This is a genomic window from Methylobacterium sp. CM6257 (assembly GCF_054611515.1).
The window spans coordinates 5,100,105-5,154,197 of record NZ_CM137735.1 but is presented as its reverse complement, the minus strand read 5'-3'; the positions used below and the strand labels follow the sequence as shown (position 1 = coordinate 5,154,197).

General features: G+C 64.6%; 59 protein-coding genes and 1 pseudogene (1 of these 60 cut by a window edge). 30 read left to right on the top strand and 30 right to left on the bottom strand.

Annotated features, from left to right (window positions below; all coding sequences use genetic code 11):
- Nucleotides 1–93, bottom strand: partial view of a hypothetical protein gene (locus ACYCO6_RS25100; RefSeq protein WP_459764374.1) — the 5' portion only. Its footprint begins 219 nt before the window's first position; only the first 93 of its 312 coding nucleotides appear in the window; its start codon is at nt 91–93; the stop codon falls past the left edge of the window.
- A 43-nt stretch (nt 94–136) separates the two neighbouring features.
- Nucleotides 137–328, bottom strand: coding sequence for a hypothetical protein (locus ACYCO6_RS25095; RefSeq protein ID WP_459764372.1), 192 nt, complete (start codon nt 326–328; stop codon nt 137–139).
- A 272-nt stretch (nt 329–600) separates the two neighbouring features.
- Here ACYCO6_RS25095 and ACYCO6_RS25090 point away from each other — a divergent pair, with 272 nt between their 5' ends.
- From ACYCO6_RS25090 to ACYCO6_RS25075, 4 genes are all read left to right on the top strand, one after another.
- Nucleotides 601–840: a hypothetical protein gene (locus tag ACYCO6_RS25090; protein WP_459764370.1), complete on the top strand. Its 240-nt coding sequence runs from the start codon at nt 601–603 to the stop codon at nt 838–840.
- Nucleotides 841–1,233: 393 nt separating this feature from the next.
- Nucleotides 1,234–1,686, top strand: coding sequence for a DUF6894 family protein (locus ACYCO6_RS25085; RefSeq protein ID WP_459764368.1), 453 nt, complete (start codon nt 1,234–1,236; stop codon nt 1,684–1,686).
- Nucleotides 1,683–1,868: a hypothetical protein gene (locus ACYCO6_RS25080; protein ID WP_459764366.1), complete on the top strand. Its 186-nt coding sequence runs from the start codon at nt 1,683–1,685 to the stop codon at nt 1,866–1,868. Before ACYCO6_RS25085 ends, ACYCO6_RS25080 begins: the two co-directional genes overlap by 4 nt.
- Nucleotides 1,869–1,956: 88 nt before the next feature.
- Nucleotides 1,957–2,184, top strand: coding sequence for a hypothetical protein (locus ACYCO6_RS25075; RefSeq protein WP_459764364.1), 228 nt, complete (start codon nt 1,957–1,959; stop codon nt 2,182–2,184).
- Between the two features lie 987 nt (nt 2,185–3,171).
- Here ACYCO6_RS25075 and ACYCO6_RS25070 read toward each other — a convergent pair.
- The 5 genes from ACYCO6_RS25070 to ACYCO6_RS25050 all read right to left on the bottom strand — a co-directional run bounded on the left by ACYCO6_RS25070 (nt 3,172) and on the right by ACYCO6_RS25050 (nt 5,872).
- Nucleotides 3,172–3,480: a hypothetical protein gene (locus ACYCO6_RS25070; RefSeq protein ID WP_459764362.1), complete on the bottom strand. Its 309-nt coding sequence runs from the start codon at nt 3,478–3,480 to the stop codon at nt 3,172–3,174.
- 8 nt (nt 3,481–3,488) lie between these two features.
- Entirely contained in the window at nt 3,489–3,668 is a 180-nt protein-coding gene (locus tag ACYCO6_RS25065) for a hypothetical protein (RefSeq protein WP_459764360.1), read from the bottom strand.
- Nucleotides 3,669–4,137: 469 nt separating this feature from the next.
- Complete coding sequence (locus ACYCO6_RS25060) at nt 4,138–4,449, bottom strand: DUF6894 family protein (RefSeq protein WP_459764358.1); 312 nt, start codon at nt 4,447–4,449, stop codon at nt 4,138–4,140.
- 855 nt (nt 4,450–5,304) lie between these two features.
- Nucleotides 5,305–5,484: a hypothetical protein gene (locus ACYCO6_RS25055; RefSeq protein WP_459764356.1), complete on the bottom strand. Its 180-nt coding sequence runs from the start codon at nt 5,482–5,484 to the stop codon at nt 5,305–5,307.
- Between the two features lie 259 nt (nt 5,485–5,743).
- Nucleotides 5,744–5,872: a hypothetical protein gene (locus ACYCO6_RS25050; RefSeq protein WP_459764354.1), complete on the bottom strand. Its 129-nt coding sequence runs from the start codon at nt 5,870–5,872 to the stop codon at nt 5,744–5,746.
- Nucleotides 5,873–6,316: 444 nt separating this feature from the next.
- Here ACYCO6_RS25050 and ACYCO6_RS25045 point away from each other — a divergent pair, with 444 nt between their 5' ends.
- The 4 genes from ACYCO6_RS25045 (at nt 6,317) to ACYCO6_RS25030 (ending at nt 9,038) form a co-directional block, all read left to right on the top strand.
- A complete protein-coding gene (locus ACYCO6_RS25045; RefSeq protein ID WP_459764352.1) occupies nt 6,317–6,451 on the top strand; it encodes a hypothetical protein in 135 nt (44 codons plus the stop codon).
- 144 nt (nt 6,452–6,595) lie between these two features.
- Nucleotides 6,596–7,557, top strand: a protein-coding gene (locus tag ACYCO6_RS25040) for an IS630 family transposase (protein ID WP_459764350.1) whose coding sequence is annotated in 2 segments (ribosomal slippage) — nt 6,596–6,935 and nt 6,935–7,557 — 963 coding nt in all. Because the reading frame shifts where the segments join, the coding sequence is not laid out codon by codon here.
- Nucleotides 7,558–7,755: 198 nt separating this feature from the next.
- Entirely contained in the window at nt 7,756–8,757 is a 1,002-nt protein-coding gene (locus tag ACYCO6_RS25035) for an SDR family oxidoreductase (RefSeq protein ID WP_459764348.1), read from the top strand.
- Nucleotides 8,758–8,771: 14 nt separating this feature from the next.
- A complete protein-coding gene (locus ACYCO6_RS25030) occupies nt 8,772–9,038 on the top strand; it encodes a hypothetical protein (RefSeq protein WP_459764346.1) in 267 nt (88 codons plus the stop codon).
- Nucleotides 9,039–9,047: 9 nt separating this feature from the next.
- On the opposite strand, the gene ACYCO6_RS25025 is transcribed toward ACYCO6_RS25030, so the two are convergent.
- Entirely contained in the window at nt 9,048–9,323 is a 276-nt protein-coding gene (locus ACYCO6_RS25025) for a hypothetical protein (RefSeq protein WP_459764344.1), read from the bottom strand.
- A gap of 120 nt (nt 9,324–9,443) precedes the next feature.
- Between ACYCO6_RS25025 and ACYCO6_RS25020 the strand changes: the two genes are divergently transcribed.
- The 6 genes and pseudogenes from ACYCO6_RS25020 to ACYCO6_RS24995 form a co-directional block, all read left to right on the top strand.
- Nucleotides 9,444–10,640, top strand: coding sequence for a glycosyltransferase family 2 protein (locus ACYCO6_RS25020; protein ID WP_459764342.1), 1,197 nt, complete (start codon nt 9,444–9,446; stop codon nt 10,638–10,640).
- Nucleotides 10,633–11,142: a DNA polymerase ligase N-terminal domain-containing protein gene (locus ACYCO6_RS25015; RefSeq protein ID WP_459764340.1), complete on the top strand. Its 510-nt coding sequence runs from the start codon at nt 10,633–10,635 to the stop codon at nt 11,140–11,142. Before ACYCO6_RS25020 ends, ACYCO6_RS25015 begins: the two co-directional genes overlap by 8 nt.
- Before the next feature lie 14 nt (nt 11,143–11,156).
- Nucleotides 11,157–12,299 (top strand): acyl-CoA dehydrogenase family protein, encoded by a 1,143-nt coding sequence (locus ACYCO6_RS25010; RefSeq protein ID WP_459764338.1) that lies wholly within the window; start codon nt 11,157–11,159, stop codon nt 12,297–12,299.
- Complete coding sequence (locus tag ACYCO6_RS25005; RefSeq protein ID WP_459764335.1) at nt 12,296–12,892, top strand: class I SAM-dependent DNA methyltransferase; 597 nt, start codon at nt 12,296–12,298, stop codon at nt 12,890–12,892. Before ACYCO6_RS25010 ends, ACYCO6_RS25005 begins: the two co-directional genes overlap by 4 nt.
- A 166-nt stretch (nt 12,893–13,058) precedes the next feature.
- Nucleotides 13,059–13,268 carry a hypothetical protein gene (locus tag ACYCO6_RS25000; protein ID WP_459764333.1) on the top strand — a complete coding sequence of 70 codons (210 nt, stop codon included), beginning with the start codon at nt 13,059–13,061 and terminating at the stop codon, nt 13,266–13,268.
- Between the two features lie 380 nt (nt 13,269–13,648).
- Nucleotides 13,649–13,878: pseudogene (locus tag ACYCO6_RS24995) on the top strand (response regulator); the annotation flags it as partial.
- Nucleotides 13,879–13,938: 60 nt separating this feature from the next.
- Here ACYCO6_RS24995 and ACYCO6_RS24990 read toward each other — a convergent pair.
- Together ACYCO6_RS24990 and ACYCO6_RS24985 are read right to left on the bottom strand one after the other, a co-directional pair.
- Nucleotides 13,939–15,927, bottom strand: coding sequence for a hybrid sensor histidine kinase/response regulator (locus ACYCO6_RS24990; RefSeq protein WP_459764331.1), 1,989 nt, complete (start codon nt 15,925–15,927; stop codon nt 13,939–13,941).
- A 55-nt stretch (nt 15,928–15,982) separates the two neighbouring features.
- Entirely contained in the window at nt 15,983–16,726 is a 744-nt protein-coding gene (locus ACYCO6_RS24985; RefSeq protein ID WP_459773718.1) for an alpha/beta fold hydrolase, read from the bottom strand.
- A gap of 309 nt (nt 16,727–17,035) precedes the next feature.
- On the opposite strand from ACYCO6_RS24985, the gene ACYCO6_RS24980 reads away from it, so the two are divergent.
- Both ACYCO6_RS24980 and ACYCO6_RS24975 read left to right on the top strand, forming a co-directional pair.
- Nucleotides 17,036–18,553 (top strand): ATPase domain-containing protein, encoded by a 1,518-nt coding sequence (locus ACYCO6_RS24980; RefSeq protein WP_459764329.1) that lies wholly within the window; start codon nt 17,036–17,038, stop codon nt 18,551–18,553.
- Nucleotides 18,554–18,558: 5 nt separating this feature from the next.
- On the top strand, nt 18,559–20,604 hold the full coding sequence (locus tag ACYCO6_RS24975) for an ATP-binding protein (protein ID WP_459764327.1): 2,046 nt from the start codon (nt 18,559–18,561) through the stop codon (nt 20,602–20,604).
- A 1,444-nt stretch (nt 20,605–22,048) separates the two neighbouring features.
- Here ACYCO6_RS24975 and ACYCO6_RS24970 read toward each other — a convergent pair.
- The 4 genes from ACYCO6_RS24970 to ACYCO6_RS24955 form a co-directional block, all read right to left on the bottom strand.
- The gene (locus tag ACYCO6_RS24970; protein WP_459764325.1) at nt 22,049–22,939 is read right to left on the bottom strand and encodes a 3'-5' exonuclease; all 891 of its coding nucleotides are present in this window, start codon (nt 22,937–22,939) and stop codon (nt 22,049–22,051) included.
- Between the two features lie 77 nt (nt 22,940–23,016).
- On the bottom strand, nt 23,017–23,229 hold the full coding sequence (locus tag ACYCO6_RS24965) for a hypothetical protein (RefSeq protein WP_459764323.1): 213 nt from the start codon (nt 23,227–23,229) through the stop codon (nt 23,017–23,019).
- A 180-nt stretch (nt 23,230–23,409) separates the two neighbouring features.
- Complete coding sequence (locus ACYCO6_RS24960) at nt 23,410–23,679, bottom strand: hypothetical protein (protein WP_459764321.1); 270 nt, start codon at nt 23,677–23,679, stop codon at nt 23,410–23,412.
- A gap of 963 nt (nt 23,680–24,642) precedes the next feature.
- Nucleotides 24,643–25,002 carry a hypothetical protein gene (locus tag ACYCO6_RS24955; RefSeq protein ID WP_459764319.1) on the bottom strand — a complete coding sequence of 120 codons (360 nt, stop codon included), beginning with the start codon at nt 25,000–25,002 and terminating at the stop codon, nt 24,643–24,645.
- A 176-nt stretch (nt 25,003–25,178) separates the two neighbouring features.
- On the opposite strand from ACYCO6_RS24955, the gene istA reads away from it, so the two are divergent.
- Together istA and istB are read left to right on the top strand one after the other, a co-directional pair.
- Nucleotides 25,179–26,444, top strand: coding sequence for an IS21 family transposase (gene istA / locus ACYCO6_RS24950; protein ID WP_459761958.1), 1,266 nt, complete (start codon nt 25,179–25,181; stop codon nt 26,442–26,444).
- Nucleotides 26,441–27,310: an IS21-like element helper ATPase IstB gene (istB, locus tag ACYCO6_RS24945; protein WP_459761956.1), complete on the top strand. Its 870-nt coding sequence runs from the start codon at nt 26,441–26,443 to the stop codon at nt 27,308–27,310. The genes istA and istB overlap by 4 nt, the downstream gene beginning before the upstream one ends.
- Nucleotides 27,311–28,539: 1,229 nt before the next feature.
- Here istB and ACYCO6_RS24940 read toward each other — a convergent pair.
- The 3 genes from ACYCO6_RS24940 to ACYCO6_RS24930 form a co-directional block, all read right to left on the bottom strand.
- A complete protein-coding gene (locus ACYCO6_RS24940; RefSeq protein WP_459764317.1) occupies nt 28,540–30,543 on the bottom strand; it encodes a plasmid replication protein, CyRepA1 family in 2,004 nt (667 codons plus the stop codon).
- Nucleotides 30,533–31,744 (bottom strand): hypothetical protein, encoded by a 1,212-nt coding sequence (locus ACYCO6_RS24935; RefSeq protein WP_459764315.1) that lies wholly within the window; start codon nt 31,742–31,744, stop codon nt 30,533–30,535. Before ACYCO6_RS24935 ends, ACYCO6_RS24940 begins: the two co-directional genes overlap by 11 nt.
- A 527-nt stretch (nt 31,745–32,271) precedes the next feature.
- Entirely contained in the window at nt 32,272–32,970 is a 699-nt protein-coding gene (locus ACYCO6_RS24930) for a hypothetical protein (protein WP_459764313.1), read from the bottom strand.
- 280 nt (nt 32,971–33,250) lie between these two features.
- On the opposite strand from ACYCO6_RS24930, the gene ACYCO6_RS24925 reads away from it, so the two are divergent.
- The 4 genes from ACYCO6_RS24925 (at nt 33,251) to ACYCO6_RS24910 (ending at nt 36,464) form a co-directional block, all read left to right on the top strand.
- Nucleotides 33,251–34,414, top strand: a complete 1,164-nt coding sequence (locus ACYCO6_RS24925) for a hypothetical protein (protein ID WP_459764311.1) — start codon at nt 33,251–33,253, stop codon at nt 34,412–34,414.
- 23 nt (nt 34,415–34,437) lie between these two features.
- On the top strand, nt 34,438–34,689 hold the full coding sequence (locus tag ACYCO6_RS24920; RefSeq protein WP_459764309.1) for a hypothetical protein: 252 nt from the start codon (nt 34,438–34,440) through the stop codon (nt 34,687–34,689).
- Between the two features lie 181 nt (nt 34,690–34,870).
- Nucleotides 34,871–35,080 (top strand): hypothetical protein, encoded by a 210-nt coding sequence (locus ACYCO6_RS24915; protein ID WP_459764307.1) that lies wholly within the window; start codon nt 34,871–34,873, stop codon nt 35,078–35,080.
- 154 nt (nt 35,081–35,234) lie between these two features.
- Nucleotides 35,235–36,464, top strand: coding sequence for an integrase (locus ACYCO6_RS24910; RefSeq protein WP_459764305.1), 1,230 nt, complete (start codon nt 35,235–35,237; stop codon nt 36,462–36,464).
- A gap of 525 nt (nt 36,465–36,989) precedes the next feature.
- On the opposite strand, the gene ACYCO6_RS24905 is transcribed toward ACYCO6_RS24910, so the two are convergent.
- The 3 genes from ACYCO6_RS24905 to ACYCO6_RS24895 all read right to left on the bottom strand — a co-directional run bounded on the left by ACYCO6_RS24905 (nt 36,990) and on the right by ACYCO6_RS24895 (nt 39,748).
- Nucleotides 36,990–38,249 carry an extracellular catalytic domain type 1 short-chain-length polyhydroxyalkanoate depolymerase gene (locus ACYCO6_RS24905; RefSeq protein WP_459764303.1) on the bottom strand — a complete coding sequence of 420 codons (1,260 nt, stop codon included), beginning with the start codon at nt 38,247–38,249 and terminating at the stop codon, nt 36,990–36,992.
- Nucleotides 38,250–38,325: 76 nt separating this feature from the next.
- On the bottom strand, nt 38,326–38,745 hold the full coding sequence (locus ACYCO6_RS24900) for a CopG family transcriptional regulator (RefSeq protein WP_459764301.1): 420 nt from the start codon (nt 38,743–38,745) through the stop codon (nt 38,326–38,328).
- Between the two features lie 139 nt (nt 38,746–38,884).
- Complete coding sequence (locus tag ACYCO6_RS24895; protein ID WP_459764299.1) at nt 38,885–39,748, bottom strand: transglutaminase family protein; 864 nt, start codon at nt 39,746–39,748, stop codon at nt 38,885–38,887.
- A 709-nt stretch (nt 39,749–40,457) separates the two neighbouring features.
- On the opposite strand from ACYCO6_RS24895, the gene ACYCO6_RS24890 reads away from it, so the two are divergent.
- Nucleotides 40,458–40,751: a hypothetical protein gene (locus ACYCO6_RS24890; RefSeq protein ID WP_459764297.1), complete on the top strand. Its 294-nt coding sequence runs from the start codon at nt 40,458–40,460 to the stop codon at nt 40,749–40,751.
- Between the two features lie 492 nt (nt 40,752–41,243).
- Here ACYCO6_RS24890 and ACYCO6_RS24885 read toward each other — a convergent pair whose 3' ends face one another.
- The 9 genes from ACYCO6_RS24885 to ACYCO6_RS24845 all read right to left on the bottom strand — a co-directional run bounded on the left by ACYCO6_RS24885 (nt 41,244) and on the right by ACYCO6_RS24845 (nt 47,891).
- Nucleotides 41,244–41,471 (bottom strand): hypothetical protein, encoded by a 228-nt coding sequence (locus ACYCO6_RS24885; RefSeq protein ID WP_459764295.1) that lies wholly within the window; start codon nt 41,469–41,471, stop codon nt 41,244–41,246.
- Between the two features lie 75 nt (nt 41,472–41,546).
- On the bottom strand, nt 41,547–41,768 hold the full coding sequence (locus ACYCO6_RS24880) for a dodecin family protein (RefSeq protein WP_459762392.1): 222 nt from the start codon (nt 41,766–41,768) through the stop codon (nt 41,547–41,549).
- Between the two features lie 403 nt (nt 41,769–42,171).
- Nucleotides 42,172–43,152, bottom strand: coding sequence for an ABC transporter substrate-binding protein (locus ACYCO6_RS24875; RefSeq protein WP_459764293.1), 981 nt, complete (start codon nt 43,150–43,152; stop codon nt 42,172–42,174).
- A gap of 358 nt (nt 43,153–43,510) precedes the next feature.
- Nucleotides 43,511–43,735, bottom strand: coding sequence for a hypothetical protein (locus tag ACYCO6_RS24870; RefSeq protein WP_459764291.1), 225 nt, complete (start codon nt 43,733–43,735; stop codon nt 43,511–43,513).
- Between the two features lie 24 nt (nt 43,736–43,759).
- Nucleotides 43,760–44,035, bottom strand: coding sequence for a DUF6522 family protein (locus tag ACYCO6_RS24865; RefSeq protein ID WP_459764289.1), 276 nt, complete (start codon nt 44,033–44,035; stop codon nt 43,760–43,762).
- Nucleotides 44,036–44,629: 594 nt separating this feature from the next.
- Nucleotides 44,630–44,941 carry a hypothetical protein gene (locus ACYCO6_RS24860; RefSeq protein ID WP_459764287.1) on the bottom strand — a complete coding sequence of 104 codons (312 nt, stop codon included), beginning with the start codon at nt 44,939–44,941 and terminating at the stop codon, nt 44,630–44,632.
- 335 nt (nt 44,942–45,276) lie between these two features.
- Entirely contained in the window at nt 45,277–45,456 is a 180-nt protein-coding gene (locus ACYCO6_RS24855; protein ID WP_459764285.1) for a hypothetical protein, read from the bottom strand.
- 945 nt (nt 45,457–46,401) lie between these two features.
- Nucleotides 46,402–46,569: a hypothetical protein gene (locus ACYCO6_RS24850; protein WP_459764283.1), complete on the bottom strand. Its 168-nt coding sequence runs from the start codon at nt 46,567–46,569 to the stop codon at nt 46,402–46,404.
- Between the two features lie 1,112 nt (nt 46,570–47,681).
- The gene (locus ACYCO6_RS24845; RefSeq protein WP_459764281.1) at nt 47,682–47,891 is read right to left on the bottom strand and encodes a hypothetical protein; all 210 of its coding nucleotides are present in this window, start codon (nt 47,889–47,891) and stop codon (nt 47,682–47,684) included.
- Between the two features lie 210 nt (nt 47,892–48,101).
- On the opposite strand from ACYCO6_RS24845, the gene ACYCO6_RS24840 reads away from it, so the two are divergent.
- The 6 genes from ACYCO6_RS24840 to tnpC all read left to right on the top strand — a co-directional run bounded on the left by ACYCO6_RS24840 (nt 48,102) and on the right by tnpC (nt 53,496).
- Nucleotides 48,102–48,227, top strand: coding sequence for a hypothetical protein (locus ACYCO6_RS24840; protein WP_459764279.1), 126 nt, complete (start codon nt 48,102–48,104; stop codon nt 48,225–48,227).
- A 1,284-nt stretch (nt 48,228–49,511) separates the two neighbouring features.
- Entirely contained in the window at nt 49,512–49,697 is a 186-nt protein-coding gene (locus ACYCO6_RS24835) for a hypothetical protein (RefSeq protein WP_459764277.1), read from the top strand.
- An 802-nt stretch (nt 49,698–50,499) separates the two neighbouring features.
- Nucleotides 50,500–50,763 (top strand): hypothetical protein, encoded by a 264-nt coding sequence (locus ACYCO6_RS24830; RefSeq protein ID WP_459764275.1) that lies wholly within the window; start codon nt 50,500–50,502, stop codon nt 50,761–50,763.
- 386 nt (nt 50,764–51,149) lie between these two features.
- Nucleotides 51,150–51,554, top strand: coding sequence for an IS66-like element accessory protein TnpA (gene tnpA / locus ACYCO6_RS24825; protein ID WP_459764273.1), 405 nt, complete (start codon nt 51,150–51,152; stop codon nt 51,552–51,554).
- Nucleotides 51,551–51,907, top strand: coding sequence for an IS66 family insertion sequence element accessory protein TnpB (tnpB, locus tag ACYCO6_RS24820; protein WP_042671684.1), 357 nt, complete (start codon nt 51,551–51,553; stop codon nt 51,905–51,907). The genes tnpA and tnpB overlap by 4 nt, the downstream gene beginning before the upstream one ends.
- Before the next feature lie 68 nt (nt 51,908–51,975).
- Nucleotides 51,976–53,496, top strand: a complete 1,521-nt coding sequence (gene tnpC / locus ACYCO6_RS24815; RefSeq protein WP_459764270.1) for an IS66 family transposase — start codon at nt 51,976–51,978, stop codon at nt 53,494–53,496.
- A gap of 21 nt (nt 53,497–53,517) precedes the next feature.
- On the opposite strand, the gene ACYCO6_RS24810 is transcribed toward tnpC, so the two are convergent.
- A complete protein-coding gene (locus ACYCO6_RS24810; protein WP_331327277.1) occupies nt 53,518–53,748 on the bottom strand; it encodes a DUF6429 family protein in 231 nt (76 codons plus the stop codon).
- Nucleotides 53,749–53,852: 104 nt separating this feature from the next.
- Between ACYCO6_RS24810 and ACYCO6_RS24805 the strand changes: the two genes are divergently transcribed.
- Complete coding sequence (locus ACYCO6_RS24805; protein WP_459764268.1) at nt 53,853–53,987, top strand: hypothetical protein; 135 nt, start codon at nt 53,853–53,855, stop codon at nt 53,985–53,987.
- The last annotated feature ends 106 nt before the right edge of the window (nt 53,988–54,093 follow it).

Below are 54,093 nucleotides of genomic sequence, written 5' to 3'. Positions count from 1 at the left end.
CCGGACGGATGCGAGATCGCAGGTAATCCGCTTCCGGCTCTCGTCCGCCAGGGCGACTAGCTGCTCCAGCAAGGGGGCGGGGATCTTGATCATGGGTGCTCCTGTCAGCAAACAAGCGCACCGTTGCACTGGTGTACTAGCGTACAGGCGAGCTAGCGTCCTCGTGCTGCGCGCACCAGGCCGCGAACAGGCCCGCGTCGCTCAGGTGCGCGCGCTGCGTGCTCTTGGCTTTGCCGGCGCGCTGGAACGCCCGGGCCTGATCGGACAGTCCGGCCGCGACCGGCAGGCCGGCGCGGGGCTGCGGGCGGTGGGGTCTTAGCTCCGACATCGCATCGTGTCCGATAATGACGACTACCGTCCAGCTCGCCAAGTCCGCCGATGATGTCGCACCAGCGAGGAAAAGGCGCATGAGCCAGGGTTCTATATCACCCGCAAGCCGGGCGGTACGCCTGAAGTCGTCCGCGTCATCGAGGATCGCACGGGCGGGTGCCGCATTCTCTTTACGGGTAGCGGGCATCAGCCGCCCTTCGACAAAGGTGATGCCGCGGGCCTGATCTTCATCGCCAGGATCGTGTCAGATCTGCTCGAGGGGCCGCACTGATGACCTCCCCCTTCGTCGTCCCGATGTCTGCTGGAGAGACGCCTACAGAGCCCGGATGGTATGTGGCGAAGATTGCTGCATGCGCGGAAGGCGATCTGCCTGAGATTGTTCAGGTTGAGAAAGATGCGCACGGCGAGCTGGCGGTGGTCATCGTCGGCTCCGAAGGCTGCCTTCCATTGTGGGACTACAGCTTCATCGCGCGTGTTTACCCTGAGCTGATCGAAGCAAGGGAAGGATGAGCCTCTATCGGAGATGACTGTGGCGCCGCGCGGTCCCCGACCCCGCAGGGACACTCGGGCCCGCGTGCTGGCTGTTCTCGCGGATAAAGACATGACGGCCGCGCGCATCGCCGAGCCGGCGCGGATCCCCGGTCGGGAGCGGATCCAGGTGGCGCTTGCAACGCTCCAGCGGCTGGAGCGAGACGGCCTCGCCGAGAGGGTCATGGGGTGGCGAGAGCCTAGATGCGTGCGGCTTCCCCACGATCTGGCAGCGACCCAGAAGCCGAAACGAAAATGCCCGCCGCGACGAACCGGGCGGGCTGAGGTTGTCAGCGGGCTCTGTTCGGCTTTGGCGATCCGAAACTACTCTGGCGGGTTTGCCGCGATGGGGGGCAGCGTCAGCGCGAGCGGTTCATGCCCTGGTTCTACTTCCACCTGCGCACCCCGACAGGGTTGGAGCCCGACGACACAGGCCTTCAGTTCCTCGGCATCGAGGCGGCCTATCTTGAGGCCTGCGCTTCGATCCCGGAGATCAGCGCCAACTTGGCCTCTGAGGGGAAGAACCCGGCTCGCTACGCCTTCGAGATTGCGGACCCGGCTGGCAAGCTCCTGATGGAGGTGCCCTTCACTGAGGTTCTGGACCGAGGGCGCGAGCCTGTTGGGCCCTCCTCTGCAGAGGGAGTTCGGAAGGGCCGGGCTGAGATGGCGCGGACGGCACACCTGATCGACTTGATACGCGAGGAGCGGGACGCGCTGCGGGTCACGCTCGCCGAGTCGGAGCGGCTCCTGGCGCTATCCCGGCGTCCGCGCGGACGTAGAACTGCACCGTGGCGCCGCTCGTTCTCCTGCCGGAAGGAGTCTCCATGAGCGCGCGTATCTATCCGGACGTGAACACCACCTCGGCGAGCAGCAGGGCCGCTAACAAGCCGGTCCACCGTCAAGGTGAGAGCGTCAACACGGTCGACCAGCTCAGCAGCCCGATCCTACTCGGCATCGCGGTGTTGGGCGCAGCCGTGGCCTGTCTGCTGATCCAGCTCGTGAACGGCTAGGGAGCGACTGGCACACACGAAAAGGCCCGCCGCGAACCTGATCATCTCGCGCGGGGTTGCTCCTGTAGGATCGCCTACGGGGTCCGATATGCCGCGCGCCGTCCTAGAGCTGATGCGTGCCCTCTACGGCCGGATCGCGTCTCACGAGGTCCTGGCGGCGCAGACCGCGCGCAAGGCGGAGGCTTTCGAGCGAGACGGGCGCTACGGCGAGGCCGAGCTGTTGCGGATCCTCGCACGGGATCACCGCATCCGCGCGCTGAAAGTGCGCGTGCATATCGGATTGCTCGAGATGGGCTTCGGTCCTAACCGAAATTGACCGGCGACCGTCACAAGAAAGCCCGCCGCGGCGAACCGGGCGGGCCAAAGTGGATACATGCCATTGCATCAACTGGGCCTGCAGATCGGCTGTTCCCGAATGGGCGCCGTTCACTGCTAAATCGGCGCCATCGCCGTAAGAACAACCGTGGCCGTAACCATCAATGCGACGGTCATGAGCAGAGAAACTGTTATGCTTTCCATGACGGATACTCCCACCAGTGTTGAATTGCTCGCTTTATGGAAGCTCGCACAAAAACGCTAATACAGGAGTGATTTGGAGCACACGCGCGAATACGGCTGAGCTACCAGCTAAACCGTATTGAGAGGCGGAGATAGGCGGGTTGTTCTTTGGTTCGGTACGCGTGCGGACGGGAACAGGGCAAATTCAGCCGGGTTTGACTGATCACCTGGCCAGAAGGAGGAGCGCACCACATTCTCCACAGCATCGCGGGGCCGCTCTCCGTCGAGGGCGGCCCGTTCGCGTGTCTAGAGCCCCGGAGACATGCAGCAGCCTCGGCGGCGGCTTCCTTGTAGCTGGCAGACACGACCGCCCGCCGCTGCCGGACGCGCTGGTCGTGGCCGCGACCATCCGAAACGACCTTGTAGAAGGTGACGAGGAATGTGCGCATGTCTCCGGAACTCTAGACACGCGAACGGGCTATCCCCATGGGCAACATGAGGGCAGCCCCGCGTTGCAGTAGAAAATTCAGTAAGCGCCTCTGTTTTTTGGCGGTCAGTCAAACCCGGCTGAATTCGTCCTGTTCCCGTCCGCGCAGCTGTAAAGCTCTGCTGCAGTTTTCCAGTGCGTATGCTTAAGCTCGTAAGCCTTTGTGATAAGTTGAGGTCCACATCCGGGCAGAACTACAAGCGCTGCCCGGAGGAGCGACCATGGGGAGCATCAAAATTTCCCTGGTGATGACCGTCGCATCGATGGCTGTGACCGTTGTCGCGCTTTCGCTCATTGCGCCGATATAGCGTCGGCCGGTTAGTCTCGTCCAAGACCGAATACCGCTTCCAGCAGGCCGATATGCGCGCGAACTTCCATCACGCGGATGCGGTGACTTCGTACGAGGTGCCGCAAATGCTCAGCCTCGCAGTAGCGCCCGGCTCGCTCGAAGGTCTCTGCCTTGCGCGTGCCCTGGTCCGCTAGAGCCTCGTGCGTGGCGATCCGGCAGTAGAGGGCGCGTCTTAGCTCCAGGACGTCGCGCGGCATGTAGAAGCCCGTAACCGCTCCTACAGACTCAACCTCGCGCCGCAGGATCAGGTTCGCGGCAGGCTTGTTCGTACCTGCCACCGCCCCCCTTAGCCGTTCACAAGCTGGATCAGCAGGCAGGCCACGATCGCGCCCAAGATTGCGACGCCGAGTAGGACCGGGCTGCTGAGCTGATCGCCAGTGTTGACGCTCGCCCCCTGCCGGTGGACCGGCTGATTGGCGGCTCCGCGGCTCGCCGAGCTGGTGTTCACATCCGGATAGATACGCACGCTTATGAGGACTCCTTCCGGCAGGAGAATGGGCGGAACCACGGGGCAGTTCAACCTTCGCGCGGCCATGGCGCGAGCGGATGTCATACCGCGAGGATAACGTGCTGCACCGCAGCCCTTCTTGGGCGTTTCCTCACTAGATTTCGGGCTGGCCCTTTTTCGTCCGGGTCTAGACCAACGCAGATCAAGAAAGCGGGTTTCAGCTCAGCCGGTGCTCTGGGAGGGGCGGCGGCACGGGGCCCCTGAAGGCCATCCCCGGCATGCGGGGCCGCATCAGCCCGATCCATCACTTGGTGCAGCGTCCGAAAAGCATGCAACCCGCAACCGTTGCGGCAACCGAGGCGTGTCCGGCGCGCACGAAAAAGCTCGCCCGGATCGGCCGGGCAGGCCTTCGCTGATTGTCTTGCTCCCGCGGGACGGACAGGGCTGCCGACGGTGTAGCCTCAGACCGGTCCGCGCGGTAGCTCGGTCAGACGTGTTTGTCAGAACGGGATCGGCTTGAGGACGGCCGCGCCCGCCTCCTCCTCGCGGTTTTCGGCTGCTCATCGTCAGCTAGAAGCTCGCTGAACGGCACCGTGAACAGCGGTTGGTGCCCCGCGTCGGCGACCGCGAACTGATAGCTAGTCAGCTGCGGGTTCCGTACGCAGTCGCTCCGCGAGGTGAACCCGGCTCCGTGCAGGGCCAGCGACCTTGCAGCTTCGTCGTCCGGACAATCCAGCCCCTGGTAGTCCCGGCACACCAGTCCGGACTTGGACTGCACATCGAAGAAGTAGCGCGGCATGGTGCACTCCGCCCCCTCCCAAGAACGCGGGCGGTTTCCGCCTCGCTCGCTCGAATACTGCGCCCCCGAGCCAGCCTTGTCGAGGAACTCCGACATGGGCGGTTGGTATCGTCCAAACCGTTGAGGCTCCCGGATTATCCCTAGTCGCCACGAAAGAGCCCGCCGCGGCGAACCGGGCGGGCTGAAGTTGGGCCATTGGCAGTAGCGCGCCTTGAATAGCGGTTAGCCGAACTGCGGCGCGTCAGCCATTCGAAGGACACAAGGAACAGAAAAGCCAGACGCGGCGGGCCGGGTGGGCTTTGGAGGTTCGTGGTCTCAACAGCGAACTAAAATCTGCTTGGTGCAGAGCGCCTTCTTTGTCTGTGTCTGGTTCGTCACTTTCCGCTCGGAGCAGCTCCGCTGCCGGTCGCGCCGTTGCCGGTGCTGCCGTGTCCGGCGGGCGCACCGGGAGAGGACGTGTTGCCGTTGGGTGTGCTCTGGGCGGCAGCCATCCCGGCGCTGCCGGCGATGAGCGCGACGGCGAGAAGGGTAGACTGAATGCTTCGGCTGATCATGGTTCTCTCACATCGCAACGGGCCGGCTCACGCCGACATGACCCGATCAACTACGTGACGCTTTGGCCGTTCCTCTGTGTGTCTTAAACGATTGAGTCACGCGCCATCCGACCTCGTTATCGTCCGCTCGTCGGCGCAGCACCTCATTCTCAAACAGGCCGCTTGAGGGAAGACACGAAAAAGCCCCGCGCGGCGGCGCCGGCGGGGCTGAAGTCATCTGACTGGCGGAATGCCGAATAATACACGCTGGCGATGGCTGGCTTAATCCGGGCCAACTATGGCGGCCGCTGCCGGTCCGCGTTCAGTAGGGATAGCCGTAGTACGGCCGCGGTGCCGGACGATAGCGCTCTCTCACCGGCCGGCCCTGAGGACCATACGGCCCGTAGGCGCGCAGGTAGGTGTTGTACTCCGGCGGCGAGTAGTTGCCGCTGTTCACCCCACCGGTGCGGCCGTTACCGCTGAGCTCGGAATAAGGGTTCAACCCGCTCCCACTGTCTCCTCCGCCGCTGCCACGTGCCAGAACGGCAGCCGACGCGCCGAGGATCATCACTGCCGCAAGCGCAGATCGCGTTAGACTTGCTTTCATATCGCTCTCCCGATCGGCTCTGCCGTCACTCGAGCAGAGATGGGGAGCGCCGGCTTGGTTCGGCACCGGGGCGCGGCGTCAGCGTACAGGATCTGACGGCGCAAGGGGCAGGGCGGCGTCTCAGGTCTCGTTCGCCAATTGTCTACGGTCCAAATCAACTCATCCAGATCAGCAGGCCGAGCAGAGCTGCGAACTCGGCACTGACGAGCCCAATGAGGAGCAGCGGAGACCATTTGTCCGAGACGATCTCGGCAACCTCAGAAGCGACGGGCTCATCCGGCATGGCCAAGTCTCGCAAGCGAGACTGTTCTTGGCGTGCTAATTTAAGGCCGCGCCCTAACCTGTATGAGTTGTCCTTAAACAAAGCACCGGAGCTGGTGAACGAAAAACCCGCCGCGGCAGGACCGGGCGGGCTGAGGGAGGGAAAGAGCTTCCAAGCGTCCTCGATAGCACTGAACCGGGTCGCCCCAGAGTACCCCATTCGTACATCCTGAAACGAAAGGCGCTCGGGCCAAAGCGCGGGCGAAACGCGCACGAAAACGACGGCCTCGCCGCTAGGCCGTGCGGGCTCTCAGGTTTAATCTCGCTATGATCGAGGGAGAGACGCGCGAATTTGCGAGCAATTTCTAGGGTCTGGGAGGAAGCTATGACGGCGGTTCGACTGATGCACAGCAGCCAGCCTGGACGGGCTCCAGGAGAGCGCCTTTTGCCCCCGCGAGGTCTAGCGGTGAACCTCGCCGATCGCATCATTTTCTACCGGGACAAGGATGGAAAGCTGGCGCAGTGGAGCGCCGCCGACATGCCGGATGCGCTATGGGATCGGTTCGCCAATGGCTTTGAGATGGTGCGGACCCAAAATTGAAAAAGCTCGCCGCAACTGAGCCGGGCGGGCTGAAGGTCGACGCGCAAGATGGCTGAACAGGCTTCTCTGGTGAAGCTAGAGCCGGTCCCGGGCGGATTGCGACGGGTTAGCGGCTGGCGCGTTGACGGGTGAAGGAGCATGCCGATGCCTTCACCTCTGTCGGTCGACTTACGCGAGCGTGTCGTGGCTGCCGTGGCGGCAGGGGCCTCGTGCCACCGAGCCGCAGCTCGCTTTGGGGTCAGCGTGTCGAGCGCCAGCCGCTGGTCGCAGCGCTCGCACCAAGAGGGCCATGTCGCGCCCAAGCCGATGGGCGGCGATCACACCTCGCAGCGCATCGAGGCGCATGCCGCACTGATCCTGGCGACCTCCGAGCAGGAGCCGCGTCTCTTCCTGCGCGAGTTGCGCGACCGACTGGCTGAGCAGGGCGTCCAGACCAGCACAAGCGGCCTGTCGCGCTTCTTCCAGCGACACGCGATCACCTGGAAAAGGGGGCGACGTTCGCAGCTGAGCAGGAGCGTGAAGACGTAAGAGCGGCCCGCGAGGCGTGGTTTGAGGCACAGCCCGAGCTCGATCCGGACCGGCTGGTGTTCCTGGACGAGACAGCGGCGGCCACCAACATGGCGCGGCGCTCCGGCTGGGCCCCACGCGGCGAGCGCTGCCGGCTCGCAGCCCCACTGGGCCATTACAAAACCACGACCATCACCGCCGCCCTGCGCACGAGCGGGCTGTGTGCCACCGCGCTGCTGGACGGCCCCACGAACGGCACGCGCTTTTGCAGCTATGTCACCGACACCTTGGTCCCGGTGCTGCAGCCGGGCGACATCGTCGTCATGGACAATCTGCCAGCCCACAAGGTCGCCGGCGTGCAGGATGCGATCGAGGCCGCAGGAGCGCGGCTGCTCTACCTTCCGTCCTACAGCCCTGATTTCAACCCGATTGAACAGGCCTTCGCAAAGCTGAAGGCGCTGTTGCGCAGCGCGGCAGCCCGCACGATCCCGGATCTGTGGGCGGCGATCCGGCAGGCCTTCACCCGTTTCACGCCGCAAGAGTGCCGCAACTACCTCGCCGCAGCCGGCTACGAGAACGACTTGGCCGTCGCTACCTGACCGGGAACAGCTCTAGATGTCGCCGGCAATGCGCTCTGGAACCGGATGAGCCGCCTGCTGCCGCTGACGCTCGTGGGGCAAGGGTCGGGAAAGCGCAGGCCCGCGCGACAACCGCGCAGGCCGCAACGCATCGCCCACCCGCGCGTAGCCCCCGTGCCGGCCTGCACTCGGGGCTGGCTCGGACGGAGGAGTATGGGCATGGCTCACAAGCCGTTGTGCGAGCAGGTCATCGTGGTCACTGGCGCGTCGAGCGGCATCGGCTTGGCCACCGCCCGCATGGCCGCGGAGCGCGGCGCCCGGGTGGTGCTTGCCGCCCGCAGCGGGGACGTGCTCGCCCGGGTCGCCGACGAGCTCGGACCGAAGGCGGCTTACGTCGTGGCAGACGTCGGCCGACGCGAGGACGTCCAGGCGATCGCCGACAAGGCCGTGGCGACGTTCGGCGGCTTCGACACCTGGGTCAACGTGGCCGGCCTGACCGTCTACGGCCCCTTGCGCGAGATCGCCTACGAGGACCACGAGCGCTTGATCCAGACCAACCTCTGGGGCACAGTGAACGGCTCGCTGATCGCCGTGGAGCATCTGCGCCAGCGAGGTGGGGCGCTGATCAACGTCGGCAGCATCGCCTCCGACCTCGCCTTTCCCTTCCAGGGTCTCTACGCCACCTCCAAGCACGCGGTGAAGGGCTTCACCGACACGTTGCGCATGGAGCTGATCGCGGAGGGTGCGCCGGTCTCGGTCACCCTGGTGAAGCCCGCCTCCATTGACACGCCGCTGCCGCAGCGCGCCCGCAACTACATGGACCGCGAACCGACGCTGCCGCCGCCGATCTACCCGCCGGAGGAGGTGGCCAACGCCATCCTGCACGCCGCCGTGCACCCGCAGCGGGACATCTTCGTGGGCGGTGGCGGCAAGCTGTTCGTGATGAGCAAGGAGTTCGCGCCGGGCGCCTACGACGAACTCGCACCGGCCATCATAGCCCTGCAGAAGCGCTCCGAAGATCCGAGGGACCCGCAAGGCGCCCTGCACGCCCCTCGGCATGCCGGCCAGGAGCGTGGCGACCCGCCGGTCTACGTCATGCGCACCAGCGCCTACACCCGGGCGACCTTGCACCCGCTCGCGACCGCCAGCGTCCTCGCCGCCGGCCTGGCCGCGACGGCCGCGGTCATCATCGGCACGAGACCCAAGCTGGGACGCCGCTGACCGCGCGCCGCACCGTGGTCGATGCAGCCCCTGTCGATACCGAGCAGGACGCCGCAGGAGGCGACCGCCATGACCACGATGGCGACGGAGACGTAGGCAAGACCGAGCGTGTAGCCGAGCACGCCCGACAGGACAGCATTGGCGGCGTTGCCGGCGTGGTTGAACGCCTCGTTGCGCGAGACCTGATAATCGTAGACCTCCCGCCCGACGATGCCGAGCGTCAGGGCCGCAACGAGCGGGGCGATGCTGGTATCAGCGACGCCGATGACGAGCTGCGATAAGCCGATCAGCTAGAGGCTGTCCGTCGAGACCAGCGCGACCGCCCCGGCCGCGATGGCGAGCACGGCGAGAGCTAGCGCCGCCCGCTTGTACTGAGTCCGGTCAATCAGCGTGCCGACTGGCGTCGTGGTCACGAGCCCGGCAGAACCGGCGAGGCCCATCGCGAAGCCGGTCGCGGCCGTGTCGAAGCCGCGTTGCTGCAGGTAGACGCCCAGGAAAGGTCCGAAGCCCTCGCGCGCCCCAGCCAGGGCGCCGTTGAGGGCGAGGAGGCTCGTACCTGGCTGCATTCACTGTCCCTGAGTGCGGTCGTATTAGTCGCAGCTCGCCGCAGGAAAGGATTCGTCTGTCTTAAGTTGGCATTTCAGGTCGTCGGCATGCCTGTTGCGGCCGCCGGAGACTGTCGCGATATGAAGACTGGGAACATTTGCGCGAGCCTGGAACCGGCGCACGCGCTCAGGTGTGTGGTCGCCATCCCGGTCAGGGACGAGGCCGAGCGGGTCGGCGCCTGCTTGGAGGCCCTGACGGCGCAAGAAGGCATCGGTGCAAGCGGACTGGGGATCGTGCTGTTCCTCAACAACTGCGCCGACGGCACAGCACACGTGGTCGCATCCCTGCGACCCTCGCTGCGCATTCCTATCCGGGTGATTGAGCGCACGTTCGCGGGCGCGAATGCCGGTTGGGCCCGGCGCGAGGCGATGGAGGCGGCCGCAGATTGGCTGAACGAGTGCGAGGCCACCGATGGGCTGATCCTGACCACCGACGCGGACAGCCGGGTGCCTCCCGACTGGGTCGCCCGCAACCTCGCCGCAGTCGCAGCCGGAGTCGACGCGGTGGCGGGCCGGATTGCCCTTGATGAGGCCGATGCGGCGCGCCTACCCGCCGCTCTGCACGCGCGGGGACGGCTCGAAAGCGGCTATGAAGCACGCCTGATCGAGCTTGAGGCTATGATCGACGCCGTTTCGCACGACCTTTGGCCGCGCCACTGGACCACATCAGGAGCGACACTGGCAGTTCGGCTCTCAACCTATCGGCAGGTCGGGGGCATGCCGCCGCTGGCGGTCGGCGAGGATAAGGCTTTCGTCTCCTCACTGCTTTCGAGCGACGCGCGGGTGCGCCACGATCCGGACATCCTCGTCGTCACCTCGGGCCGTCTGGAGGGGCGGGCGCCGGGCGGCGCAGCCGACACGATGAAGCTCCGCTGCGAGGTGCCAGAGAGCCCCTGCGACCCGCGCCTGGAGCCGCTGCCCCGGGCCCTGTTCCGGTATATCTGGCGGCGAAGGTTACGGCGGCTTCACACATCCGGGCGGCTGGCCCGTATCCATCTCTGGGCGCCGTGGCTCGGCATCCGCGCCGACGATGCGCGGGCCGTCGCCCGACTGCCGACGCTCGGCGCCGTTCTTGCCGCGGTCGAGGCCGCGAGCCCGTGGCTCGACTACCACCCGCTTCACCCGCGAGAGCTCCCGAGGCATACGCACCTAGCGAGCGCTGTCCTTGTGCTTCTGCGCGGCGCACGACGCTTCGGCCAGTCAGTCCGCACTTCGGAGAGAAGGCCTGCCGCGGGCAGCCTGGGCGCAGTATCCTTCGAGCGAGCCGGCGATGCGTAAGGCAAACGCGTTGATCTACCGCGTGCAGAAGCACGCCGCGCGCCGGCTGCATTACGACTTCCGGCTTGAACTCGGCGGTGTCCTGAAGAGCTGGGCGGTCACGCGCGGTCCGAGCCTCGTCGCGGGCGAACGCCGCCTGGCCGTCGAGGTCGAGGATCACGGCCTGGACTACGCCGACTACGAGGGCGTGATCGCGCCGGGCAACTACGGTGCCGGCGTCGTGCTGCTGTGGGACCGCGGCACCTGGGAGCCAGACGGCGACCCCGCCGCGGCCCTCGCGGTGGGGTCGCTCGCGTTCACGCTGCACGGTGAGAAGCTGACGGGACGGTGGCGGCTCACGCGCATGAAGCCTCGGCCCCGTGAGCGGCATGTATCCTGGCTGCTGGTCAAGTCGCGCGACGCGGCAGCCCGCCCGTCGGGGGCACCGGACATATTGGAAGAGCAGCCGCGATCGGTCGTGACCGGCCGCACGGTCGAGGAGATCGCCGCCGCGGCGGCCTGACGGGAGGAAGGCGCATGGACCTGAGGACCCCGCAAAACCTGGCCTACGATGCGATCTTGGCCGCTCGGCAGGTGGCGGTGACCGCCGCTGGTCGCGCGGAGGCTCAGGACCGCGACGATGGCTTCCCAACAGAGGACGTGGCCGATCTCGGTCGCCTTGGCCTACTCGCCGCACCAATTCCCTCCAATGAGGGCGGCGTCGGTCTCGGCGAGGAACCGGACGCGTGCGAGCTCGCGGCGGTGCTGCGGCTCGTGGGGTACGGCAGCCTCGCGCTAGGCCGCATCTACGAGGGCCACGTCAACGCGCTCCAGCTCGTCGCCCGATATGGTACGCGTGCGCAGCGGTCGCGCCTGTTCGCGGACGCGCGCGAAGGGCATTTGTTCGGGGTCTGGAACACCGACCCACCCAGCGAATGCCTGAAGCTCGGCGATGATGGCCGGCTCCGCGGCGTCAAGACGTTCGCGTCGGGTGCCGGCTTCGTCACGCGGGCCCTAGTGACGGTCAAGCGGGAGCCGGGCGCCCCGCCATTGATGCTGGTCGTCCCGCTGGAGCCCGGCAGCCGTGCCGACCTCACGGGCTGGCGCGCACACGGCATGCGCGCGTCCGCGACCGGCACCGTCGAATTCGAGGACATCGCCGTCACCGAGGACGAGATCCTGGGCGATTGGGGCGACTACCATCGCCAGCCGCTCTTCTCCGGCGGCGCGTGGCGGTTCGCGGCGGTGCAGCTCGGCGGCATCGAGGCTGTGTTCGACGCGTGGCGGGAGCATCTCGCTGCGACAGGCCGCGGCGGCGACCCCCACCAGCTCGCCCGCCTCGGCGAGGGCGCCATCGCACTGGAAGGCGCGCGGCAGTGGGTCGAGCGCGCCGCCCGGGTCGTCGCCGAGGATGAACTCGCGCCTGACCGCATCGTCGCCTTCGTCAATCTCGCGCGCCTTGCGGTAGAGAAGGCCGGCCTCGACGTGCTGCACCTCGCCCAGCGGTCGGTTGGGCTGCAGGGCTTCCTGCGCGAGCATCCCCTGGAGCGGCTCTCGCGCGACCTCGCCACCTACCTGCGTCAGCCCGCGCCGGACCGGGCGCTCACAACGGCGGCCGAGGAGATACTGCGGGCGGGCGGCATCGCCGGCGACCTGTTCGAATGGAGTTCCGCACAATGAGCCGGCACGCCCAATCCTTGCCGGCGAGCTACTTCGACGAACGCTACGCAGCGAACTTGGACCCCTGGCAGTTCGAGACCAGCAGCTACGAACAGGCGAAGTACGCAGCCACGCTCGATGCCCTTCCGCGGCATTGCTACGCCCGCGCCCTGGAAGTCGGCTGCTCCATCGGGGTACTGACCGAGGCCCTAGCCCAGCGCTGCGACGCCCTTGTCAGCGTAGACCTAGCCGAGCGTGCCCTTGCTCGGGCTCGCGAACGGTGCCGGGACCTGTCACACGTCCGTTTCGAGCTTGCCCAGGTGCCCGGTCAGTGGCCGGAGGGCGCGTTTGACCTGATCCTGCTGTCCGAGGTTGTCTACTACCTCGACGGCGACGACGTGACGCGCTTGGTGAACCGCGTCCGGGGCTGCCTGAGGCCATGCGGGAACGTCGTGCTCGTGCACTGGACGGGCGAGACGCACTATCCACTGACCGGCGACCAGGCGGCCGAACGCTTCATCGACGGCGCCGGCGCGTTCCTGCGCGTCCACGGCCAGACCAAGACGGACAAGTACCGGCTCGACGTCTTGGTCGGTCACGAGGAACGTTCATGATGGTCGTCGCTTAGCTCATGCCCAGCAACCCGATGCCATTCATCTCGATGCCGCCGCCGGCAGTTCGAGATGGCGCGTAGCGCGTCCGGTATCCTGGCGGGAACCGAAGCCGTCAGTGGCGTTTGGCTCGGCGAGTCGGCGAAGCCGTCCGGCGACGGAGATGACCATGTCGAGCGATACCGAAAAACACCATACGCTGCTGAGCGCGCTGAAGGCGGCCCAGGGCAAGGGCGACGGCTCCTTCGAACAGGCCGTCACTGACGCGTTCGAGCACGTCTTCGAGCACTTGGACCGCCTGAACAGCCATGTCTCGCTTGGCGGTCCCGACGGCGAGGACCGCCACCTGAAGCCAGGCGAGTCGCCGACCCTGCGATAGGAACGGCAACCAAGCACTGCGCTCGCCGATGCCGGTCGCCCAGGCTGCCGCAGCACCAGTCAATCGTAGACGGGGCCGCACCCCCGAAGCGGCTTCGCATTACTTCAGGTCGATTTCGGGCGGATTCTTGGGTCTGATCAAGGTCCGCTCGTCTGATTTCGTCGCTGAAAGCAGGCCGGTCGCTGTTGGCCTGACCACGTCACGCTGGATCGCCGGCGCGCGCAGGACCGGACGTTCGGTTTTGCGCCCATTGCGGCCTTTAACAGAGCCCAGTAGCTTCTCGGAAGCGGACGCTTCGACCGGGGCGGGTTGGGTGCTAGATCGCGCCACTTCCAATCCTTCGTTCAGTGCCGACGGAATGGTCGCTCGGCGCCTAGGCGGCGCTCGCCGAACTCGCCAGGGACGACGCCTGCTTCGACGTTGTCTTCTCCGACGTGGTGATACCCGGCTTGGGGGCATCGCGCTCGGACGGGAGATCCGTCGCCTGTACCATGGCCTGCCGGTGGTGCTGACCTCCGGCTAAAGCCATGTCCTGGCCCAGAACGGCACCTACGGGTTCGAGCTCCTGCACAAGCCGTACTCGGTCGACCAGCTCTCTCGGGTCCTGCAAGGCCGCGACTTGGCGTCGGCGCGGGCGCATCCTGGCCGGATGAGCAAGCAGGACCGTTGGCTAGCCGCGCGGCATGCCCTCAGGCTGTTCGATGCCCGGGTCTCGTGTGGCCAGTCGAGAGTCCTCGATCATCGAGCGGATGCGTGTAGCCATCGTGTCGATGGCGAACGGCTTGGTGAGCACGGCCATCCCGGGTGCGAGGTGACCATTGCCCACCGCGGCGTTCTCCGCATAGCCGGTGATGAACAGCACCTTCAGGTCTGGCCGTCGCTCCCTGGCGGTATCCGCCATCTGCCGTCCATTCATTCCGCCCGGCAAGCCGACGTCCGTCACCAGCAGATCGATGCGCACATCCGAGTGCAGCACCTTCAGGCTGGCCACGCTGTCGCTCGCCTCAATGGCCGTATAGCCAAGATCTTCTAAGATGTCGGTGAGCAGCATCCGCACGGTTGGTTCGTCGTCCACAACCAGCACTGTCTCGCCCTGCTCAGAGCGAGGGAGTGCCGAAACGGTCGCCGGTCTGTCCTCGTTCTTGACCGTGCCGTAGTGGCGGGGCAGGTAGATACACACCGTCGTGCCTACGTCGAGCTCGGAGTAGATCCGCACCTGCCCACCCGATTGCTTGGCAAAGCCGTAGACCATGCTCAGGCCGAGTCCTGTGCCCTCGCCGATAGGCTTGGTCGTGAAGAACGGCTCGAACACCCGGGCCGCCACCTCTGGGCTCATGCCCGTGCCGGTGTCGGTCACGCAGAGCGAGAGATACTGCCCCTCCGGCATGTCCTGCAGACGGGCAGCGCGCTCGTCGAGCCACCGGTTAGCGGTCTCGACCGTGATGCGGCCACCATCCGGCATGGCGTCGCGGGCGTTGATGCACAGGTTCAGGAGGGCGTTTTCGAGTTGCGGGGCGTCCACCATGGCGGCCCATGCACCGGACGCGCCGACCACCTCGACCGGGATACCCGGACCCACCGTGCGCTGGATCATCTCGTGCATGCCCGCGACGAGGCGATTCAAGTCGGTGGGACGCGGGTCGAGTGTCTGGCGGCGTGAGAAGGCGAGCAGCCGGTGGGTCAGGGCGGCGGCGCGTTTCGAGGCACCCTGCGCCGCCGCCATGTAGCGCTCGACGTCGTTGAAACGGCCCTGGCTGATGCGGTTCTGCATCATCTCGAGCGAGCCACTGATGCCGGCCAGCAGGTTGTTGAAGTCATGGGCCAAGCCCCCGGTGAGCTGGCCGACCGCCTCCATCTTCTGGGACTGGCGCAAAGCATCAGCCTGCTCGCGCTCGACCGTGACGTGGCGCCCGGAGGCGTAGACCCGTCCGGCCTCGAACGTGCCGGTCCAGGCAAACCATCGGTATGACCCATCCCTATGCCGGAAGCGGTACGCGTATGGCGTCGTCAGCGGCTGCTCGAAGATGCCGGCAAAAGCCGCAAGCGTCGCCTCAAGATCCTCGGGGTGGGTGTAGTCAGTAAACTTCGTGCCGACCAACTCGTCCTGCCGCCATCCGAGCAGCTCGGTCCAAGCTGGATTCACGGCCTCCAGCGTGCCGTTTGACGCAGCCACCACGAGGAGCTCCTGCGACAAGCGCCAAGCCCGGTCTCGCTCAACTGTCCGCTCCGCCACGCGCGCTTCAAGCGTCGCGTTGAGCTCTCGCAACGCGACGGTGGCCTGCTCGGCCGTGCGTCGCGCGTCTAGGAGCTCTCGCTCGTAGCGGCGGCGGTCCGTGGCGTTGAACACGGTTATCCGGATGAAGCGCATATCGCCGGCTTCGTCCCGGCGGACGACGGCATTGACGAGGACCGGCAGCACCGTGCCGTCGGCGCGCACGATGTCGAGGGCGACCTCGTTGAAGAAGCCCTGCATGCGCAGCAGCGGCGCAAAGTGTGTCTCGTAGTAGATCTTGCCGGCGATGTTCAGCAGGTCGAGGAACCTGCGCCCGACGAGCTGTTGGGCCGTGTAGCCCGTCCAGGTCGCGAGGGTCTGGTTGACCTTGGACAGGCGCCCGTTCGGCAGGGCCGAGGCGTAACCGCAAGGCGCGTTCTCGAACATGTCTTCGAGATCATCAGCCCCGGATGGATAAACTATTCCTTTTGGCTCGCCCCGGTCATCGCCCACGAAGGAATGCCTCGATGGCCGCGATGGTCGCCGTCGGCGCGCTCAGGTTTGGGCAATGCCCCGAGGCGTCAAGCAGAACCAACTCGCTGTCGGGTAGCTTGCGATGGACGTACGCGCCGACCTCCTGGGGGGCAACGATGTCCTCCGAGCACTGGATGACGAGGCAGCGGGCAGTGACACCATCCAGATCGGCACGATTGTCCGAGAGGAACGTGACCCGGGCGAAGCGCTTGGCGATCTCCGGATCGGTCCGGCAGAAGCTGTTTGCGAGCTCTTGCCCGAGTTCCGGCCGCTCCGGATTGCCCATGATGGCGGGCGCCATCGCCTGCGACCAGCCCATGTGGTTGCTGTCGAGAAAGTCGAGCAGCTCCTCGACTTGGGCTTGGCTGAAGCCGCCGACGTAATCGCCGTCGTCGATGTATCGCGGCGAGGGACAGACCAGGACGAGGCTGTCGAACAGCGCGGGATCCATCTTCCAGACGAGGATGCCGATCATCGCGCTGACTGAATGCCCGACGAAGACGCCGCCCTCCACGCCGATGGCACGGCAGAGCTCGACCACGTCGTCGGCGTAGCCTGAAAGGTTCGCGTACTTGGCGGGATCGTAGGCCGAGAGATCGGAGCCGCCCGCGCCGACGTAGTCGAACACAATTGTGCGGTAGCGATCCTCGAAGGCGGGCGCCACGTACCTCCACATGTTCTGGTCGCAGCCGAACCCGTGGGCGAAGACCATGGCGGTCTCGCCGCTTGCCGCCACCTTGGCGTTGTGTCGCTGAAGGACCGACAATTTAAAACCCCCTGATCGCCAGGTCCGTCTAGCACGCATCAGCCGGCGTTTCGCGCAACGGTAGGCTTCGCCCGAGCCGAGGTGCTATGCCGGGCTGCGGCCAAGCGCTTTCACGTCGAGCGGGTCGTACTCTCTCCCGGCGTCAGAGCCGACAGTCCTGCGATATATCATCGCGAGCGCTGACAAAAACTCAGCGGGTCGCTACCGTGCCCGCCGTCGGGTTCGCGCCCTACGCCCGGGAGCAGGACCGAACCGATGACCGACCCAGCGAAGAGCCGGCCGACCAGCGAGGAGCCCCGGATCTCCACGGGCGTCCCCGGCCTCGACGACGTCCTCTGCGGCGGCCTGACCCCAAGCAGGCTCTACCTGCTGGAAGGTACGCCGGGCACCGGCAAGACAACCCTCGCCCTGCAGCTCCTCTTGGAGGGCGCCGCACGCGGCGAGCGCACGCTCTACGTCACGTTATCCGAGACCGCCGACGAGCTCCGCGCGGCCGCGGCGACGCACGGCTGGGCGCTCGACGAGATCGACATCTACGAACTCGTCGACGAGATGGGGCTCGATCCTGACAGCGAGCAGTCGATCCTGCACCCCTCGGAGATCGAGCTCGGCGAGACAGTCAGGGAGGTCATCGCGCGCGTAGAAGATCTCAAGCCCGACCGGGTGGTGTTCGACAGCCTCTCGGAGCTGCGCCTGCTCGCCCAGAACCCCCTGCGCTATCGACGTCAGATCCTCGCTCTGAAGCGGTTCTTCGCCAAGCGCGCCTGCACCGTGCTGATGCTCGACGACAAGACCTCGGAGGCCGGCGACGTTCAGCTCCACAGCATCGCGCACGGGGTGATCTCGCTGGAACAGGCCCCGCGCGAGTTCGGCTCCGAGCGCCGCCGCCTGCGCATCGTCAAGATGCGCGGCATCAAGTTCCGTGGTGGCTACCACGACTTCGCGTTGGAGACCGGCGGCATCCAGGTGTTCCCGCGCCTGATCGCGGCCGAGCACCACGCGCGCTTCGACAGCAACGGCAAGTCGACGGGTTCGGCGGAGCTCGACCTACTGCTGGGCGGCGGACTTGTTCCAGGCACCAACACGCTGCTGCTCGGGCCTTCCGGGGTCGGAAAGACGACGACCGGAGTCCGCTGCATGCTGGCGGCTTTGGAGCGCGGCGAGACCGCGACGTATTTCCTGTTCGACGAGGGGCTCCCGACCCTCCTTACCCGCTCGGCCACGCTCGGCATGGACTTGGCTCCGCACATTGAGGCCGGGCGCCTGACCATGATGCAGGTCGACCCGGCCGAGCTCTCGCCGGGCGAGTTCGCCTCGGTCGTTCGCGAGGCCGTCGAGGGGCGCGGCTCGACCTTCGTCGCGGTCGACAGCCTCAACGCCTACCTGCATGCGATGCCGGGTGAGGAGTACCTCATCCTGCAGATGCACGAGCTCCTGACGTATCTCAACCAGAAGGGCGTCACCACGCTCCTGGTACTGGGCCAGCACGGCATCGTCGGCGAGGTCCGCAGCGACGTCGACCTCAGCTACCTCAGCGACTGCATCCTGCTATTTCGCTTTTTCGAGGCCAAGGGCGAGGTCCGCACCGCGCTCTCGGTGGTCAAGAGCCGCGTCAACGCGCACGAGCGCTCCATCCGCGAGCTGAGGCTCGGTCCCGGGGGGGTGCAGGTCGGCGAAGCACTCGGTGACTTCGAGGGGGTGCTCACCGGTCTGCCAGCCTACCACGGCAAGGTCGCCATGCTCTCGGGAGCATCCGCCGGCGAGGCAAAGTGACGAGCGTGGGTTCAATCGAGCAGCGAGTTCTCATCTTGGCGCCTCGCGGCCGCGATGGAGCCGTCATCGAGCAGGTTCTCGCTCGGTCGGGCAAAGCGGTCGCAGTCTGCGCGGACGCGGCGGCGTTGGTGGTGTGCCTCAAAGCGGGCGCCGGCGCGGCCCTGGTCACCGAAGAGGCGCTCGGTAATGGCGAGCAGGCCGGCTTGTTCGCATGGCTCGACGCCCAGGCGCCCTGGTCCGATTTCCCCTTCATCGTCCTCGCGACTCGCCAGGCCGGCCGCCGTCCGGTGCGGGCGGCCGAGCTGCTCAACCGCCTCGGCAACGTCGTCCTGCTGGAACGTCCCATCAACGCGGAGACGCTGGAGAGCGCCGTGGCCTCCGCTCTGCGGGGGCGCCGCCGCCAGTACCAAGCGCGCGAGCACTTGCGTGACCGCGAGCATGCCCAGGAGCAGCTTCGGCTCGCCAACGAGGAGCTGGAGCGGCGCGTCGCCGAGCGCACGCGGGACGTCGAGGCTGCGCGGGAGACGCTCGCCTTCGCGCTGGACGCGGCCGGCATGGCGTCCTGGGACGTCGATTACGTCACCGGGACGTCTCGCCGCTCGCCCCGCTTCGACGCGATCTTCGGCTTCGAAGAGGCGAGGCCGGCTTGGGACCGGGACAGCTTCCTCGCCCACGTCGTCGAGGAGGACCGGGCCGCGGTCGACGCGGCGTTCTCCTTGGTTATCGAGACCGGCGTGCTGGACCTGGAATGCCGCATCCGGCGGGTCGACGACACGGTGCGCTGGGTCGCGATGCGCGGACAGGTCAAGCGCGACGATACTGGCACGCCCCTGCGCATCGCCGGCACCCTGATCGACCGCACCGATCAGCACCTCACCGAGGAGGCGCTGCGCCAAGCCCAGAAGATGGAAGCCATCGGCCAGCTCACCGGCGGCGTCGCCCACGATTTCAACAACCTGCTCACGGTCATCGTCGGCGGCCTGGACATGGTGCTTCGCCGACCCGAGCAGGTCGAGCGCGTCAAGCGCCTGGCCGAGGCGGCGATGGGGGCCGCCCGGCGCGGAGAGCAGCTCACGCAGCAGCTTCTGGCCTTCTCACGGCGGCAGATGCTGCGGCCGCAGACGCTGAACCCGAACCGACTGCTGCTCGACTTCGGGCCCCTAGCCGAACGGGCGGCGGGCGGGGCCGTCGAGCTGGCCTTTGACCTCGATCCAGCTCTCGACCCGATCCGGATCGACCCAGCGCAGTTCGAGGCGGCGGTGCTGAACCTGATTGTGAACGCGCGCGACGCCATGGAAGGGCAGGAGGGGCACGCCCGCATCGCGGTGACGAGCCGGAACGTCCATCTCGGCACCAGGGCGGTCGCCGACAAGGGCGTGCCCCCGGGGCCCTACGTGGTGGTGTCGGTCACCGACACCGGCAGCGGCATCCCGCCCGAAAAGCTCCAGCGCGTGTTCGAGCCGTTCTTCACCACCAAGGAGGTCGGCAAGGGGACGGGGTTGGGTTTGAGCCAAGTCTACGGCTTCACGCGCAGCGCGAAGGGCTTTGCGCAGATCGAGACCGAGGTCGGCACCGGCACCACCGTCAGCCTCTACTTCCCGCGTTCCAGCGAGCCGGCGGACGAGGAGACGGGGTCCAGGGCATCCGGAACAATTCCGCTGCGCCGGGCTGGCGAGGGCGAGACGGTCCTGCTGGTTGAGGACGACGAGCAGGTGCTCGCCATGGCCGTCGAAAGCTTGGAGGAGCTGCGCTACCGGGTCATCGTCGCCCACAACGCGGCTGAGGCGCTTGAGCACCTGCACGGCGTCGAGCGCATCGACATCCTGTTCTCGGACGTGGTCATGCCGGGCGGCATGAACGGCTCGCAACTCGCACTGGAGGCGCAGCGGGTGCGTCCCGGCATCAAGGTCCTGCTCACGTCGGGCTACGTCGCCAATCTCGACGAGGGACAGGTGATCGGTCACGGCGAGTTGCCGGTGCTCAACAAGCCCTACCGCCGTGACGAACTAGCTCGATCCCTGCGCCTGGTGCTCGGTGGCGGGACGCATTGACGGTCGGCCACTTGCCTCCAGTTTGCATGATGGCCAGGAGGTGCAGCGGTCCTGACGCTTCCCGATATCGTGGTCGGGAACTCGGACTGACGGTGGCACTTAGCTCGGCGAGTCGGAACGCCGTCTGACGAGGAGGACCGTCACGACTGAACAGCCATGTCTCGCTGGGCAGCCCAGACGGCGAGGATCGCCATCTGAAACCAGGCGAGTCAGCGACTCTGCGATAGAGACAGACCCGAGCGCCCCACTCGCAGGCGGAAGGCGTCCTCAGACGGAAGTCTGGCCGCGACGAGGGTCCGCTTCTTTGGTTTGGATGCTGAAAGCAGGCCGACCGCAATCGGCCAGGTCCGGTCCTTCGAAGCCGCTCAACCTTCCAGAAATCGGACGTTCCGAAAGGGCGAGAGGGCTCGGAAACGTGAGTTCACCGTCGGGTCGACGATTTCCAGAGTTCGGAAATTTGCTCTCATTAAGTGATCAACCGCCGCTGCTGGCGGAGGCGAGGTTCATCAAACAAGGACCTGATTGATCACGATATCATGGCCGACCTGCGATCCAGTGGGCTTGTCCTGTGCCGTCGTACGATCGATCGTCGCGACCGAGCCCGGTGACTTCCCTGTCGCTCCCCCTCGTCCGTCGCGGCTCTGTAGGTCTGCAAAGGTCTGAATCTTCACAACCGGACCTACACGTTCTCTCTTCGACGAAGGCGGATGACTAGGTGGTCCTCGGTGCTTAGACCCGAAGCGATGATCGTCGGTGATCTATTTGTCTGGTGGATATCCACGCTGAGATGATGATGAATCAGCTGAGGTGTGATCTTGAACGTGGATCTGCCGGGTGTTTGGAGGGTACAGTTCACCCTGCCGGACGAACTGTACCTTCAGGATCTGCCTGGCGTCCCGGAAAGATACACCCGATCAGCACACCTTTCGGTCAGGACAGGCCGTACGTGTTGCCCTGTTACGTGCTCGTTCACTCGACCTGTGCGGTCGATACGGCGGCGGCCACCCTCGGCTGATCGGGGAACTCGGGGGTGACGCGCTGGTCTTCTGCCAGCATCTTGGTCCAACGGGACCTTCTTGTGATGATCAGGCCAGACACCCCGACCTTTCGAGCAGGCCGACGAGACGGTGGACTGATTGGAGCCGCCACAAGCCCCGGGGATCGGACCCGGTTTGTATGGGCATGACGAGCGGGATCAGGGACCCGTGCTTCTATTTATCCCCGCGCTCTCTTCATCGGCTCGAACACGCCGATGCAGCGGACATTCAAGTGGAAGCGACAGTGAAGACCAGAATCTCGTCACGCGCACGAAGATCGAATTGTGGATCCCGATTCGGGATCGCGTCTTCCGGCGTGGGATGCGAAAGCTCAAGCTGAATCCAGTACTTGAGCGGGATCCTGTTGCCAAACCCGAGGGCGAGCGGTGCATCAACCGTGACCCGGATCAGAGCTCTGGATTCGCCCTGGCCGAGAACCGGTCACGCGCGGTGAACTGATCCGCCGGGAGATCGGGCACAGGACGACCGAAGACCTGCTCGCTGAGGAATGTGCGTTCGATCTCGATCTGCGCCTCGTCAAGGTCGATGGACCAGCTTCGCCGACGCTGGCTCCAGCGATAGCTGCGCGCCTTCAGGATCTCCTTCGTCTCGAACGGCGAGCCCTCGGCCCACAGTCTCACGGTGGGCCGCCGCGCGGTCGCGAGCAGGGCCGCCATCGCCAGCTGCCCGGAGCTGCGAAGAGGCGTGGCAAGCAGTCGGAGCAGCGCGTGACAGTCATCCACCGCGCGATGGCCGCGGTGGAAGAACCCGAGGTCCGACAGCAGATAACCGAGCTTTAGGCCCTCGTGTCCCTCGGCGCGCCAGGGGATCTGGTTCAGAGAGCAGGCCCAGTTCTTGTCGCGGAACACCGGCCAGCGCGGCTCGCACATCTGCCGATCGAAGCTGGCGTTGTGCGCGATCACCACCGCGGCATCAGCTGCCATGGCCTGAACAGCCGCCTCATCGATCCGGTGCCCGGCGACATCGGCATCGGTGATGCCGGTCAGCCGGCTGATCTCCGGCGGGATCGGGCGAGTGGGCTGATGCAGTTGGTTGAAGGTGTCGAGGATGCGGTAGATCCGTCCGCTGGCGCCGTACTCGAACTTGAGCATGCCGAGCTCGATCACCTCATCCGAGGCGAAGTCGATCCCGGTCGTCTCGACATCCAGGACCAAACCGATGAAGGTCGGCTCGTCTGCTGGTTCTGAGCAGTCGGCCAACGGCTCGAGCCGACGCAGCACGCGGTAGTTGCCCGTGCTCTCGAGCACGGCGGCGATGCTGTCGAGAGGCTGATCCACGTGCGCGCCGGTCCCGGTTGGTTGTTCCCGGAGAGCGGGATGTGCCGGCTGGTCCTTACCGGGAGCTTAACCGTGGATTAGACCAGGACGTGGTTGATCACGACGTCCTGCCCTGTGCGCGACGCTGCCGCTTCGGTGCCCTGTCCCGCCGCATGGGACGCAGTCGCGACCGGAGAGGGATGGTCCGCTGCCGATCCCTTGCGTTTGTCACGGGCGTGCAGGTCCTTGAAGGTCTGCACCTTCACTGGTGGTTCGCGCCGTTTCCTGCGCAGGCGAAGCTGGATCTTCACGTGGTCCTCCATCACTCACAGGCGGATGAGCTGAGTGTCCTTGAGGTACTTATCTGAAGGGGCACCAGCGTCGAGGTCATTGAGAGAGCCTGTTGGACGCGACAAACGTACACGGGCGCGATCACCAGTGATCGCGCCCGTGCCGAAGGTTCAAGGCTGCATCATCTAACAGCGGGAAACTCAGAGATCATCAGTCTCTTTCTTACATCGATCTTTCTGCGCCTGCTCGATCCACTCGGCCAAGATCGGCAGGATCGAGGCTTCCTTCAGGAGGCCAGTCTCGGGATCGTAGGCGTGCTCCTGCGGCTCCGGGACGGGCTCCTCGTTCATGAAGCATTCGTAGGTGCGCTTGATCTCGGCTTCTGCCGCCTCGGGGGAGAGACCACGCGGCATGAATGTGTTGGCGATCTCTCGCGCGGCCTGCAACATGACGCGCTTTTCGTCGATCATGGAATGTCCTTTGGGTGAGAAGCCGCGCCTGTCGCAGTGGATCGGTATCGGTGCAGGACGGGATGGAGCGAAATGCACCTTCACGGATTCGTCAGAAATGCCGAATACCGGAACGGGTGAAGAGAGGCGCAGGTCTAGGTTACGCAGTCACGCTTAAACGAAGTATAAGAAGGCGCCAATGCACTTTGTAGAGACGTCGAAAGTTAACGTGTGTGTATCTGGAGCTGAATGGATGGTCGCAAGAATTCTACCGCAGCCAGGTATTGCGGAGTTGCATACATAAGACTCTGCGGATCTAGTACGAATTTTTGGTCCAGGGGCGAGTTTGAATCAGGCCGAAATGCTCAAGGTGGAGTAGAGTTTGAGGTACGGCCGGTTCGGCTAATACTGCGTCTTCCCAGGGACCCCGCTTCCAGCTAAGAACCCCGCAGTTGCCATTCCAATACAATCTTTTAAAGAAATTCGGATCAAGATATCGGCTTACGCGCAAGGAGAGGACCTTCGTCGCCTTGAATGCCGATTCAAGCGTGTAAACCGAGATCCCGAAGCGGTCGTAGTCAAATGTGCACCCGCTGATTTCCAGGCGCCCGTCAAGGTCGACAGTTGCGCCTATATTTTGCGGCTCCAATTTCCCTCTTTCCCATAACAGACCCAAACAATGAGGCACAAGATGACTGAGCACGTAATCGCGCGAGCGGGCCTTACTGATCTGTACCGGCCGAACGCTTCGGAATGCTGTGTTGTTGCTGCGCGGCGAGCCATTCATAGTTTTACCCCATCGGAATGAAGGTTGCGGCTCCGGGATCGAATGTCCGAACACCGTTCTATTCAAAATCAAGCCCATTGATTTAAACGGTTGCCACCGTAAATCCGATGCGCCGAGTTTGATGACATCTGTTTGGGACTGGAGCGATGATGATGAACCCGGCGCCCGTGGGCGCCGGGGATGCCCCCGAGAAGGCCTTAGTCAGTCAGCTCTGATGAGGCGCGGGGCAGGATGAGGATCCCCTCATCGAAGCCGATGGTCCTACGGCAGACCGCCCTGAGGCAGTTCCGCATCACCTTCGGGATCGTCCCCGGCTCGACCGGTGCGATGTCGATCCGCTCGATGCCCAGCCCACGACGGTAGTTCCTGTCGTTCTCCTCGAAGTGCTCTTGGACCGATTGGTCCCCGAGCCGCGAATTCGAGGGGATGGCGAGCATGCCGTGGAAGTGGAGACCTCCCACGGCATTCGGATCCTTGGAGGCGGCCCTGTCGGGCCGTCTCTTATGGATCGAGAGGTCGGCTGCCCCGATCAGGATCGGGACCGCCTCGTTCCCCATACCGAACTTCGTGCGAGGACGACTGTCAGTGGGCGTTGAATACTCCCTGATTGTGGGGACCGAAAATTCCCTGGTTGGTGCCCTGGCCTGAGTGCGCGGCGGGCACCCCGCGTCCCCGGGCTTATCCATCCTCCGCCATCATGCCCGCCGATGCGTATCGGCCGGGAGCGACGAGGATGGTCCTGCTGGGAGAACTCCTCATGATCCTCGACCTGCACCGCCAGGGTCTGTCGATCACCGCCATCGCCCGCCGGACCGGGCGCGATCCAAAGACCGTCCGCAAGTACATCGCGCGCGGCCTCGAACCGCCCGCCTACGGTCCACGCCAAGCCGGACGCCCGAGCAAGCTCGCCCCCTACCTCGTCTATCTGCGCGAGCGCGTCGCCGCCTTTCCTGATCTCAGCGCCGTGCGCCTGACCCGCGAGCTGCGGGAGCGCGGCTATACGGGGGACTACACCGCCGTAAAGCGGTTCGTGGCCGCGATCCGGCCGCCCGAGGCCCAGCCCTACGAGGTTCGCTTCGAGACGCCCGCCGGCCAGCAGGCGCAGGTCGACTTCGCCCGCTTCGAGGTCTCCTTCACGGACACACCGGGCGCGACCTGCATCGTCTGGCTGTTCTCGCTCGTGCTCGGCCATTCCCGGCATATCGAGGCACGCTTTGTCCTGCATCAGGACCTGCAGACCCTGCTGCGCTGTCACATCCAGGCGTTTGCCGCGATGGGCGGCGTGCCGATCGAGATCCTCTACGACCGCATGAAGACCGCGGTCACCGGCGAGGAAGCGGACGGCCACATCGTCTACAACCGATCCCTGCTGGCGCTGGCCAAACACTACGGCTTCCTGCCGCGTGCCTGCCGCCCCTACAGGGCCAAAACCAAGGGTAAGGTCGAGCGGCCGTTCTCCTACATCCGCCAGGACTTCTTCCTGGCCCGCTCATTCCGCAACCTTGACGACCTGAACCTCCAGCTCAAGGTCTGGCTCGACACCGTCGCCAACGTTCGCCTGCACGGCACCACGCAGCGGATCGTCTCGGAGGCCTTCGCCGCCGAGAAGCCCGAGTTGCAGCCGCTGCCGGCCGTGCCCTTCAATGCCCTGCTCAAGCTGGAACGGCGCGTCAGCCATGACGGCCTCGTCTCGATCGGCGGCAACTACTACAGCGTGCCGGACCGGACGCGGCGGGTCGTCGAGGTGCACCAGCTGCCCGACACGATCCGTATCCTCGACGGCGGCCGGCTCGTGGCGAGCCACCCGATCCTGGAGGGCCGGCGACAGTACCGCGTCGATCCCGACCATCGACAAGGCGCGGCCGCTCGGGCCATGCGGCACGGCCATCCCGACAGCCTGACGATCGGTTGCCGGGGCGATCACGTCGCCCGGCGCTCGCTGTCGGTCTACCAGGCCGTCGGCGAGCGGCTCGCCGCCGGGATCGAGGGCCGGTCATGACCCGCGCCGCCCCCTCCCATGCCACCACGACCCTGGACAGCATCAAGCGCAGCTTGGTCGGCCTGCGCATGCCGCGCGCCCTGGAAGTCCTCGACGCCGCGATCCGGCGCATCGAACAGGGTGAGATCGACGGCATCTCTGCCCTCGACGAGATCCTGACCGAAGAACTGACGTTGCGCGAGAACCGCCGGGTGAAGACCGCCCTGCTCGTGGCACGCCTGACCACGATCAAGACGCTGTCGGGCTTCGACTTCGCTTTCCAGCCCTCCCTCGACCGGGAGCGGATCATGGCGCTGGCGGAACTGACCTTCATCGATCGGGCCGAGGTCGTCCATCTCCTCGGCCCGCCCGGCACCGGCAAGAGCCATCTCGCCACGGCGCTTGCCGTCGAGGCGGTAAAGGCCGGGCGCAGCGTCGTGTTCTCGACGCTGGCTGATCTGATCGCTTCGCTGGCCAAAGCTGAGCGCGACGGCGCGTTGCGCGAGCGGATCCGCTACCTCAGTCGGGCCTCCCTCTTGGTGGTGGACGAGATCGGGTACCTTCCCGTCGTTCCGGGTGGGGGCAACCTGTTCTTCCAGCTCGTCAACGCGCGCTACGAGAAGGGCGCGATGATCCTGACCTCGAACCGCGGCTTTGCCGAATGGGGAGAGGTATTTGGCGATCCCGTGGTGGCCACGGCTCTGCTGGACCGCCTGCTTCATCACGCCGTCGTCGTTCAGATCGAAGGAGCGAGCTACCGGCTGCGCCAGCATGGCGAACTTGTGCCCGAGCACGTCCGCTCGAAGGCACTCATCACCCCACCGCCCCCTCCACGCCGCCGTGGCCGGCCACCAAAGAGCGCGACCCTCGATCACAGCGCCGGCTGATCACCGTCGACCACCAAACCCGCCGATCAGGGAATTTTCGATGCCCATAATTGCGGAGACTTCGGTGCCCGTTGACAGACGACGAACCGTCCGTGTGATCAGACGGGTGTACACCGCCTTCGCCGGATCATGGATGAGGGTCGCGATCGACCGTCTGTCCTGAGAGATCCTGCTCGGCTTGATCGTCACCAGGTGAACTGACCACCCATCGTCGAACCTCTGTTGGATCATCTCGGCGAGTGATCTGACGCAAAGGTCGACGTTGAACTTGGGAGGGCAGTGGATCGGAACCCTGCTGGTGATGATCCTGGCGTTCGCGCTGGTCCGAGAGCTGGTGCTGATGTTTACGTTCAAATTGCCATAAACCTCCACATGCTGACCGCCGGACAATCAACACGGATGATCTCTGTCGGAACGATCCGGTAGTGAAGCTATTCCACGGAACCCGAAAGGTCCGTTCTTCATCATCTCATGTTGTCGGCGGCAAGTGAAATATGCGGGGTGACTGGTCTTTAAATCAAGAGGAAATTTACGGTTCGCGAGAAAAAGTAGGATTTGTCTTGGTGAACACATGAGTTTAAATCAGTTCACATGAGTGGGCCTGCCTAAAGCGCCTTAGGATACGTGGCGCGCTCTTGTCGGTTGCCTATTACGAGTCCGATGTATGCCGGCGTAGAACGGTCACGCGATTCCGCAAGAAATTCTCGGATCTCCTCTCGCGCACGAAGGTGCATTTTTGAGCCCCGATTCGAGGTCACGTCGTCTGATGCGCGACGCGAACGTCCGTCCTGGGTCAAACACAATAGATTGGTAAGGGCGCCGCAACTTGCGCCCGGTACCGTCAGCGGTGTCCTGTTCAGTCGCGGGTCATGTGCGTTAATCGCGGCCGAAATCCTATGTGCCGATCTCGGAATTTCCTTGCGATCCGCAGGATGTGACCGATTGCCGATTGGGTGCTGCCCGCAAGAGTGCGGTTCTCACCTCAGCCCACGGCCGCTCGTCACTCCCGCGCGCGGGGGAAAACCGAGCGATTCTTCTAGAGATCGTTCATCCTCCCCTTCCTGTGATGATCCGGGTTGTCCCCTTAGCCCGGGTGCCGTCTGTGGGGACAACCGAGCACTTGTTCTAGAGATCGATCACTTTCCGCGTCTTGGGATGTCCTCGGGGTGTCCACGAACTCCCCGGGCTCGTCTCAAAGGGGACAACCGAGGATTTCTTTAGAGATCCATCTATTCTCCTCCCTGTAATGGCCCCGTTGTCCTCCTGAGGAACTCCAAGGCGCGCTCGATCTCCGCGTCGACTTCGCTGGAATCGTCCTGGTCCGACGGGTCCATGTGTGACCCATAGCGATCGACGAGGAAGGCCCACCCCTTCTTCCGCTGTCTTCGCGCCGCGATCTCCGTCATCGTCGAAAGGGCGATCTCGTCGAGGCGGTAGCTGCGGATCTTCCGGCCGGAGACCTTCCTCGTGCCGACCAGCGTGAGTGTGAGACCAACGAGCCCGAGCACCTGTCTCAGTTGCTGAACCGGCTTTCTCACGATGTCGGAACGGACCTCAACGCCGAGCAGGTTCTCCAGCGGACCTTTGTTGTCGATCATGAACCGCGTGAAATCCCGCAGATTGCCGGTCTCGATCGCCGCCTCTGAATCGAAAGATCCCGCGACCCGACCGTCTCGCGCCAGTCGCCTCGATTCGGGGTATGGAACAAGGCGGCCGCGGTCGGCTTGGAGCACCTCACCGGGCAACACGGGATGCCGATGATCCCGCCATAGCGGCGTCAGCCGAAGGATCCGCACGAGAGCCGGCGCGAGGTCCTGGCGGGCGTCGCCGACGAAGCTCAAGTCCTTGTGCAGCAGCGCATGCCTGTCCGACGGAACGGCCTCGGGTGGGAGACCGATGACCTCCTCGAACAGGCTGACCTCCCGTCGGTGTCGGCCGCCGCGATCGCGCCGGATCAGTTCCGGCATCGCCTCGGCACGGTAGAACCGCTCCATGCGCGTGCGCTCGTAAGACCAGCGTGTCGCCTCGCTCACGACAGCGCCGGTCTCGAGAGCCTTCCGCACCCTCTCGGTCTCAACCTTCGTCAGGACGGACGCCCCCACGATCCGTGCGGCAAGCTCCTCCTCGGCCAGGTCTGCACCGCGTCTCAGGGCCGCGTGCCCGTCGACACTCCTCGCGGGATCCTTGCCGACATGGACGAAGGTGCAGCCCTGTGCCTCCTTGTAGCGGACGTAGTTGCCGCGCGGGTTGTTCTTGGAGGCACGCTCGGCCGACTTGGCATGGACCGCCAGCTCGATCAGTGGATCGCCCTCGACGAAGCGCGGCTTGCCATCGTCGTCGAAGCCGTCGAGCAGGTCCTTGTACAGCCCGGCCCGCAGGATGTCGTGCCGGACCACCTCATGGTGGGTCTCGTAGTTGGCGCGACGCGGCGTGATCCAGACCTTGACCGTACCGGGATGCCGGACGCGGGCGAGCTGCTGGTCGAAGTCGAGATGGGTGTTGATGCCCGGCTCGCAGAAGCCGAACACCACATCCACGCGCGTGGCGTTGCCGGGGAACGTGATGTCCACGCCGGTGCCGAGCGACGGCGAGCACAGGATCACATCGTAGCTGGTGGCGCGGGCGGCGGCATTCGCCACGAAGTCCTGCACCTCGGGTTTCGAGCCGGTGTCGGAGGTGATCGTGATCAGCCGCTTGGCCGCGCCGAAGCGATTGCGGATAATCGCCTCGAGCTTGACGATCAGGCTCTTCGAGTTGGCGGCCACGAAGCACCGCTTTCCCTCCGCGACGGCCCGCAGCAGGTCGTCGATGAGGTGGTTCTTGCTCTCGTAGAGCTCGATCGTCCTCCGGTCGGCCGAGGGCGTCTCGTTGATCCAGAGATGGACGGGCTTTTGCGGCCGCGGAACGCCGTTCGCATCCGGCCCATTCGCCATGCGCGCGAGCGTATTGGACGTGAGGTAGTCTAGGTCGGCATCGAGGCCGATGACGTGCCTCGCCCGTCGCACGAGCTCACGCAGGATCTTGAAGTTTCGATCTTGGTTGCCGCGCGCGACGATCGTGTCGGAGAAGAAGTGGCTGAGAACCTGCTGCGACTCGTCGATGATGACGAGGTCGAAAAGCTCGTCAAGCCGGAGCAGGTGCAAGCTGTCGACGCAAGTTCCGTAGCGCTTGGGCGTCTTCCGGCGCTTCGGACGGGGCTTCCTTTCGGCGAGCTTCTTCGGCTTAATGCTCATCCTGGTCCTCCTCCAGGAAGTCCTGCAGGGAGGCACTGTCGCGCTCTGGTGGCTTGTCTGATCTGGCGGCCTTGTTCTCGTCGAGGTAGCAGCGCAGGTTCAGCCGCTTGCAGCTGCCCCGGATGAGCGTGCGGCGATGGCCTACGAGCAACACCGTCTTTACACCCGCGCTCAGCCGCTTCAGGGCCTCCGTCTTGCCGGTGCCCTTGTCGCTGCGCACGAGCGTGATCCCGGGCTGCAACACGGCGGGAGCCGCCCGTCCGGAGACGATGCGGACCCTGCACCCTGCGAGCTGCTCCCGGGTGGCCCCGCCTCGGCTGAGCTGAGTATCTCCGGCGGATTGAGCAGCCGCGGCGGCGGCGATGGCCCGAGCGGTCCTGACGAACTCCTCGGGATCATAGTCGTCGTGCCGGTGGGCTTTCGTCCAGTAGCTCTTCGTGCAGCTTGAGCAGAAGATGCCGTTCTCACCGTGGCGGTTCCGGATGACGACGGCGCTCGGGTTTTCGTCAAGGTGGACGGGGCAGTGCACGCGCGCCTTCTCGGGGGCGTCACACAACGGCATCAGCCGTCCATCGGCCAGTCGCAGCTCCTGATCGGGACGCAGCACGACGGTGGAGCGGCGGGTCATGATCCCGCGCGCCGAGAGATCAGTGCCGTCGGGCAGTCTGGCGTCAGCAATCAGCTCACGGAGCAGCTCAGGGCCGATCGCGCCGCCGATGTGGTGCACCTGTGCTTTGCGATTACCGAAGCTGATCCGGGCGGGATCCGTCGCCGCCATATCACCGCCGAGGCGTCGTGCGAGGCCGCGACTTATCTGCCTCATCCGGCGTGGATCGGTGATCGTCTCGGACAGGGGGAACACTAAACGGAAGCGATGATCGTCCGGAGTATGCCGCGCCGTCGTGTAGAGCAGCAGGGCATGCTGCTGGACGAGCGGACTGGCGAGCGCTTCCTCGACCGTGAGGCCATGGTCGACGTCGACGGAGGCGATGTTGCAGGCCAGGAAGTTGCTCTCTTTTCGAACGCCAGTGAGCTGGGCGCAATAGGCCCAACCGTACTCGGCTATCGCAGTCGTGAATTCATCGAGGGTGGCCTCGACGTTCTGCCAGCCGAGCGCGAAAAGAGATTTGTCGCCGGCCTCGTTTTTGTCGATGAGATTTGGGTTAAGAGCGATATTTAGCTTTTGCTGCGCGGCAGGCATGCGATATCCTTGGTAATGAGCAGCCGCTTCGACGTGCTTTGTTGAATGAAAATTTGGCGCGTCGACGTGCGGGCGCGTGGGCGCCCGCCCGCAAAGCCGAAGCGATTTAGAAGGCAGAGAAGGTCAGGTCAGTCGTTGTACATCGTCGACCGGCCGCGACCATTTAGAGGCTGCATCGACTACAGACTGGAAAGTAAAGGCTTCAATGCCCAAAGCGTGATTGGCTTGAAAATTCTGCCGCGTCAAGCTAGATGCTTCGGAAATCTGCAACAGATTGTGCCGCGACGAAAAGCGCGGCGCAATATGCTCAGTTGTTCTTCTTGGCGCAATGCCGAGTGACTGCCGCGATATGAAGGGCGACGCGGGAGCTCATGCCGTGGCGAACCCGCGCATCACGAATTTTGGGAGCTCAATCAGAATTCGAGTTTGGCGCCCCATTATGAGAACGGCAAAAGCGACAACCTCGTCGTTTTTGCCGTTCGAGCAGCCAGTGCCGTAGCCTGGTTGAAGGCAGTGCACTTGGGGAGTCAAACTTCGTCGCATTGCGCCTTTTTCTGCTTTTGTCTTATCAGCTTAGCAATCCCGTCGAGCAGTCTGCGCTCTAGCACGTCATCTATTGGATCCTCGACGACTCTAAAGAATTCTCCCAGGAACTCTTTACGCCGGATGTCCAGTTTTTGTTTCGTGCCTAGAATCACCAGCGACAAGCCATGGCGGTGCAGAATGTTCTGCAAAACCTCCGTTGTTTCTGCATGAAGTCTACGCTTGGTAGTCCTTCTGAATCTTTTGCCCTTGATTTCGCTGCGGTACGACCGGATGCGAGAACGGGCTTCCTCGATGCCCCATCTCAGTTTGGCCCAAAGTTCTCGATCTGGCTCAAATTGCGGACGAAGCCAGTTATTGAACATTAAATTCTCAATATCGCGGACGTCCAGCCCTAGACGCTCGTCAAATTTGGACAGCGCCTCGTCGATCTGTGTTTTGGGCTGGTCGCTGCTCCATTCATCGCGTTGAGTGCGGTGTTGCGTTAAAAGAAAGTCCAGATCGGGCCAGATCTCATCTGGCATACGGGAACGATCGGATCCTTCTTGGACGTTGTAGGCGGCCTCGAGTGTTAGACGATCTTCCGGATTAAACTTAAAAGGGGCAAGTTCAGCATGTGGGAATGGCTGTGTTCCGTCCCGAATGTCCGAACTGGATGGCCCGGAATGAGGTTCCCTCGTCATCCAAACGCTCCTCTGAGTTTGCCGATCGAGATCCCTTCAAGACGGGCTGGACGCATCGATCGGCGTCCAAGCATCCGCTTCTCGTCGACTAGGAAAATATGTTTAGGGGTTCTTGCGGTGCTTATAATAATGGTTGAACGAAGAGCGTGTTCCTGATTTTCATCTGAAGTGCCCGTCGCTTCCGTTGCAGGATAGCGGCACAAATTTGCGCCACATGCTTGAATAGCGCAAGCAAGCAGCTTGTGAATTCCTCGATTGCGCACGCTGGAGGTATACTCCGATGGAAAAATCGTCGTCAAAACTATCGTACGACAGCACTGTCGGTGCTGATGAGGATCATTCGGTGGAGACGGACGCGGCGTTCAGCCGCCCGCCCGAAATGAAGCCACTAGGAGAGGAAGGGACAGCACTGCCGCCGGAAGCACAGGCATTCATCGCTCAGTGCGAGCCGGGGCTAGCCGAGCGCTGCCACGCGAGCGCCCTTCGCATTCTCAAAATTGAGAAGCAGACCACCGCCGGTCGGATCAAGTACGGGCTTGAGCTGATCGAGCGCAAGCGGGAACTCGGGCACGGGCGTTTTGAGACGTTTATCGGAACGCTTGATTGCTCGAAGAAGCACGTCGAGCGCTGCATGAGTGTCGCGCGCCACTTCGGCCCGCATCACGACCTTATGTCGGGTGTAGCATGGAGCGCGCTGTGCGAGCTCTCGGCTAAAGAGGTTTCCCAGGAGGTCCGGGACGAGGTGATCGCGCGCCTCAAGGCTGGTAAGCACGTGACGCGCAAAGACATCCAGAGCCTGATCAGCGAGGCTTCGAGCGCAATGTCTCGGCCGGTGACGAAGACCGACCGCCCGGTTCTGCCGCAGACGGTCCCGAGCCCCTCGGAGAAGCGGCCGGATTCTCCGGCGGCGGTACCCGATCGTTCGAGGGCGGTCGCGTTACTGGCTCACTCCGACAGCTCCGTCACTGGTAAGACGAACGAGTTCACAGTCACGATGTCCGACGTGCAGTCACCGATCGACTGGAGACCGGATGTGGCACGGTCGACGGCGCGGGCGGTCGAGCTCCTGCCGGCGCCGCAAACGAACACGGTGCCGTCTCAGGAGCAGGTGGATATCCCGGCGGTCATGCATGAGGATCTGCCGGCGCTCGCGTCACTTGTGCAGCCCGATGGCGCCGTTGCCGAAAACCTGGCCGAAACGGCGACCTCGACGTCCGAGCCGCAGATGTTGGGTCGCCAGGAGTCGGGTGCAGCCTTGCTGCCCGGTAAAGCGGTCGAGCTACTTTCCGGCATGGTGACGAGGGAAGAAGCTCTCGGGCTTTACGGCTGCTGGAGGCGCACGTACGGCGAGTTCATGCGCCTCTTCGGCCAGCACTACGGCATCGCGGAGACGGACGCAGACGTGATGACCGACGAGTGCGAACACCGCGGCGACATCGGCTGATCGCCCGCGGCTCGGATCAGACCATGGGCGGCCGTGCAGCTCGGGATCACGGACTGTTTCCGTCCGAGGCCGAGATTGCGCGGCGGCTCAGCCAGACGCCTCAGGGATGGGCTGCCAAGGCCCGCCTGCTCGAGCGCGACGGCCTGCCACGCGTCGACCCCTTCATGGGTGGCCGCTACTGGCCGGCCGTCCGCGTCTTCTTCAACGCACGATATGGTCTGTCCGGGGTCGAGGCACTCGCTCTGGATGGCTCGGAGAACCTCGATGCCCTCTAAATCCCGCAGGCCTGGCCTCAAGAAACGCGGCCTCGGCCGAGGTACTTGGATCGGCTGGGTGGCCCCAGGTCGAGCCGTAAGGGCAGGGTTCCGACCGACCGTCGTTCGGCTACCCTACGCGCTCGAAAACGCGGCTCACCGCCCACTGATTGAGGCCGCTTGCCAGCGCTTGCAGAAGGAGATGTTGCTGTTCCTGGCAAGCCGCGTGAGCAGTGAAACGGTTGCCGAGAGGAAGATCGCGTTCGACCCGTTGGAGAGGTCCGACGACCGAATATTGGGTAGCAGTGTGAATCCGGTTCGTGTCACACTCTTGATTGCACAAATTCATCTTCTGCAGCTTCGCTCGGAAATCGAAACCGCGTTGAGGCTTAGCCAGCAGCCGCAGGAATGAGCTGCCAAGTCCCGCGTACTTGAGCGTGACGGACTGCCACGCATCGATCCTTTGATGGGCGGACGCTACTGGCCGGCCGTCCGCGCGTACTTCCATGCGCGATACGGTCTCTCCGGTGCCGAGGCGCTCGCGCCCGATGGCCCGGAGAACCTCGATGCCCTCTAAACTCAACGCGCCCGGTTACAAGAGAAGGCGCAATCCGAGCGGCACCTCCCGGGGCTACTGGTGCGCCACGCACGAAGCCCGAAAAGCCGGCTATCCGACCAGCACCGTTCCGATCCGCGACTCGCCCGATGATCCCGAGGGACGTCGGCGCATCGAGGCCATCTGTCAGCGACAGCAGGCCGAGATGCTGCTGTTCATGGCCAACCGTGGCCGTGCGGTCGTGCGGTTCGACGGCACGATCCGCGACCTCTCGCGCCGCTATCAGGCCGATCCGGCCAGCCCCTTTCAGCGGCTCAAGCACAACAGCCAGCGCGCCGACTTCTACGTCCTGCGGCTGCTCGAGAAATCCGTCGGCAACCGGCAGATCCTGGCGATCAAGATCGGCGACATCCAGCGCTGGTACGACGTTGCCAAGCGGCCCGCGAAACCGGGCGGTCCCGAGCGGGTGCGCAAGGCCTGGGGCCTGATCAAGAAGCTGCGGGAACTCTGCGCCTACGGTGTCATGGCCGAGCTGCCCGGCTGCGAGCGGCTCTACACCATCCTGCGCCACGCCCGTTTCCCGCAGTCGGCTCGGCGCCGAGTCGTGATGGAGCTGCGCCAGGTCGAAGCCTTCATCCCGCAGGCGATCGCGATGGGCCGCCTGTCGCTGGCCCTCGGCACCGCTATTCAGTTCGAGACCGCCATGCGGCAGAAGGACGTGATCGGAGAGTGGGCGCCCGTGCCCGAGGGTTCAACGCCCGCGCCGCAAGCGTTCGTGCTCAATGGCCGGCAGTGGGGGAGGGGGCTGACGTGGGAGGACATCTCGGCCGACCTGATCATTCGCAAGGCCACGACCAAGACCGGTGCATTCGCGGCCCACGACCTGAAGCTCTGCCCGCTGGTGCTCGACCTGCTGGAGCGCGTGCCGGTCGAACAGCAGCATGGGCCGCTGATCATCGACGAGAACGCCGGCCGTCCCTACGCCGAGTCGGCCTATGGACGGGAGTGGCGGATCGTGGCCCGCGCGGCCGGCATCCCCAACGAGGTGTGGAACATGGACGCGCGGGCCGGCGCGATCACCGAGGCGGAGAACGCCGGTGCCGACCTCGATCATATCCGCTCGGCCGCGGCCCACAGCCAGACCTCTACGACGCAGCGCTACTCGCGCGGCGCGCTCGGCAAGTCGCAGAGGGTGGCCGAGCTGCGGCTGGCGCACAGGGCTGCGCGGAGCAAGGCGTAGGCGATTCCGCAGGGGCGGGGGCCGTCGGCAGCTCCGTCCGGTTTCGAGCAGCGCTGATACTGCGTCGGATAGCCGGTCATGGTCGAAAGCCGACTGGCTGGGTTTCAGTAGCGCGATGCACTAAACCGGACATCGAAGCATTCTTGCTACAGGCGTCTGGGACGCACGTTTTGCCGACGTTTGAATAGCCGACACGTTTGTCCGACGCGGTCAGAGATATTTCGGCCGCCCAAAATGCATGGCCAGCGATCGTCGGGAAAACGGTCGGATTTCCTACAAGCAGCTTCTATGCGCCAGACGCGGCTCAAAGGTCGGTCAAGTCGCAAGCGCGCCTTCGGAGTCGCTGCTCAACGGCAGAGATACGCCATCGGTGGACCTACGGACGTTCGCGCTTGAAAGGACCACGGCATGGGCAGGTCTCGAAAAGAGGCTGGCCCATGCTTTTGTGTTTGGAAAGGGGTAGAGTATCCTTCTGGAATCCCTGCATCCTTGACCGGATGCCGCGGACTCGGCCCTTCCGGAAGCCTAGTGTTGGGTCGTGCCGCTCGCGCTTGCGTGAGCCATGAAGAAGCGGACCATCTCCCGGCTGGCATCGGGACCGCGCGGGTCCGTGTAGCTGCCGGTTGGACTCCCACCAGACCAGGCGTGCCCGGCCCCATGCAGAACCCACTGCTCCAACACCTCTCGACCAGAACCATCGGACTGGATGGTGCGGGTGTAGGTCATTCCACCGGAGCTCTCCCCGTGCGTGACGATCCTGCTCGACGTCGCCTCGGGGGTGGCCTGAGCGATGACCCGGTCGCCATTGACCGGGTTGACGGTGCGGTCGGCATCACCGTGGAAGACGATGGTCGGAACCGAGGCGTGCGTTCCTCGTGGCTGGGCCGTCCCGGCTCCGTTCATGGCAGCAAAGGCGGACGGCATGTCCTTGGCCGCGCCGCACGGAAGCCCCGAGTGAACACCAACCGCCGCGAACAGATCGGGGTAGGTGACCGCCATGATCGCCGCGGCCGCGCCGCCGGCCGACAGCCCCGCGGCATAGACCCGGGTCGGATCGGCCGAGAACTCCCGGATGACCTCACGCGCAATACCCGCGATCAGCGAGGGCTCACCTCCCTCACGCTTCTGATCGGAAGCGTTGAACCAGTTCCAGCACTTCTGCATGTTGGCCGACTGTGGCTGGCCGGGATACACCGCCAAGAAGGTCTGCTCCTCGGCAAGCTCGTTCATCCTTGTGCCGGCAGCGAAGTCATCGGGCGACTGGGTACAGCCGTGCAGCATGACGACCATAGGAAGCGGCTGGCCCGTGTAGCCGCTTGGGACGTAGACCTTGTAGGGCCGGCTACCCGCTGCGTTGGAGAAGCTCCGCTCCTCGTATCGCGCCCCAGCCGGTACCGGGACCGGAGTACGTTGCGGCGATCCGAGGCCTTCCCCCAGGCCTGGCATCGAGCCCATCTTGGGGAAGCGCTCGCGTAAGGATCGTAGCGTCTCCGCGAGGCCCTGCCGTTCCGAGGCGGCCGTCTTGCCAAGGGGTGCACCCCCGACAGTCGTTCCGCCGAAGCTCGGTGCCGTCCAGGCTCCGCCAGGGGTGGAAGGCGCCACCATGTCGATGGTCGGCCATGATGGCGCGGCACTGCCCCCGGTGCGGGACCCTCCCTTTTGCGGAGCCGGCTCAGGTTCGGCGGCCGCTGGGCGCCCCTGCAGCAGTGCCATTGCCTCGGCGAGCTGGCCGGCTCGGGTGAGACGGGTCACCTCACCCATGTCGATGGTGGAGAATGCGTTCATGGTCATGATCCTGGATGAGGTGGACGGGCCGTTGAAAAAGGACTGGCCTTCGCCGCGAATGGGGTAGGATGAGAAATCAGGCGGTACGGTCGGCCAACGCCGCCTTGAGCGCCGGGCTGGCGTGGAAGGCGCCGAGGACCCGCACCGAGGCGATGGCTGCACAGGCGAGTTCTGGCGTCACGTCAGGGGCGATGCTGGCGAGGCCGAGGACTTGGATGTGGAGCGGGGTCCCAGCGTCCCTTGCCGCTTCCAGATCCTGCCGGGTGTAGTGAGAGAGGCCGAGGCTGAGCTGTTTGCGGGCCACCGATTGCTTCACCGCGTCGCCCTGGCGTTCGAGCTGGTTGCGCACGGCCGTTCGGATGAAGTCGGCGCGGTTTGCGTAGAAGCCGTCCCGGACCAGCAGGTCGATGTGGCCGAGATCGACGAAGCCGAGGTTGATCGTCAGCTTCTCGCTGTCAGGCGATTTGGGCCGCAGCTCTCGCACATTGTCCGCCATCTCGGAAACCCTCTACACCATCCCGTTGGATGGTTTAGAGATGGTCTCTGGACTTCCGGCCACAAGGGCTGGCCGATATCTTCGCGGAGAGACTGCTCCGAGAAAGCCTTGCACCCGCGGCGCCGCCCGGTCCTTCGCCTTACGAGGTGACGCTGACCTCAACGGTCATGCCTTGGGGCGCGTCGGTTGGGCCGCTGAAGCTGCCCACCACCGGCATCGCTTGGCGGATGTCGCGCGCGACAGCGACCGGGATCAAATTCGCGCCGCCCACGCTGCGGTTGGTCGGGTCAAAGGTGATCCAACCGGCGCCCGGCACGTAGACTTCGGCCCAGGCGTGGGTAGACCCTGCGCCGGCGGAGCCGAGGAGCGCTTGCGCCGGGTCGGAGAGGTAACCGGAGACGATCCGCGCGCCGAAGCCGAGGCTACGAACCGCCTCGACAAAGAGGGTCGCGAGATCCCGGCAGGACCCTTGGCCAAATGCAAGAGTTTGGCTCGGCGACTGCGTTCCCTCATTCTCCCTGGCTTCATAGCCGATCCCGCCCGCGATGCCGGCGTTCAGATCCTTGAGGAGGGACAGGGTGTCGGTGGGATTGCCCGCGACGAACCCCTGTGCCCAGTTCTGAAGACACGCGTCCTCGTCAGGATACTGCCGAACTGTGAGGGCGCCGAGGTCCGTCCACTCATCGTCGGAATAACGAAAGGGAAACGAAGCCGCCGACGCAGCGATATCGAACACCGGGTAGGCCACCGCACTGAGCTCGACGCGCGCGACGCTGTCGATGACGAGCGTAGGGGCTGGGGCATGAAACGTGGCTGTCGCTACCGCATTCCCGGCGACGTCGTAGGCCCAGGTTACATTCGCGGAAGGTGTGACGGTGAGGTCGCTTGATACGAGGCGGGTCTCACGGGACTCACGGGGCCGCAACAGGAGCCGGTGCGGTCCAAAGCTTACGGGTTGCCGGTAGTGGTAGGTCGTTCGATGGTGGATCAGCAGATTGACCAATGAACGCTCCTGCAGGCTTGATTAGGTAGGCCTTGCCTCGTCCAGGCCGTTCCTCTCGGCGTGAATTGGCATACACCTGCGACGCCGATTTGGTGCGGTAAGCCGTTGACCACATTAGCCCAGTGCCCCGGGAAGCGCGGCTGCCGACCCACAGGAGCCTAGCTAATCCTGGCTGAGGCGTATCAACTGGACTCACATGTAGGGAAAAAAGGTCGAATATACGTCAGCAGTGGCTCACGCGGTCTGCGCAGAGCAAGCGGCCGGACACGCCAGTTCAGTCTGCGAACCGCCGGCAGTCTGGATTGGATGGTTCACGTCCTGTCGGTCTGTGTTGAATGGTGAAACGCCACTTCCTGAACCAGACCGGACGCGGTTCACTGAGGGCATGCCCAAAATGAACCGGATTGGCGCCGGGTTCTGAAACGACCACATGCTTGAATGCCAGCAAGCTCTGAAGCGAGCAGGGCCTTCCAATGACCCGTTGGAATGACCTTCCTCCGGCCGCACAGCGCAGACTGCTTGCAGACCGGATGCGGATCTCGCGAAGCCATTATCGGGCGGCTTGTAGCCACTCCGCCGAGGCCCTGGCACGATCCCGCGAGATTTTGCGCGTTCCTGTCTACTGGCGGTCGAAACTCGCTGAGGCATACCCAAACCGCACCAGCTCGGCACATATCGGAACGTGGTCATTCACTGCCAGTTGGTCCGCATGTCCGATCCGTCCCCCCCGTTGAGCCTTGAGGAAGAACAAGCTCATCTCAGCAAGGCGGAACAGGACATCGTGGGCGGAGAACGGCGCATCACCGAGCAGATCGCCCGCATCGCAAAGCTGAGAGCTGATGGACATGATACCGCCGTGCACGAGGCGGTCCTCACCACGCTGCAAGCCACGTTGGTGGAGTGGTATGGGCACCGCGATCTGATCCTTCGCACCATCAAGCGTTTGCAGGATCAGCAACCACGAACCGACAGCGCTGCCGATGGATGCCCTGGAAAGCGATAGGGCAGCACATGCCCAAAATGCACCGAGGCTGGCGCATAGATTGCCGAGCCACGTCGCGAGCTGGTCTTGGCGGCACGCCAGGGGCAACCGATCTCAAGGTCTTGGTTCGAGGTTCACCCGCCGCGTGATCGGGTCGCCAGCCACCGTGTGGGGGTGAACGACTGTCACGATGGAGGACCCGATGGTGCGCCTGACGCAGTCGCTACGCTCGTTCTACGACCATCTGTGTTCACGGATCGAGGCATCTGCCGCGAGACACGAAGCCGAGGTGGCGCGCCTCCGAGCGGAACTCGCTAAGCACTCTGGAGGCAGGCCGAAACCGCCCGTTGAGATCCCGTCCGCCGACACGCCTGTCCACTGATCGAAGCAAACCTCAGCGGACAGGATCTCGGGCCGTTCTGCGCTAGCCCTAGAGGTATGCCTCCAGAGAACTCACCCGTCAGCTGGTTCAGTTGCGAAATTCGCTAGCTCGCGCGAGGCGAAACCCCAGTATCAGAACGCAGCCGCGGCCAGGAAGCAGAGGATGCCCGCGGCCAACATCACCAGCCCCGGCCAGTTTGCCCGTGGGCTGAAGCCGGCCGCGCTATCCGTCCGGCTCCTGGCTTTGAAGCGCCCACCCCAGAGCGCCGTAAAGGCCGTGAGCAGGAGGCCGCTGATGAAAAGCAGTGCACCAGCCCAGACAAGGATCAGCCTTGGCTCAAGGGCAGTGGCCGCGCTCATCGCAGACACTCGTGCTTTGGTTTCGGTTCTCGCATGACTACAGGACCGCTGAACGGTTCAATCAGAACGCCCCATTCAGCCAGCGCCCGCGCCTGAACCCTCGAGCAGGAACGAGATTTTCACGTTGACCCGGAACTGGGTCACCTTGTCGTTCTCCACGACGGCTTCGAACTCCTTGACCCAGACGGACTGGATGCCGCGGAGGGTGCTGGATGCGCGCTCGACCGCTTGCTTGATTGCGTCTTCGTAGCCTTGCGGGGATTGAGCTGAGAGTTCGAGGAACTTCACCACCGACATGGTTGCCTCCCTCGCGGGTGAGGCACGTGATGCTATGCCTGGCCCAATAGGGAGGCAATCCTCTTTGCGGTTGTGTGCAGGGGCTTGGCAGTAGCTCTGAGGCGGTTCCATACGCGCCCCTTCTGCGAGCGGGATTAGGCCAGGGGTGAAATCACGAGCTTTCGCGAGATCCGCTGTCAGGCCTCAAGCAGCCAGCACTGCTGCCGGCCTCATGGAGCGACAAGCGACCGCTTTCGGGGACGGCGTAGACCGGCTGTTACGACGAGGTTCGGTCGGAAGCAGCCGGGAGCATCGGTCTGTTAGAGGTGCACCCATAGCGAACCGGCGATACCGGTCTTCATCCGCATACCCAAACCGAACTATCGGTAGAGGCGGATATAGGTGTGAATGCAAAGGTGAGGCCTCACTCGATCACTTCGTCGGCGCGAGAGAGGAGAGAGACTGGGATGGCGATCCCAAGAGCTTGCGCTGTGCGAAGGTTGAGGATCAGCGAGTAGGTGCTCGGCTGTTCGACCGGCAGGTCGGCTGGGCTCGCACCCCGGAGGATGCGATCGACGTAATAGGCTGCCCGGCGCCAATTCTCGCCGAGATCGGAGCCGTAGCTCAGGAGGGCGCCTGCGTCGGCCATCTCGCGAATGCTCGACATAGTGGGCAGTCGGTGAGCCAAGGCCAACGTGGCGACCCGGCTCCGCTCCGTGATCAGCAGCGCATCGGCGAGAAGCAAGACGATGTCCGCGCGCTCAGCGGCGAGCCTCTGCACTGCATCGTCAAGGTCGTCGGCTGCCTGCAACTCGGCCACGATCAGTTCGAGGCTCATCGACGGCGCCGCAGCGCGAGCCGCATCGCGTTGGAATATGGAAGCCGGGTTGCCGGTGTTGATCAGCATGCCGATCCGCCTAGACCCTGGTACGATCTGGCGGGCGAGGTCGAGTTGCTTCGCGAGCAGGGTCTCGAAGCTCACGAGAGAGATCCCGGTCACTTGGCCGCCGGGATGGGCGAAGCTCTCGATGAGGCCCGCGCCAATCGGGTCAACGAGTGTCGCAGACACGATTGGTGTTCCGGGCATGGCGCGGCGAGCGGCAAGGGCCGCAGCGGTGGTTGCGGTGACGACTATCTGTGGCCGTTCCCGCGCCAATTCTTCGGCGAGAGCCGGAAGTCGATTGAGTTGCCCCATGGCCCAACTCAGATCGATGAATAGGTCCTGGCCTTCGATCCGTCCGAGGCGCGCAAGCGCTTGGCGGAAAGCCGCGACGAACGCCCCGTGTGAGGCAGGGGAACCCGTCACGAGGCAGCCGATGCGAGCCGCGTCTCGCGCGGCGATCGCGGCGGCGGGGCCGAATAACGAGACTACTGTGAGCCCTGCGACTACGTCACGCCGTCTCATCGGATGATCTCAACGAGCCCGGAACGGACGGACTAATTCACCCGAAAGCGGATCTAGGCCGCAAGTGGCCGTGAACGATGATTCGTCAAAGACGCACCCATACCGAACCGATGGTGACGGTTCTCATTGGCATACCCAAACCGTACCGATGCGGGCGCATGAGCCACACGAGATGAGGTCGCTCCGCGCCGTCTCGGCGGCGATAGCCGAGAAGGGCTTCCGCGTGAGCCACAATGCCGTCACGGAGATCCTCGGTCGGGCCAGCGGGAACGCCCGCGCCGTAGCGTGAGCGTCGCGTGGATCTAGCCGAGTTCGCGTTAGGATCCTCGACCGGACCGGAGGCAGATACGGGCTGAGTTCACTCTCGTACCGCAGCCTCGGCCAGCAGGTGCTTCTCGGCCTTACGAATAATGGAGAGCGGATCGCGGCTTCGCTGATGCGCCAGCAGGAGCAGATCGGTGATGAGATCAACGATTGCGCAGGAGGGTACACCATCCTCCAAGCGCCGGCTTGCGCCCTCGGCAGAGAGGTAAGCGTCGAGAGCGGCCTGCGCGAGCTTTGTGCGGCTGACTTCCACCGTCATGAGCACGCTCCTCGGAAATTCGGCCTACCAGATCACGCCATCGGGCGGTTGATCCGCCGAAAGGCGGCACTCGTTGATCAGGCGCCCTTGTGCGTCGAAGACGCCCCGCCATGCGGCCTCACGGCATCGAACCGTAACGCGAGCCCCTCCTTCGTTCCGGCCGTGCCCTGTCTCAACGCGCGTGCGAACGAGGCCAAGGCTCGTCTCATCTTGCAGCAGCCGGAGTGTGATGCCGAGCTTGGCTGCAAGCTCGCTTGGCTCTGCAACCCACTCGCTGCCCGTCTGGCGATTAAACTGCATCGCGGCACCCTCCGTCAGCTCGACAGGAGAACGGGCTAAGATTGATTATAGCACAGGCAGAGAAGCCACGCGACTGAGGCGTCTCGGCATAGCTCAACGGCATCGCCGCGGAGCTGAACCGCCGGGAGATCCCCACGGCATGCGGTGGCCAGTGGTCGGCGGTGCAGGTGCAGTGGGTACAGGCACAACTGTAGACATGGAAACGGGCCGCCCTCGGGGGATGAGGACAGCCCGCTCACCGAACGACGACAGAGACTCTCACGTCTGACTGGTAAACACAGCGGCGGATACTCAGTTCCGTCTGAAATCGAACGCAGGACGCATCCATCTTCGTGCTGCGGCGACGGGTCGCCTGACAGAAGAACGGGCCGCCCCGTTAGAAGCAGCCCGAGTGGGAGGTGTCGCGGCGGTCCGAGATGCCGCACAGCCAAGTTACACCGCTGAAGATGCCGTTCTAGACTGTCGACGCGAATGCGACATCAATTCCGCGCGATTGGCGGCGGCAGCGAAATCAGGTGACGGGGGCAGCGCGCATCCCTAGGACTGCCCCCGTCGCCACAACCGGGGCTCCACGCCGCTCCGGTGGTGAAGCTGCTATTCGTCTTCTAGAACACCCTCAGCCGCGAGCTGCGCCGCGAGCGTAGGCGTCTCAGACTTGCGAGGGCGACCACGCCCACGCTTCACCGGCTCCTCGGGATTGAGGATGGCGGCTACGGGTGCGACAGGCTCGACAACGATCGGCGCCACCGGAACGCCCTCAAGAGCGGCAACAGCGGCGTTGGCCTCATCACAGACGGCCTGAGCGGCAGCACTGTGCTTTGCCTCAAGCTCGGCAAGCGTCGCGGTGGGCGTGATCGGCGCCAGCGGATCGGCATCCCAGTTCTGCGAGGCCATGAACGCGCGCAACGCGGCGGCCTTCTGCGTACCCTCGGGTCGGATAAACGCCGCCTGAACTCTGGATCGGGGGCCGTGTTGTCCGTGAAGTCCGCGGAGGTCACATGCCCAAGCCCGTCCCGACATCCGACCTGACCGCCTTCCTGGCCGTGATGGGACTGCTCGCAGTCATCTCGACGGTCGTTCACGGCTGACCGTCCGGGGCTGTCCCGGCTAATTCGACGAGTCCCTTGTCAGTAGCCCTGAGTCTTCAGGACCGAAAATTCCCACCTCGTTTGGGATCCGCTGGCTAGCTTGGTTCAGATAAGCTTCGTGCTGAACTCGCTCTATATCCTCCCGATTGCGGCTCAGGTCGGCGAGGGCCTCATGCTGCTCACGAGGTGCAGAACCTGCAGCAAGCAAATCGATACCAAGGCGCGGATCTGCCCGAGATGCGGTGCCTTGACGGGCGTGAACACGCGCACGAGCGATGAGCCGCCATCCGGAGTGCTCGGTTTCAGCGCCGCGGCCGCGGTCGTCTTCTTCATCTTCCTGTTCCTGAAGTGGCTCGGCCTCCTGCCCTAACGTGGATCAGAGGGCGCCACCAAGCTCGCCCGGCACATGGCCGCGTATGAACGGTTTAGGCCGATCATCAGTTTATGTGATGACTAGGTGAGGGTTGGCCCATGGATACACACCTGCTTGGGTTGGTTTCGCGCCTGGTTCAGAGCGCCAAGACTCACGGCTTACTTGCTGCCGAGGCGGCGGCGATAGCTTGCGAGCTGGACAGAAGGCGGCACCGAGGTGAGGCGGCGATCATCCGGGCGACGGCCCGGAACCATCGTATCCGCCAGCTTGAGATTTCAGCGAACGTCGCTGCCCTCAAGGCCCTGTTACGTCCCTGCCAGCCGAGCCGATCTTGAGCGATACAGCGTCCGCCAATCCGCTTCAGGAAGCCGTCAACGCCTTGCTGACGAAGGGGCACACGGTCGAGTCAAGCGGCTGATCCCGAGCTCTACGCGCTAAGCGCCTCCACTATGCCCTGACGAGCGTGGTGCGTCCTGCAAGAGAACGTACACTCGGCAAAAAACAGGAGGAAACGATGGCCTACAAAATCACATTCTGGCACCGCAAGCGCCCAGTCTATGCGAAGGCTTGGCCCTGCGACCTAGAAGCGGCTACTAAGTACGCGAAAGCGCAGCTCCCGATCCAACACACGCAGCACCGGGCATCGTCCGTGAGCGTGACCTGCGAGCGGACTGGGGAAGTAGTTTTTAGCCTCGCTGAGCAGCCAGAACTGACAAACGCTTAAGCTGCGGTCCGGGCTGCAGCCTTTCGTTACGTCCCTGGCCACGTACGAGAAATCCCTGCGTGCCGCGTCCCGGACCATTACCAGAATCCATTGGGGAGCTGGTCGCGACGCAAAAAGCCCCGCCGAGCACAGAGCCGGGCGGGGCTGATTCAGTTGCTGTGCCGCAATCGCGGTGAGGCGATTACGCAGCCATCTTCGTCACGGCCTGGAGGTTCTCGTTACTGACGAGAAGCGCACCACCGGCCACGGGGGCGCTGCTCTCCGGACTCAGGCGGTCAGCCACGAAGGGGACCAGGGCGACGTTGGCGGCAACGGCGGCGACGAGAGCGGAAACGAGCAGGGCGGTCATTGCGAGCGGTCCGTGTGGCGTTGCGTTGCACCAAATATAGCAGCGCACAACGCTTGTTGGTATACCAAGTGCCATATGCCAGATCTGCGATCAGTGCATAGTTCGAACGATCTCGGAACTCAGACAGGCGTCGAACGCATTATGATGCCTGACCTACCGTTCGCATGTGTTATCCTGCTGCTATGCCGAAGCGCGTCTCGCATCCCTACACGATCCACATCCAGACCCGCAGGTGGATGAAAGGGCGTTTCTGCTGGGCGATCCGACAAGGCGGTCGCATCGTCCGGGAAGGTTCGGCCACGTATCCGGGCTTCGAGGATGCTCGCATCGCCGGAAAAGAGGTTCTCGATCGGATGGTCACGGCGTGGTCGCACGAAGTAGGGTTGATGCAGCCTGGCAGCTGATCGTGCCGGTTTGGGCGGTGTCAAAGCCATGGCCGTGTTCCCGGATACGGCACTGAGACCGACTATCTCGCGTTATGATCATGGCCCGATGTAGAGGTCATGCGATGCACGTCCTACCCTTCTTCACGGTTCGCGCGCTCATATTCTCGCCTGACGGTAAGATGCGTCTTGAACGGCCGGAAGAAATCTACGAAACACCAGCTGAAGCTCGAGCCGTTTGCAATGCGATTCTAGCCGCGCATCGAGCCAATTCGATCTGCTCGGTTGTACAGGTCCACAATACCTTTGGTGGTCGGGTAGACGTCTGCGACGATTACTGACAGACGGGTGCGCCAGCGGTGACGCATGACCTAGGGGCGTTCGGCTTGTAGCGGCGCAGAAATCGGCTCTACGTCCTCACACGAGGGAACGTAGGCGCACCAGCCGCAATGCCCCTTCTCGGCCGCCTGAGGGGCGTTCCACTGTGAACAGGTCGGGCAGATCTTCACGACGATGGGGGGCCGTGGACGTATGCCAGTCCGCGACCGCGGAACGTGACCTTTCCTTGAGGGAGGTCATCCGGCATCGGTAGTTCCTACGTAGTCATGCAGGCCAATCCAGATTGGCCGCTGATGTTTCCGCCCGGCTTGCACTGAGCCAGTCCGCGCGTGCCAGGGCCGGACCTGCCGCCCGTGAAGTGGTGCGCTCTCCAGTAATCGCCGCTACGCGTCAATTGGCCATGTAAGCTGCCAACCCGGTTAGCCCACGCAGGTGGGATCGATCATCTTCATTGCTTCTTGAGCCCAGCCCTGCGGCCAACATTTCGAGCCGGATCTGGAGTATGCCGATGCTCTTCTGGGACAGGTCGGCCGGAAGCAGAATGGTCACGTCCCCCTCATCGAGCCGTATGGTCTGTCGGATCGCTGGAGCGTAGGCCATCTGACCCTCCGTCAGGAGTATTGGTTACTCTGTATGGAGGCTAAGATTTCACGAACCGTGGGCCTCGGCGGTGCTCCGGCGCACGCACTTGAAAACTAGTTATCGTCCGGCGGGCACGAAAAAACCCGGCGCGGCGAACCGAGCGGGCGGCCTTGCCAACGGTTAACAGATGGTTAAGCTCCTGCGTAGTTCAACTACGGGGGAGCGCTCATGATCCGGATACTGCCGACGCACGATGGCACCTGGACTGTCTATCGGGGCGCCCTCGCAATCATCACCGGCCTGACCCGGTTACAGGCGGAGCGGTATGAGGCGAGCATCGCGCGCCAGCGCTGAGCTACATTCCGGAGCGCCGCGGCGGAGCGGCCTAATCCGGGCCGCCCTATCCTGCTGACATGACCGAGCTCGACATCAGTCTACCTCTCCGCATCCGCCGCTTGAATGACGAGTGCATCGTCGTCGAGGACGCGGCTGGCACGAGGCTTTCGTGCACGCATTTCGGCACGGATGAGACCCGGCGCCGATCGCGCGGCAGCATGGCACCCGACCAGGCTGTAGCTATCGCCCCGGGTGATCGCGCGCTCAATCACGGCGCATGTTGAGGGTAGCAGCCGGCCGGAAGTGAGTTGCGAGGCCGAGGGCTGATCAAAGAGAGCCCGTCGCGACTGCCCGGGCTATTGCATCGGGTTCATCCATGTTAAGGCGATTGTACCGCCGACAACGTGCTCGGGCGTTGGCGGCCGAGAGACATGCGCTCCCGCCCCTACATCGGCGCGGTCATGTCCAAATCGCCACCATTCTTTGATCCCAAAGATCCTGCGGTCTGGCTTCCGGGCTATCGGGCAATTGTCTACGCGGAAGGGCGCGGAGATGCTGTCGTGTTCAGCTTGTGTGCGGTCGACGACGCCAGTGCCCTGAAAGCGGCGCGCGAGATAGCGGGTACTCTCGCTTTCGAGGTTTGGGATGGGCTTTACATGCTCCGTCGCCAGGACATGACCCGTCGGGACGAGCCCGCGGCATAGTGATCTGCGCCCCACATGATCCTATCACTGCTCGGTCCGGAAGGACTGGGCCGTGATTGCGTGCCAGTCCTGCGGCAAGGCGCTTGAGGCGATGGCGAGGATATGCCCGAGCTGCGGTGCTCTGACCGGCGTAGGAACGCCACCGAGTGACGAGCCGAGGGCCACTGGCTGGAACGGCTACACCAGCCTCTATATTTTCGCTGGCATATTTATCCTGCTGATCGACTGGTTTCTGACCTAGCCGCGTTCCCGACCATGGCACTGAGGCCCAATCTACTACGTTCCTGTAGAGCCCAGGAGGCCATCAGATGCGCACGTCTACGCCTACGCCTGACCTTGCTGCTTTCCTGGCCGTCATGGGCTTTCTCGCCGTCGTGGTGACCGTCGCTCACGTCTAGTCATTGGACTGTCCTGAGTTCGGTCGAGTAACGCCTACATCGCTCTGTCGTCTTTCTCTGGTAGCTACCAGCGCGCACCCGATCCGCGAGGCGAGCCATGCCCCTGGCGGTCCGGTGCTTGCTCCTCATCCCCTAGACACCCTCACCCGGTCGCGGTCACCGCCATGCGCTTGCAGATGTTCGCTCGGATACGCCGATGGGTGAGTAGGCCTAAGCCCGTGCGCCTTGCTCACGTCTTGGAGGCCGTGGCAGCCCTACGCGTCTACGGGATCGTCGCGACGCCGTGTGGGGATGATTTTCAGCACTGGCAGATGGGCGACTTCACGATGACCGAAGCCGAAGTGATCGACTTTGCCGTGAGCAGGGGCCTGATCGCCGACCGTTAGGCGAACTACCAAGCCTGACAACCGCTCGCGATTGTCGAGAACCGGCCGCTCTCACATGAGTTAACCCAGACCTAGACAAAAAAGGACCGCCCACGAAGGAGCGGCCCGAAGTCTAGGGAGGAAACGCCCACGAGGGGCTGCGGTGCTGCACGCCATGCTGCACCGCACTGCGAAAACTGCTGGCCGGCAACCTGGTTCCCGGCCGGCTTCTGCATGAGCTGATCCGGCTACGGGCTTCTCCATGCCGCGCGACGTCCTGGAGCTGATGCGCGCCCTCTACTGCCGGATCGCCACGCACGAGGCCCTGGCGGACCGGGGCGCGCAAGGCCGAGACCTTCGAGCGAGACGGGTGCTACGGGGAGGCCGAGCTTTTACGGAGCCTCGCACGGAGTCACCGGATCCGCGCGATGGAAGTTCGCGCTCACATCGGACTGCTCGAGTTGGGGTTCGGTCTCGGGCGAGGCTGACCGGCCGACGCGCTAGATCGGCGCCATAAGCGTCAGCACTGTCGTTGCTACAACCATCAGGGCGCCGGTCGAGAATACAGAAATCGCGAGCTTCTCCATGGCCTTTCCTCCTGGCAACATCGATTGCCCAGCCTGGGAGTAAGCTCTCATGAACCATGGGCGCCGACGATGCTCCGGCACACGAGTCCGAACGCTCTTTATCGTCAGCCGGGGTGGAGGAAGCCCACTATGGAATTTCGCCGCCGGCCCTAATTTCCGGGTGAGACCGGCTTAGTTTTCAGCCGACGTGCCGAATTCCGCGTGTTATCGTGAGCCCTGGCGGTGGAGGCACTCCGATGATCCGATCTGCAATCGCACTCGTGCTCATCGCTACCCCGGTGATCGCAGCTCCCGCGCATAGGCAGCCCACGCCAGCCACGGTGCAGCAGCCGGGCGCCGATCCGGCCCATCCCGCCAGCGCGGATGAGAAGGCCCAAGCCGCCCAAGCCGCTCAGAACGAGCGGGTTCGGAGCAAGCTGCAAAACGACATGGACGCGCGGATGAAGGCGATGGACGCGCGGACGAACCGGAGCATCGGGAGCATCTGCCACGGCTGCTGAGCGGCAAGCTCCACACCATGCTCGCGCTTGAGGTCCCGGCAGTGCATCGACGTGCTGTCTCAGGCCAAGCCGCGGGGTCCGCTCTATAAGGCGGTTGGGCAGATCGTGGATGCGATCGACGGCGTGGCTGAGGTGGTGACCGGCGACCGCAAGCGCTTCCATCAGGTGAGCCCACGGACAGCGAGACCGGACCTACCGTCCGTGAAGTGGCGAACCGTCGAGTAGCGCGCCGCCCGCACGTGGGGCGGCTTGAGCGCCGTGAACAAACTCGCACCCTAGGTTGTTCGTAAGCGCTGTCTGGGCGGCACCTTCCGGCAAGCGGTGTGAAGGCGACATACGGAGCGGAATGGGAGCTCCGTCACATGTCGATGCCAGGGCGTATGGCTATGTCGGAGCCGATCCGGCGCCTGGAGCTGTTTACCGGGGCCGGCCGGCGGCGGACGTGGTCGGATGAGGAAAAGGCCGCCATCGTCGCCGAGAGTGATGGGCCGGGCACCTCGATCAGCGCGGTGGCACGCCGACACGGACTGAGCGCCTCGCAGCTGTTCACGTGGCGGCGCTTGGCGCGTCAGGCTGGGAGGCACGACGACCGCACAGTACGGTTCGTGCCGGCCGTCCTGAGTGTGGGCCCGCAGGAGCCGGTGTCTGCGCAGACGGGCTCCGGGCTGCGTGAGCAACGCGGCTGTCACGGCATCGAAGTTGAGATCGCAGGCGCCACGGTCCGCATCGCTCAGGGCGCGAGCGCGGCTCAGATCGCCGCGGTGATCCGGGCGCTGAAGGCTCCCCTATGATCGGGCCCTCCGGCGCGGTGCGCGTGATGCTGGCCACACGGCCGGTGGACTTCCGCAAGGGCATGGACGGGCTGGCCGCTCTGGTGCGCGACGCGATGGGCGCGGATCCGTTCTCCGGCACGGTCTACGTGTTCCGGTCAAAACGCGCCGACCGGGTGAAGCTCCTGGTCTGGGATGGAAGCGGGCTGGTCCTCGCGACCAAGCGTTTGGAGGCTGGCCAGTTCTGTTGGCCGAAGATCGAGGACGGCGTGGTTCGGCTGAGCGCGGCGCAGCTCGCGGCGCTCGTCGAAGGCTTGGACTGGAAGCGCGTCCATGCGGCTCGTGCCGTGGGCGTGCCGGCGGTTGCCGGCTGAGCAAAAAGACTGGCGGACAGGCTTAATCGCGGTAGTAAGTCACTGGCGGATCTGCTCTCATCCGCTTCGTGGCCGCGCCTGCTTCGCCCTCGTCCGACGATCCCGAGACGCTCAAGGCGCTGCTCGCCGAGGAGCGCGCCGAGAACGAGCGGCTGCGCCAGATCATCCTGGCCATGCAGCGCCACCGCTTCGGCCGCCGCGCCGAGAGCCTGCCGGAGGATCAGCTCCTGCTCGGGCTGGAGGAGGCCGAGCAGGTCGAGGCCGCGGGCTTTGCCGCCGAGGAAACGGAGCCCGCCAAGGAGGCCCAGAGGGTCAAGCGGCGCACGAACCGTGGGGCACTGCCCGCCCACCTGCCGCGGGTCGAGTGCGTGGTCGACGTCGACAGCCTCGCCTGCCCGTGCTGCGCGGGTGCCCTGCACCGGATCGGTGAGGATGTATCCGAGCGCCTCGACGTGGTGCCGACGCAGTTCCGGGTGCTGGTGATCCGCCGCCCGCGCTACGCCTGCCGCGCCTGCGGGGACGCGGTCGTGCAGGCCCCGGCACCGGCGCGGCTGATCGAGGGCGGCCTGCCGACCGACGCTCTCGTCGCGCAGGTGCTCGTCTCCAAATACGCCGACCACCTGCCGCTGTATCGACAGGCGCAGATCTTCGCCCGCCAGGGCGTCAGCCTCGACCGCTCGACGCTGGCCGACTGGGTCGGGCGCGCCGCCTTCCTGCTCCGGCCCGTGCACGAGCGGCTCCTGGAGACGCTCAAGCGCTCGGGCAAGCTGTTTGCCGACGAGACCACGGCACCGGTGCTCGATCCGGGCCGCGGCCGCACCAAGACCGGCCAGCTCTGGGCGTATGCGCGCGACGACCGGCCCTGGGGCGGGACCGATCCGCCCGGCGTCGCCTACGTCTACGCCCCCGACCGCAAGGCTGGACGACCGATCGCGCATCTCTGCGGGTTTGCAGGCGTGCTCCAGGTCGACGGCTACGCGGCCTACGAGAGCTTGGCCAAGGGCGGCGCGGTGCGGCTGGCCTACTGCTGGAGCCATGTGCGTCGGCAATTCTATGATCTCGCCGCCGCCTCACCGATCGCGACGGAGGCGCTGTCGCGCATCGCCGCGCTCTACCGGATCGAGGCCGAGATCCGCGGGCGCTCGGCCGAGGAGCGACGGGCGGCCCGGCAGGAACGAAGCCGGCCCGTGGTCGAGGCGCTGGAGGCGTGGCTGCGGGAGAAGCTCGGCCTCCTGAGCCGCAAGAGCAACTTGGCGGATGCGATCCGCTACGCCCTGAGCCGCTGGGCGGGGCTGAGCCTGTTCCTCGACGACGGGCGTGTGGAGATCGACTCCAACACCGTCGAGCGCGCAATCCGGCCTCTGACCTTGAATCGGAAGAATGCCCTATTTGCTGGTTCGGACGGCGGGGGCGAGCACTGGGCGGTGATCGCCTCGTTGGTCGAGACCTGCAAGCTCATCGAAGTCGAGCCGCAGGCCTACCTGGCCGACGTCATCACCCGCATCGTCGACGGCCATCCGCAGCGGCGCCTCGACGAGCTTCTGCCCTGGGCCTACCCGAGCACACCCACGCTCCAAGCGGTCGCCTGAGAACGCTGCAGCCCAGGCGCGTCAGTCGGGCCGCGTGAACAGGGTCCGAAACAGCGCCTCGGATTGGCGCAGTCCCTCGTCGGTCAGCACCACCGACTTGGCGCGTCCGACCGGATCGGCGATGAGCCCCTTGGCGTGGAGACGGCCAAGCACGGCCCAGTCGAAGCCCTTCCAGGCCCGACGCCCGTCGTGGAGCGTCAGCCACAGAAGGGCGAGCACCGCCTCGTCGATGCGCTCCTCGTCGACCGCCATCCGAGCAGATTAGCACGCCGCGCTCAGACCGGGCGTGGTCCCAGCCGATCGGTTACGGTTGTTCATCATATTGATGGCTGCAGTGGGCGCGTACCTTTCCTGTCATGGCCACCAAACCCGTCCCCACCGTCGGCGATCTGCGCAGGGCCGCAGAGATCACCGACCAGGAGATCGACGCTGCTGTCGAAGCCTACCTTACGAGTCCGAAGGCTGAGCCGTTCCGCTTCGCTTCCGGCTAGGTGATTGACGTGGAGACCGCAGTCCAGGCGCACCAGCCGGCCAAAGCGGCCGCGAGGGATCCAGATCGTTCGGCGAAGTTCAAGCGGACGATGGTCCGGACCGCGA

What these genes read in the sequence shown, in the direction of transcription:
- ACYCO6_RS25095 (WP_459764372.1), bottom strand. Translation starts at nt 328, where the DNA reads ATGTCGGAGCTAAGACCCCACCGCCCGCAGCCCCGCGCCGGCCTGCCG.
- ACYCO6_RS25090 (WP_459764370.1), top strand. Translation starts at nt 601, where the DNA reads ATGACCTCCCCCTTCGTCGTCCCGATGTCTGCTGGAGAGACGCCTACA.
- ACYCO6_RS25085 (WP_459764368.1), top strand. Translation starts at nt 1,234, where the DNA reads ATGCCCTGGTTCTACTTCCACCTGCGCACCCCGACAGGGTTGGAGCCC.
- ACYCO6_RS25080 (WP_459764366.1), top strand. Translation starts at nt 1,683, where the DNA reads ATGAGCGCGCGTATCTATCCGGACGTGAACACCACCTCGGCGAGCAGC.
- ACYCO6_RS25075 (WP_459764364.1), top strand. Translation starts at nt 1,957, where the DNA reads ATGCCGCGCGCCGTCCTAGAGCTGATGCGTGCCCTCTACGGCCGGATC.
- ACYCO6_RS25060 (WP_459764358.1), bottom strand. Translation starts at nt 4,449, where the DNA reads ATGCCGCGCTACTTCTTCGATGTGCAGTCCAAGTCCGGACTGGTGTGC.
- ACYCO6_RS25050 (WP_459764354.1), bottom strand. Translation starts at nt 5,872, where the DNA reads ATGCCGGATGAGCCCGTCGCTTCTGAGGTTGCCGAGATCGTCTCGGAC.
- ACYCO6_RS25035 (WP_459764348.1), top strand. Translation starts at nt 7,756, where the DNA reads ATGGCTCACAAGCCGTTGTGCGAGCAGGTCATCGTGGTCACTGGCGCG.
- ACYCO6_RS25025 (WP_459764344.1), bottom strand. Translation starts at nt 9,323, where the DNA reads ATGCAGCCAGGTACGAGCCTCCTCGCCCTCAACGGCGCCCTGGCTGGG.
- ACYCO6_RS25020 (WP_459764342.1), top strand. Translation starts at nt 9,444, where the DNA reads ATGAAGACTGGGAACATTTGCGCGAGCCTGGAACCGGCGCACGCGCTC.
- ACYCO6_RS25015 (WP_459764340.1), top strand. Translation starts at nt 10,633, where the DNA reads ATGCGTAAGGCAAACGCGTTGATCTACCGCGTGCAGAAGCACGCCGCG.
- ACYCO6_RS25010 (WP_459764338.1), top strand. Translation starts at nt 11,157, where the DNA reads ATGGACCTGAGGACCCCGCAAAACCTGGCCTACGATGCGATCTTGGCC.
- ACYCO6_RS25005 (WP_459764335.1), top strand. Translation starts at nt 12,296, where the DNA reads ATGAGCCGGCACGCCCAATCCTTGCCGGCGAGCTACTTCGACGAACGC.
- ACYCO6_RS25000 (WP_459764333.1), top strand. Translation starts at nt 13,059, where the DNA reads ATGTCGAGCGATACCGAAAAACACCATACGCTGCTGAGCGCGCTGAAG.
- ACYCO6_RS24990 (WP_459764331.1), bottom strand. Translation starts at nt 15,927, where the DNA reads ATGTTCGAGAACGCGCCTTGCGGTTACGCCTCGGCCCTGCCGAACGGG.
- ACYCO6_RS24985 (WP_459773718.1), bottom strand. Translation starts at nt 16,726, where the DNA reads ATGGTCTTCGCCCACGGGTTCGGCTGCGACCAGAACATGTGGAGGTAC.
- ACYCO6_RS24980 (WP_459764329.1), top strand. Translation starts at nt 17,036, where the DNA reads ATGACCGACCCAGCGAAGAGCCGGCCGACCAGCGAGGAGCCCCGGATC.
- ACYCO6_RS24960 (WP_459764321.1), bottom strand. Translation starts at nt 23,679, where the DNA reads ATGATCGACGAAAAGCGCGTCATGTTGCAGGCCGCGCGAGAGATCGCC.
- ACYCO6_RS24955 (WP_459764319.1), bottom strand. Translation starts at nt 25,002, where the DNA reads ATGGGGAACGAGGCGGTCCCGATCCTGATCGGGGCAGCCGACCTCTCG.
- istA (WP_459761958.1), top strand. Translation starts at nt 25,179, where the DNA reads ATGGTCCTGCTGGGAGAACTCCTCATGATCCTCGACCTGCACCGCCAG.
- istB (WP_459761956.1), top strand. Translation starts at nt 26,441, where the DNA reads ATGACCCGCGCCGCCCCCTCCCATGCCACCACGACCCTGGACAGCATC.
- ACYCO6_RS24940 (WP_459764317.1), bottom strand. Translation starts at nt 30,543, where the DNA reads ATGAGCATTAAGCCGAAGAAGCTCGCCGAAAGGAAGCCCCGTCCGAAG.
- ACYCO6_RS24935 (WP_459764315.1), bottom strand. Translation starts at nt 31,744, where the DNA reads ATGCCTGCCGCGCAGCAAAAGCTAAATATCGCTCTTAACCCAAATCTC.
- ACYCO6_RS24930 (WP_459764313.1), bottom strand. Translation starts at nt 32,970, where the DNA reads ATGACGAGGGAACCTCATTCCGGGCCATCCAGTTCGGACATTCGGGAC.
- ACYCO6_RS24925 (WP_459764311.1), top strand. Translation starts at nt 33,251, where the DNA reads ATGGAAAAATCGTCGTCAAAACTATCGTACGACAGCACTGTCGGTGCT.
- ACYCO6_RS24920 (WP_459764309.1), top strand. Translation starts at nt 34,438, where the DNA reads ATGGGCGGCCGTGCAGCTCGGGATCACGGACTGTTTCCGTCCGAGGCC.
- ACYCO6_RS24915 (WP_459764307.1), top strand. Translation starts at nt 34,871, where the DNA reads ATGTTGCTGTTCCTGGCAAGCCGCGTGAGCAGTGAAACGGTTGCCGAG.
- ACYCO6_RS24910 (WP_459764305.1), top strand. Translation starts at nt 35,235, where the DNA reads ATGCCCTCTAAACTCAACGCGCCCGGTTACAAGAGAAGGCGCAATCCG.
- ACYCO6_RS24905 (WP_459764303.1), bottom strand. Translation starts at nt 38,249, where the DNA reads ATGAACGCATTCTCCACCATCGACATGGGTGAGGTGACCCGTCTCACC.
- ACYCO6_RS24900 (WP_459764301.1), bottom strand. Translation starts at nt 38,745, where the DNA reads ATGGCGGACAATGTGCGAGAGCTGCGGCCCAAATCGCCTGACAGCGAG.
- ACYCO6_RS24890 (WP_459764297.1), top strand. Translation starts at nt 40,458, where the DNA reads ATGTCCGATCCGTCCCCCCCGTTGAGCCTTGAGGAAGAACAAGCTCAT.
- ACYCO6_RS24885 (WP_459764295.1), bottom strand. Translation starts at nt 41,471, where the DNA reads ATGAGCGCGGCCACTGCCCTTGAGCCAAGGCTGATCCTTGTCTGGGCT.
- ACYCO6_RS24880 (WP_459762392.1), bottom strand. Translation starts at nt 41,768, where the DNA reads ATGTCGGTGGTGAAGTTCCTCGAACTCTCAGCTCAATCCCCGCAAGGC.
- ACYCO6_RS24875 (WP_459764293.1), bottom strand. Translation starts at nt 43,152, where the DNA reads ATGAGACGGCGTGACGTAGTCGCAGGGCTCACAGTAGTCTCGTTATTC.
- ACYCO6_RS24870 (WP_459764291.1), bottom strand. Translation starts at nt 43,735, where the DNA reads ATGACGGTGGAAGTCAGCCGCACAAAGCTCGCGCAGGCCGCTCTCGAC.
- ACYCO6_RS24865 (WP_459764289.1), bottom strand. Translation starts at nt 44,035, where the DNA reads ATGCAGTTTAATCGCCAGACGGGCAGCGAGTGGGTTGCAGAGCCAAGC.
- ACYCO6_RS24855 (WP_459764285.1), bottom strand. Translation starts at nt 45,456, where the DNA reads ATGAAGAAGACGACCGCGGCCGCGGCGCTGAAACCGAGCACTCCGGAT.
- ACYCO6_RS24850 (WP_459764283.1), bottom strand. Translation starts at nt 46,569, where the DNA reads ATGACCGCCCTGCTCGTTTCCGCTCTCGTCGCCGCCGTTGCCGCCAAC.
- ACYCO6_RS24845 (WP_459764281.1), bottom strand. Translation starts at nt 47,891, where the DNA reads ATGGCCTACGCTCCAGCGATCCGACAGACCATACGGCTCGATGAGGGG.
- ACYCO6_RS24840 (WP_459764279.1), top strand. Translation starts at nt 48,102, where the DNA reads ATGATCCGGATACTGCCGACGCACGATGGCACCTGGACTGTCTATCGG.
- ACYCO6_RS24830 (WP_459764275.1), top strand. Translation starts at nt 50,500, where the DNA reads ATGATCCGATCTGCAATCGCACTCGTGCTCATCGCTACCCCGGTGATC.
- tnpA (WP_459764273.1), top strand. Translation starts at nt 51,150, where the DNA reads ATGTCGGAGCCGATCCGGCGCCTGGAGCTGTTTACCGGGGCCGGCCGG.
- tnpB (WP_042671684.1), top strand. Translation starts at nt 51,551, where the DNA reads ATGATCGGGCCCTCCGGCGCGGTGCGCGTGATGCTGGCCACACGGCCG.
- ACYCO6_RS24810 (WP_331327277.1), bottom strand. Translation starts at nt 53,748, where the DNA reads ATGGCGGTCGACGAGGAGCGCATCGACGAGGCGGTGCTCGCCCTTCTG.
- ACYCO6_RS24805 (WP_459764268.1), top strand. Translation starts at nt 53,853, where the DNA reads ATGGCCACCAAACCCGTCCCCACCGTCGGCGATCTGCGCAGGGCCGCA.